This window comes from Yoonia sp. 2307UL14-13 (genome assembly GCF_037572755.1).
Classification (GTDB): Bacteria; Pseudomonadota; Alphaproteobacteria; order Rhodobacterales; family Rhodobacteraceae; genus Yoonia.
On sequence record NZ_JBBIFZ010000011.1, the window covers coordinates 56562 to 111655 of the forward strand.

The 55094-nt window shown below is 59.1% G+C and carries 62 protein-coding genes and 1 pseudogene (2 of these 63 cut by a window edge); 18 read left to right on the forward strand and 45 right to left on the reverse strand.

Annotation, left to right across the window (positions count from 1 at the left end; all coding sequences use genetic code 11):
- The 5 genes from V8J85_RS19120 to V8J85_RS19140 form a co-directional block, all read right to left on the reverse strand.
- Positions 1 to 734, reverse strand: the 5' portion of a protein-coding gene (locus V8J85_RS19120; RefSeq protein WP_339955383.1) for an ABC transporter ATP-binding protein. Its footprint begins 340 nt before the window's first position; the window shows 734 of its 1074 coding nt (coding positions 1–734); it begins with the start codon at positions 732 to 734; the stop codon falls past the left edge of the window.
- A gap of 81 nt (positions 735 to 815) precedes the next feature.
- Positions 816 to 2552, reverse strand: coding sequence for an ABC transporter substrate-binding protein (locus V8J85_RS19125; RefSeq protein ID WP_339955384.1), 1737 nt, complete (start codon positions 2550 to 2552; stop codon positions 816 to 818).
- Between the two features lie 222 nt (positions 2553 to 2774).
- Positions 2775 to 3575: an N-acyl homoserine lactonase family protein gene (locus V8J85_RS19130; RefSeq protein WP_339955385.1), complete on the reverse strand. Its 801-nt coding sequence runs from the start codon at positions 3573 to 3575 to the stop codon at positions 2775 to 2777.
- On the reverse strand, positions 3572 to 3862 hold the full coding sequence (locus V8J85_RS19135; RefSeq protein WP_339955386.1) for a putative quinol monooxygenase: 291 nt from the start codon (positions 3860 to 3862) through the stop codon (positions 3572 to 3574). The genes V8J85_RS19130 and V8J85_RS19135 overlap by 4 nt, the downstream gene beginning before the upstream one ends.
- A complete protein-coding gene (locus V8J85_RS19140; RefSeq protein ID WP_339955449.1) occupies positions 3789 to 4130 on the reverse strand; it encodes a hypothetical protein in 342 nt (113 codons plus the stop codon). Before V8J85_RS19140 ends, V8J85_RS19135 begins: the two co-directional genes overlap by 74 nt.
- Positions 4131 to 4232: 102 nt before the next feature.
- Between V8J85_RS19140 and V8J85_RS19145 the strand changes: the two genes are divergently transcribed.
- From V8J85_RS19145 to V8J85_RS19160, 4 genes are all read left to right on the forward strand, one after another.
- Positions 4233 to 5321 (forward strand): isocitrate/isopropylmalate dehydrogenase family protein, encoded by a 1089-nt coding sequence (locus V8J85_RS19145; protein ID WP_339955387.1) that lies wholly within the window; start codon positions 4233 to 4235, stop codon positions 5319 to 5321.
- Positions 5318 to 6328 carry a Gfo/Idh/MocA family protein gene (locus V8J85_RS19150; protein ID WP_339955388.1) on the forward strand — a complete coding sequence of 337 codons (1011 nt, stop codon included), beginning with the start codon at positions 5318 to 5320 and terminating at the stop codon, positions 6326 to 6328. Before V8J85_RS19145 ends, V8J85_RS19150 begins: the two co-directional genes overlap by 4 nt.
- A gap of 2 nt (positions 6329 to 6330) precedes the next feature.
- Positions 6331 to 7008, forward strand: coding sequence for a GntR family transcriptional regulator (locus tag V8J85_RS19155; protein WP_339955389.1), 678 nt, complete (start codon positions 6331 to 6333; stop codon positions 7006 to 7008).
- 93 nt (positions 7009 to 7101) lie between these two features.
- Positions 7102 to 7461 (forward strand): BrnA antitoxin family protein, encoded by a 360-nt coding sequence (locus V8J85_RS19160; protein WP_339955390.1) that lies wholly within the window; start codon positions 7102 to 7104, stop codon positions 7459 to 7461.
- Positions 7462 to 7479: 18 nt separating this feature from the next.
- Here the strand turns inward: V8J85_RS19160 and V8J85_RS19165 are convergent, their stop codons facing one another.
- The 3 genes from V8J85_RS19165 to V8J85_RS19175 form a co-directional block, all read right to left on the reverse strand.
- Complete coding sequence (locus V8J85_RS19165; protein ID WP_339955391.1) at positions 7480 to 7674, reverse strand: hypothetical protein; 195 nt, start codon at positions 7672 to 7674, stop codon at positions 7480 to 7482.
- Positions 7675 to 8306: 632 nt separating this feature from the next.
- The gene (ettA, locus tag V8J85_RS19170) at positions 8307 to 9962 is read right to left on the reverse strand and encodes an energy-dependent translational throttle protein EttA (protein WP_339955392.1); all 1656 of its coding nucleotides are present in this window, start codon (positions 9960 to 9962) and stop codon (positions 8307 to 8309) included.
- Positions 9963 to 9974: 12 nt separating this feature from the next.
- Positions 9975 to 11867 carry a putative bifunctional diguanylate cyclase/phosphodiesterase gene (locus V8J85_RS19175; RefSeq protein WP_339955393.1) on the reverse strand — a complete coding sequence of 631 codons (1893 nt, stop codon included), beginning with the start codon at positions 11865 to 11867 and terminating at the stop codon, positions 9975 to 9977.
- 410 nt (positions 11868 to 12277) lie between these two features.
- Between V8J85_RS19175 and V8J85_RS19180 the strand changes: the two genes are divergently transcribed.
- Entirely contained in the window at positions 12278 to 12718 is a 441-nt protein-coding gene (locus V8J85_RS19180) for a universal stress protein (RefSeq protein ID WP_339955394.1), read from the forward strand.
- A gap of 16 nt (positions 12719 to 12734) precedes the next feature.
- Complete coding sequence (locus tag V8J85_RS19185; protein WP_339955395.1) at positions 12735 to 14285, forward strand: alanine/glycine:cation symporter family protein; 1551 nt, start codon at positions 12735 to 12737, stop codon at positions 14283 to 14285.
- 31 nt (positions 14286 to 14316) lie between these two features.
- On the opposite strand, the gene V8J85_RS19190 is transcribed toward V8J85_RS19185, so the two are convergent.
- The 23 genes and pseudogenes from V8J85_RS19190 to V8J85_RS19300 form a co-directional block, all read right to left on the reverse strand.
- A complete protein-coding gene (locus V8J85_RS19190; RefSeq protein ID WP_339955396.1) occupies positions 14317 to 15168 on the reverse strand; it encodes an MBL fold metallo-hydrolase in 852 nt (283 codons plus the stop codon).
- An 89-nt stretch (positions 15169 to 15257) separates the two neighbouring features.
- Complete coding sequence (locus tag V8J85_RS19195; protein ID WP_339955397.1) at positions 15258 to 16202, reverse strand: type IV pili methyl-accepting chemotaxis transducer N-terminal domain-containing protein; 945 nt, start codon at positions 16200 to 16202, stop codon at positions 15258 to 15260.
- 387 nt (positions 16203 to 16589) lie between these two features.
- Positions 16590 to 18182 (reverse strand): phosphate ABC transporter substrate-binding/OmpA family protein, encoded by a 1593-nt coding sequence (locus V8J85_RS19200; protein WP_339955398.1) that lies wholly within the window; start codon positions 18180 to 18182, stop codon positions 16590 to 16592.
- Between the two features lie 564 nt (positions 18183 to 18746).
- On the reverse strand, positions 18747 to 19169 hold the full coding sequence (gene rplQ / locus V8J85_RS19205) for a 50S ribosomal protein L17 (protein ID WP_339955399.1): 423 nt from the start codon (positions 19167 to 19169) through the stop codon (positions 18747 to 18749).
- Positions 19170 to 19324: 155 nt separating this feature from the next.
- A complete protein-coding gene (locus V8J85_RS19210; protein ID WP_339955400.1) occupies positions 19325 to 20341 on the reverse strand; it encodes a DNA-directed RNA polymerase subunit alpha in 1017 nt (338 codons plus the stop codon).
- A gap of 107 nt (positions 20342 to 20448) precedes the next feature.
- The gene (gene rpsK / locus V8J85_RS19215; protein WP_339955401.1) at positions 20449 to 20838 is read right to left on the reverse strand and encodes a 30S ribosomal protein S11; all 390 of its coding nucleotides are present in this window, start codon (positions 20836 to 20838) and stop codon (positions 20449 to 20451) included.
- Between the two features lie 12 nt (positions 20839 to 20850).
- Entirely contained in the window at positions 20851 to 21219 is a 369-nt protein-coding gene (gene rpsM / locus V8J85_RS19220; protein ID WP_339955402.1) for a 30S ribosomal protein S13, read from the reverse strand.
- A 258-nt stretch (positions 21220 to 21477) separates the two neighbouring features.
- On the reverse strand, positions 21478 to 22122 hold the full coding sequence (locus V8J85_RS19225) for an adenylate kinase (RefSeq protein WP_339955403.1): 645 nt from the start codon (positions 22120 to 22122) through the stop codon (positions 21478 to 21480).
- Entirely contained in the window at positions 22119 to 23480 is a 1362-nt protein-coding gene (secY, locus tag V8J85_RS19230) for a preprotein translocase subunit SecY (RefSeq protein ID WP_339955404.1), read from the reverse strand. Before secY ends, V8J85_RS19225 begins: the two co-directional genes overlap by 4 nt.
- Before the next feature lie 102 nt (positions 23481 to 23582).
- Positions 23583 to 24056 carry a 50S ribosomal protein L15 gene (gene rplO, locus V8J85_RS19235; RefSeq protein ID WP_339955405.1) on the reverse strand — a complete coding sequence of 158 codons (474 nt, stop codon included), beginning with the start codon at positions 24054 to 24056 and terminating at the stop codon, positions 23583 to 23585.
- A gap of 405 nt (positions 24057 to 24461) precedes the next feature.
- Positions 24462 to 25091 (reverse strand): annotated as a pseudogene (locus V8J85_RS19240) (hypothetical protein); the annotation flags it as partial.
- A 217-nt stretch (positions 25092 to 25308) separates the two neighbouring features.
- The gene (gene rpmD / locus V8J85_RS19245; protein WP_339955407.1) at positions 25309 to 25497 is read right to left on the reverse strand and encodes a 50S ribosomal protein L30; all 189 of its coding nucleotides are present in this window, start codon (positions 25495 to 25497) and stop codon (positions 25309 to 25311) included.
- A 3-nt stretch (positions 25498 to 25500) separates the two neighbouring features.
- A complete protein-coding gene (rpsE, locus tag V8J85_RS19250; protein WP_339955408.1) occupies positions 25501 to 26079 on the reverse strand; it encodes a 30S ribosomal protein S5 in 579 nt (192 codons plus the stop codon).
- Positions 26080 to 26219: 140 nt separating this feature from the next.
- Positions 26220 to 26585: a 50S ribosomal protein L18 gene (rplR, locus tag V8J85_RS19255; protein ID WP_339955409.1), complete on the reverse strand. Its 366-nt coding sequence runs from the start codon at positions 26583 to 26585 to the stop codon at positions 26220 to 26222.
- Between the two features lie 11 nt (positions 26586 to 26596).
- Positions 26597 to 27130, reverse strand: coding sequence for a 50S ribosomal protein L6 (gene rplF / locus V8J85_RS19260; protein ID WP_339955410.1), 534 nt, complete (start codon positions 27128 to 27130; stop codon positions 26597 to 26599).
- A 10-nt stretch (positions 27131 to 27140) separates the two neighbouring features.
- Positions 27141 to 27533 carry a 30S ribosomal protein S8 gene (gene rpsH / locus V8J85_RS19265; RefSeq protein WP_339955411.1) on the reverse strand — a complete coding sequence of 131 codons (393 nt, stop codon included), beginning with the start codon at positions 27531 to 27533 and terminating at the stop codon, positions 27141 to 27143.
- 12 nt (positions 27534 to 27545) lie between these two features.
- Positions 27546 to 27851, reverse strand: a complete 306-nt coding sequence (rpsN, locus tag V8J85_RS19270; RefSeq protein WP_339955412.1) for a 30S ribosomal protein S14 — start codon at positions 27849 to 27851, stop codon at positions 27546 to 27548.
- Positions 27852 to 27870: 19 nt separating this feature from the next.
- Complete coding sequence (rplE, locus tag V8J85_RS19275) at positions 27871 to 28434, reverse strand: 50S ribosomal protein L5 (protein ID WP_339955413.1); 564 nt, start codon at positions 28432 to 28434, stop codon at positions 27871 to 27873.
- Positions 28434 to 28739 carry a 50S ribosomal protein L24 gene (gene rplX, locus V8J85_RS19280; RefSeq protein WP_339955414.1) on the reverse strand — a complete coding sequence of 102 codons (306 nt, stop codon included), beginning with the start codon at positions 28737 to 28739 and terminating at the stop codon, positions 28434 to 28436. The genes rplE and rplX overlap by 1 nt, the downstream gene beginning before the upstream one ends.
- A gap of 2 nt (positions 28740 to 28741) precedes the next feature.
- Positions 28742 to 29110: a 50S ribosomal protein L14 gene (rplN, locus tag V8J85_RS19285; protein WP_320241237.1), complete on the reverse strand. Its 369-nt coding sequence runs from the start codon at positions 29108 to 29110 to the stop codon at positions 28742 to 28744.
- A 75-nt stretch (positions 29111 to 29185) separates the two neighbouring features.
- Positions 29186 to 29416 carry a 30S ribosomal protein S17 gene (gene rpsQ, locus V8J85_RS19290; RefSeq protein WP_339955415.1) on the reverse strand — a complete coding sequence of 77 codons (231 nt, stop codon included), beginning with the start codon at positions 29414 to 29416 and terminating at the stop codon, positions 29186 to 29188.
- Positions 29417 to 29420: 4 nt separating this feature from the next.
- Positions 29421 to 29627: a 50S ribosomal protein L29 gene (rpmC, locus tag V8J85_RS19295; protein ID WP_339955416.1), complete on the reverse strand. Its 207-nt coding sequence runs from the start codon at positions 29625 to 29627 to the stop codon at positions 29421 to 29423.
- 143 nt (positions 29628 to 29770) lie between these two features.
- On the reverse strand, positions 29771 to 30238 hold the full coding sequence (locus V8J85_RS19300) for a hypothetical protein (protein ID WP_339955417.1): 468 nt from the start codon (positions 30236 to 30238) through the stop codon (positions 29771 to 29773).
- A 212-nt stretch (positions 30239 to 30450) separates the two neighbouring features.
- Between V8J85_RS19300 and V8J85_RS19305 the strand changes: the two genes are divergently transcribed.
- Positions 30451 to 30648, forward strand: coding sequence for a hypothetical protein (locus tag V8J85_RS19305; RefSeq protein ID WP_339955418.1), 198 nt, complete (start codon positions 30451 to 30453; stop codon positions 30646 to 30648).
- A gap of 170 nt (positions 30649 to 30818) precedes the next feature.
- Here V8J85_RS19305 and V8J85_RS19310 read toward each other — a convergent pair whose 3' ends face one another.
- The 3 genes from V8J85_RS19310 to sfsA form a co-directional block, all read right to left on the reverse strand.
- Positions 30819 to 31997 (reverse strand): MFS transporter, encoded by a 1179-nt coding sequence (locus V8J85_RS19310; protein ID WP_339955419.1) that lies wholly within the window; start codon positions 31995 to 31997, stop codon positions 30819 to 30821.
- The gene (gene map / locus V8J85_RS19315; RefSeq protein WP_339955420.1) at positions 31994 to 32809 is read right to left on the reverse strand and encodes a type I methionyl aminopeptidase; all 816 of its coding nucleotides are present in this window, start codon (positions 32807 to 32809) and stop codon (positions 31994 to 31996) included. The genes V8J85_RS19310 and map overlap by 4 nt, the downstream gene beginning before the upstream one ends.
- Before the next feature lie 127 nt (positions 32810 to 32936).
- Positions 32937 to 33638, reverse strand: a complete 702-nt coding sequence (gene sfsA / locus V8J85_RS19320) for a DNA/RNA nuclease SfsA (RefSeq protein ID WP_339955421.1) — start codon at positions 33636 to 33638, stop codon at positions 32937 to 32939.
- 42 nt (positions 33639 to 33680) lie between these two features.
- Between sfsA and V8J85_RS19325 the strand changes: the two genes are divergently transcribed.
- From V8J85_RS19325 to V8J85_RS19340, 4 genes are read left to right on the forward strand one after another with little or no spacing between them, the layout of a single operon-like run.
- The gene (locus V8J85_RS19325; protein WP_339955422.1) at positions 33681 to 34403 is read left to right on the forward strand and encodes a competence/damage-inducible protein A; all 723 of its coding nucleotides are present in this window, start codon (positions 33681 to 33683) and stop codon (positions 34401 to 34403) included.
- The gene (locus V8J85_RS19330; protein WP_339955423.1) at positions 34400 to 35125 is read left to right on the forward strand and encodes a GNAT family N-acetyltransferase; all 726 of its coding nucleotides are present in this window, start codon (positions 34400 to 34402) and stop codon (positions 35123 to 35125) included. The genes V8J85_RS19325 and V8J85_RS19330 overlap by 4 nt, the downstream gene beginning before the upstream one ends.
- Before the next feature lie 4 nt (positions 35126 to 35129).
- Positions 35130 to 35696, forward strand: a complete 567-nt coding sequence (locus V8J85_RS19335; protein WP_339955424.1) for a peroxidase-related enzyme — start codon at positions 35130 to 35132, stop codon at positions 35694 to 35696.
- Positions 35693 to 36631, forward strand: coding sequence for an OmpA family protein (locus V8J85_RS19340; RefSeq protein WP_339955425.1), 939 nt, complete (start codon positions 35693 to 35695; stop codon positions 36629 to 36631). The genes V8J85_RS19335 and V8J85_RS19340 overlap by 4 nt, the downstream gene beginning before the upstream one ends.
- On the opposite strand, the gene V8J85_RS19345 is transcribed toward V8J85_RS19340, so the two are convergent.
- Both V8J85_RS19345 and V8J85_RS19350 read right to left on the reverse strand, forming a co-directional pair.
- On the reverse strand, positions 36628 to 37302 hold the full coding sequence (locus tag V8J85_RS19345) for a hypothetical protein (RefSeq protein ID WP_339955426.1): 675 nt from the start codon (positions 37300 to 37302) through the stop codon (positions 36628 to 36630). The two genes, V8J85_RS19340 and V8J85_RS19345, sit on opposite strands and share 4 nt — an antisense overlap.
- 49 nt (positions 37303 to 37351) lie before the next feature.
- Entirely contained in the window at positions 37352 to 37903 is a 552-nt protein-coding gene (locus V8J85_RS19350; RefSeq protein WP_339955427.1) for a hypothetical protein, read from the reverse strand.
- Positions 37904 to 38102: 199 nt separating this feature from the next.
- On the opposite strand from V8J85_RS19350, the gene V8J85_RS19355 reads away from it, so the two are divergent.
- From V8J85_RS19355 to V8J85_RS19370, 4 genes are all read left to right on the forward strand, one after another.
- A complete protein-coding gene (locus V8J85_RS19355) occupies positions 38103 to 38324 on the forward strand; it encodes a hypothetical protein (protein ID WP_339955428.1) in 222 nt (73 codons plus the stop codon).
- Between the two features lie 238 nt (positions 38325 to 38562).
- Entirely contained in the window at positions 38563 to 39483 is a 921-nt protein-coding gene (locus V8J85_RS19360; protein WP_339955429.1) for an HNH endonuclease, read from the forward strand.
- Position 39484: 1 nt separating this feature from the next.
- Complete coding sequence (locus V8J85_RS19365) at positions 39485 to 39994, forward strand: SMI1/KNR4 family protein (RefSeq protein WP_339955430.1); 510 nt, start codon at positions 39485 to 39487, stop codon at positions 39992 to 39994.
- Positions 39984 to 40700: a hypothetical protein gene (locus V8J85_RS19370; protein ID WP_339955431.1), complete on the forward strand. Its 717-nt coding sequence runs from the start codon at positions 39984 to 39986 to the stop codon at positions 40698 to 40700. The genes V8J85_RS19365 and V8J85_RS19370 overlap by 11 nt, the downstream gene beginning before the upstream one ends.
- Positions 40701 to 40736: 36 nt before the next feature.
- Here V8J85_RS19370 and V8J85_RS19375 read toward each other — a convergent pair whose 3' ends face one another.
- A complete protein-coding gene (locus V8J85_RS19375; protein ID WP_339955432.1) occupies positions 40737 to 40919 on the reverse strand; it encodes a hypothetical protein in 183 nt (60 codons plus the stop codon).
- 191 nt (positions 40920 to 41110) lie between these two features.
- Here V8J85_RS19375 and V8J85_RS19380 point away from each other — a divergent pair, with 191 nt between their 5' ends.
- Positions 41111 to 41734, forward strand: a complete 624-nt coding sequence (locus tag V8J85_RS19380; protein WP_339955433.1) for a hypothetical protein — start codon at positions 41111 to 41113, stop codon at positions 41732 to 41734.
- Here V8J85_RS19380 and V8J85_RS19385 read toward each other — a convergent pair.
- The 6 genes from V8J85_RS19385 to mtgA form a co-directional block, all read right to left on the reverse strand.
- Entirely contained in the window at positions 41731 to 42651 is a 921-nt protein-coding gene (locus V8J85_RS19385) for a DMT family transporter (protein ID WP_339955434.1), read from the reverse strand. The genes V8J85_RS19380 and V8J85_RS19385 overlap by 4 nt on opposite strands.
- 36 nt (positions 42652 to 42687) lie before the next feature.
- On the reverse strand, positions 42688 to 43668 hold the full coding sequence (locus V8J85_RS19390; protein ID WP_339955435.1) for an App1 family protein: 981 nt from the start codon (positions 43666 to 43668) through the stop codon (positions 42688 to 42690).
- Positions 43665 to 44822, reverse strand: a complete 1158-nt coding sequence (locus V8J85_RS19395; RefSeq protein WP_339955436.1) for a PQQ-dependent sugar dehydrogenase — start codon at positions 44820 to 44822, stop codon at positions 43665 to 43667. Before V8J85_RS19395 ends, V8J85_RS19390 begins: the two co-directional genes overlap by 4 nt.
- Positions 44819 to 45850, reverse strand: coding sequence for a tRNA epoxyqueuosine(34) reductase QueG (gene queG / locus V8J85_RS19400; RefSeq protein ID WP_339955437.1), 1032 nt, complete (start codon positions 45848 to 45850; stop codon positions 44819 to 44821). Before queG ends, V8J85_RS19395 begins: the two co-directional genes overlap by 4 nt.
- Positions 45851 to 45922: 72 nt before the next feature.
- Entirely contained in the window at positions 45923 to 46588 is a 666-nt protein-coding gene (gene fzlA, locus V8J85_RS19405; protein WP_339955438.1) for an FtsZ-binding protein FzlA, read from the reverse strand.
- A gap of 63 nt (positions 46589 to 46651) precedes the next feature.
- A complete protein-coding gene (mtgA, locus tag V8J85_RS19410; RefSeq protein ID WP_339955439.1) occupies positions 46652 to 47416 on the reverse strand; it encodes a monofunctional biosynthetic peptidoglycan transglycosylase in 765 nt (254 codons plus the stop codon).
- A 340-nt stretch (positions 47417 to 47756) separates the two neighbouring features.
- Between mtgA and V8J85_RS19415 the strand changes: the two genes are divergently transcribed.
- Both V8J85_RS19415 and V8J85_RS19420 read left to right on the forward strand, forming a co-directional pair.
- Positions 47757 to 49295 (forward strand): phosphate ABC transporter substrate-binding/OmpA family protein, encoded by a 1539-nt coding sequence (locus tag V8J85_RS19415; RefSeq protein ID WP_339955440.1) that lies wholly within the window; start codon positions 47757 to 47759, stop codon positions 49293 to 49295.
- A complete protein-coding gene (locus tag V8J85_RS19420; RefSeq protein ID WP_339955441.1) occupies positions 49277 to 50194 on the forward strand; it encodes a type IV pili methyl-accepting chemotaxis transducer N-terminal domain-containing protein in 918 nt (305 codons plus the stop codon). The genes V8J85_RS19415 and V8J85_RS19420 overlap by 19 nt, the downstream gene beginning before the upstream one ends.
- A 58-nt stretch (positions 50195 to 50252) precedes the next feature.
- On the opposite strand, the gene gltB is transcribed toward V8J85_RS19420, so the two are convergent.
- Positions 50253 to 54785, reverse strand: coding sequence for a glutamate synthase large subunit (gene gltB, locus V8J85_RS19425; RefSeq protein ID WP_339955442.1), 4533 nt, complete (start codon positions 54783 to 54785; stop codon positions 50253 to 50255).
- Positions 54782 to 55094: the 3' portion of a GFA family protein gene (locus V8J85_RS19430; RefSeq protein ID WP_339955443.1), read on the reverse strand. It continues 140 nt past the right edge of the window; the window shows 313 of its 453 coding nt (coding positions 141–453); its start codon lies beyond the right edge, outside the window — the gene reads right to left on this strand; it ends in the stop codon at positions 54782 to 54784. Before V8J85_RS19430 ends, gltB begins: the two co-directional genes overlap by 4 nt.

Below are 55094 nucleotides of genomic sequence, written 5' to 3' on the forward strand. Positions count from 1 at the left end.
TTCGTCACCTTCGCCACGTTGATCGGCGGATCGGAAAACACCTTCGCCGCCATCAGCGTCTGTGGCTGGCGATAAATCTGCGCGGTCGGGCCGAACTGCACGACGTGGCCATCATTCATCAGGGCCGTCGATCCGCCCAACAGCAACGCCTCTTCCGGTTCCGACGTGGCATAGACAACGACCGCCCCGCGACCGGCAAACAATTCCGGCAACTGCTCGCGCAATTCCTCGCGCAGCTTGTAATCAAGGTTCGCCAGAGGCTCGTCCAGAAACACCGCCTGACTTTCCTTGGCAATCGCCCGCGCCAGCGCGGTGCGCTGCTGCTGCCCGCCTGACAATTCATGCGGGCGACGATGCAGCATCGGGCGCAGCTGCAGAATATCCGCCGCTTCTTCCACGCGGCCCTGAATTTCGGATTTCGGCATGCCTGCAACCTTCAGCGGGGAGGCGATATTGTCGAAAACGCTCATATGCGGGTAATTGACGAAAAACTGGTGGACGAGGCTGATATTGCGCTTTTGCGTGCTCTGTTTGGTGACGTCCTTGCCATTGATCGCGATGCTGCCAGATGCAATCGGATCCAGCCCAGCCATCATCTTGATCAGTGATGTCTTGCCCGCTCCCGTCTCACCCAACAACACGTTGAAATGGCCGGTCTCGAACGTCAGCGATACGGGTTTGATATGGGTCTGCCCGGCGACCACTTTGGTGATTTTGTTGAGTGTGATGGTCATGGTCTGCCCCTTGGTAGTGGTCGGGGCGCGAACGCCCCGACCGGAGTCGGCGCCACCCTAAAGCGGCACCCGACAGGGAGGTTACTGAGACGCCCAGCGCGCGACGAGGTCGTCATAGTTGACGGTCTCACCCTGCGGCTTCTCATTCTCCAGCGGGGGCTTGGCACCGCCATTGGCATACCAGAACTCCGCATCCTGTGGTTCGTTCAGGCGCGGACCACAGCCACCATAGACGTTGGCCGCCTCATCCGCCTGCTGCATCCGGGCCATCGTGATGTCCATCTCTTCGGCCAGACGATCCATGGCTTCCTGCGGCGTGAACGCACCGGAATTCACGTCGCCGATCTGCTGCCACCAGATTTGGGCCAGTTTGGGATAATCAGGCACGTTGATACCGGTTGGCGACCACGCCACGCGGTCGGGTGAACGATAGAACTCCACCAGACCACCAAGCTGCGGCGCACGTTCCGAAAACGATTCATGATTGACGGAACTGTCCCGGATGAAGGTCAAACCAACATGCGATTTCTTCACATCGACCGTCTTCGAAGTCACAAACTGGGCATAGAGCCATGCAGCCTGCGCGCGATCGGCCGGTGTGGATTTCAGGAAGGTCCAAGACCCCACATCCTGGTAGCCGACCTTCTGGCCCTCTTCCCAATAGGGACCGTGCGGGCTTGGGGCCATACGCCATAGCGGGTTGCCGTCTTCGTCCACCGTATTGTTCCCGGCGGAACGCGGGGCCACCATGTCGGCGGTAAAGGCGGTGTACCAGAAAATCTGCTGGGCCACGTTGCCTTGCGCCAACGCGGGCAGCGACTGATAGAAATCATAGCTCGCCGCACCCGGGGGTGCATATTTCCGCAGCCACTCATCCCACTTGCGGATCGCGTAAACCGCAGCAGGACCGTTCGCGGCACCACCGCGAGACACGGATGCACCGACCGGGTTGCAGGTGCCTTCCTCCATCCGGATGCCCCATTCATCGATGGGCACACCGTTCGGCTCACCCACAGACCCGGCACCGGCCATCGACAGCCAAGCATCGGTCATCCGCCAGCCAAGGTCGGGCGCGCGTTTGCCGTAATCCATGTGGCCATAAATGCGGACACCGTCGATTTCCTGGACGTCCTCGGTAAAGAACTCTGCGATATCCTCGTACGCGGACCAGTTGACCGGCACGCCCAGATCATAGCCGTACTTTTCCTTGAACTGCGCCTGCAGTTCTTCGTTGTCGAACCAATCCTTACGGAACCAATACAGGTTCGCGAATTGCTGATCGGGCAACTGATACAGGTTGCCATCCGGGCCGGTCGTGAACTGGATCCCCATGAAGTCATCCAGATCAAGCGTGGGCGACGTCGCGTCGGCCCATTCCCCCGCCATCATTTCGGTCAGGTTATAGGCCTGCTGCAACCGCGAATGGGTGCCGATCAGATCACTGTCATTGACGTATCCGTCATACAGGTTCCGGTTCGTCTGCATCTGGGTCTGCACCGCCTGAACGACCTCTCCTTCGCCCAGAATCTGGTGGTTCACCGTGATACCGGTGATTTCCTCGAAGGCTTTCGTCAGGACCTCGGATTCATATGAATGGGTTGGAATACCTTCGGAAAGTACATTGATTTCCATGCCCGCATACGGCTCTGCCGCCTGGATGAACCATTGCATTTCAGCAAGCTGTTCGTCCTTCGAAAGCGTGGATGGCTGGAATTCCTGATCAATCCAGCGCTGCGCCGCGGCCTCATCAGCCAATGCAGCATTGGACCCCGCAAGCACCGCTGTTACGGCTGCCGCGGAGAGCAGATACTTACGCATCTCGTCTCCTCCCTTGAGATTATGTAAGCCGGTTTTTGCCGACTGCCTTACCTTGGGTCGGTTTGCGGCACTTTGTCAAACTAAAATCTTAGTAATAAAATTATTTCCCTTAAGTAACTGTTTTTATTATTGAATGTTTGATGTCTGCCATTGACCGATGCGCCAACGTCATCCAATCGGGAACATGAACAGACGCAGATTCTCACCATTCCGTGATCAGACTCAGTCGTCTGGCAGCGGCTTTGTCGGACCCTGATCAAGGCGAAAAATGTGCGGCGCAATATCCTGCGGGAATATCTCACGGACCAGCGGATCGTGCCCCGGCACGATGAGGTCGCGTGCGGATGCCAGCCGTTCGAGTGTGTCGAACCCGTCAAGCATGTTCTGCAGATCGACGACGATCGGAAAGGGTTTCCGGGCAAACACGTTTTCATAAAAATGCGCGGCATCGGACGCCAGAACCAACCAGCCCGCATCTGTCCGCACGCGCACGGCCTGCAGACCGCGGGAATGGCCGCCGATACAATGGACAGTCACGCCGTCCGCGACCTGCGCATCGCCATCGTGAAAAACCACCTGACCCGCATAAAGCCGCTGCACAGCCTCGCAGATATGGCCCGCAGTAAACGGCATGCGCAGCGTGTCGCGGCACATGCAGGGGCCGGTGGCATAGGCCATCTCGGCCGCCTGCATATGCAGGGTGGCGTTGGGAAACAGATGCAATCCACCCGCATGATCGTAATGCAGATGGGTCACGATCAAGGTCGTGATATCAGCAGCCCGCAGACCAAGCGGCGCCAGCGCCACGTCAGGTGCCAGCCGAATGGGCCGATCACGCGCCGCGGCCTCGGCATCGTCATAGCCCGTATCGACCAGTATCACCTCATCCCCACGGCGCAGCACCCACATGAAATAATCTATGGGATGCGGAACATCGTGGTTATCGTCAAAGATGAAACTGTCACCACGAACGCGCGCATTGCGGTCGGCGTATTTGACGGCATGCACCTGCCAGGTTGTCATTCCACGACGGTATCCCAGGTTACCACCGTCTTTTCGGCGACCATGTCCGCTGTGGCAGCATCAAACGCCTGATAGTGGTCGGTCTCAAGGTGGGCATCAAACGCCCCCTTGTCGTCGTAAAGTTCATAAAGAAAAACAGCATCCGGATCCGCGCTATCGGTTGCCACATCAAATCTATGACAGCCCGGCTCCACCTCGAGCGAGGCTTTGGCATTACTCGTCATCAGCGGCATGAAGCTCTCCCGTGCGCCAGGCCGCAATCGCATAATCACACAAACCGCAAACATGAATGTCTCCCCAGTCTTGTTTACTTGGTTTTTTTGTATGGTCGAATTTAGTCAAAGCGCCGTCCCCTGGCGCTGTCTGCTTTAATTTCGATTTGGGCAGAAGACCCGAAAAATCATCAAGAGACAAGCCAATGCCGCGGAAATTTTCCCTATATTTCCAAGACTTGCCCCAAAGCGCTTTGCATACGGTAATCAAGGCGTCATTGCCGACCTGATTTTCGGACCCACCCAATAACGCATCACGGGACCGATGAAGGTTGATTTTCATTGTGCGATCTCGGCGGCCGTGACTATGCTTTTATATATACGAGTGCTTTACTGCATGTAATAATGCATGCATTAATGCCGTGAATCAAGAATGGAATGGATCATGGCACGAATGTTTAAGATTGCGGTTTTCGAAGGTGACGGAATCGGCCCCGAGATCATGAAACCGACGGTCGATATCCTCCGCGATCTGGCGAATGCAAGTGATGCCTATGACCTGTCGTTCGAAACCTTGCCCGCCGGCGCCGCCCATTATGCGGTAACCGGGGAAAGCCTGCCTGCCGCTTCGTTAGAGGCCGCAGGTAAAGCGGATGCGATCTTGCTATCTGCGATGGGCCTGCCCGATGTCCGCTATGAAGACGGTACCGAGATTTCACCCCAGATCGACTTGCGGAAGACGTTCCAGCTGTTTGCAGGGGTCCGCCCGGTGCGCATCGCACATGGGCAGCACAGTCCAATGAAAATACCGAACGGGCACGCGATCGATTTTGTCCTGATACGCGAAAGCACCGAGGGGCTGTTTCATTCTCAGGGCAAGGGCACCGTCACGACGGACAAGGCAGAGGAAACGATGCGCATCACGCGCGATGTATCCGAAAAACTGTTCCACTTCGCCTTTCAACTCGCCCGCGATCGCAAGGGTATGGGACAGGGCAAGGGGCGTGTGACCTGCGTGGACAAAGCCAATGTCTTCCGTGCCTTCGCGTTCTTTCGGGGGATCTTCGATGAAATCGCAAAGGATTTCCCCGATCTTCACGCTGATCATGCCTATGTTGACGCGACCGCACTATGGATGGTTCAAAAACCATGGGATTTTGATGTCATGGTGACGGAAAACATGTTCGGCGACATCCTGTCCGACCTTGGGGCAGGGCTGATGGGCGGGCTTGGCCTTGCGCCCTCTGCCGACATCGGCATGAACCACGCGGTCTTTCAGCCCTGCCACGGTTCTGCCCCCGACATCGCCGGGCTGGAAAAGGCGAACCCAATGGCAATGATTCTATCTGCTGCGATGATGCTGGAATGGCTTGGTCTGCGTCACGACATCCGCGCCATGACCACCGATGGCACCCGGCTGCGTGGCGCCGTCGAAAACATCATGGCCGAATGTAAGACGATCACGCCCGACTTTGGCGGCATCGCGACGACCGGCCAGGTCGCCCAAGCCGTCAGTGCCGCGCTGGCAACATGACGTTAAGGGTCGCCTGTGCCGGTGCGGGCTATTTCAGCCAGTTCCATATCGACAGCTGGCAAAGGATGGACCATGTCGCACTTGTCGGGGTCTGCGATCTCGATGGACGCAAGGCACAAGCGACCGGAGCACCGGCATTCGACGACCTGCAACGAATGCTGGACCAGACCCGGCCCGATATCCTCGACATCATCCTTCCGCCGCCCGGGCACGCCGCAACGATCAAAACGGCGCTTAAGGCGGGACCAAAGGCGATCATCTGTCAAAAGCCGTTCTGCACCAGCCTGGCCGAGGCAGAAGAGATCGCCGGCGCGGCCGAAGCCGCCGGTATCCCTCTGATCATCCACGAAAATTTCCGGTTTCAGCCGTGGTTCCGGTTCATCCGGTCCTTTATCGCCGACGGTCATCTGGGTGACATCTTGCAAGTCACATTCCGCCTCCGCCCCGGTGACGGCCAGGGCCCGGATGCCTATCTGGACCGGCAACCCTCTTTTCGGTCGATGCCGGAATTCCTGATCCACGAAACCGGTATCCACTATGTGGACGTCTTCCGTTACCTTCTGGGCGAACCCAGCCATGTCTATGCCGACCTGCGCCGGATCAACCCCGTCATCGCGGGTGAGGATGCGGGCTATGTCATATTCGATTATCCGTCCGGTGCCCGCGCGCTGCTGGACGGAAACCGCAACGCCGACCACGATGCCGACAATCTGCGGCGCACGATGGGTGAGGGTTTGATCGAAGGAACGGGGGGGACACTGACCCTTTCGGGCGATGGTTCTGTTACGTTCAGGGCCTTCGGCACTCTGGAAAAACGACAGGCCCTCGCCCCCGATCAACACCAGGGATTTGGCGGTGACTGCGCTAACGCCTTGCAATTACATGTCGTTTCGGGCCTGATAGAGGGACAAGGGTTTGAAAACACGGCCTCTGAATATCTGCGTGTCATCAGAACAAAGGAGGCAATTTACAGGTCACATATGACACGGGCGAAGGTGAGGGTTTAGCAATGGCGACGACAGGCGGGAAGACGAAAAGCAATTCGGTCATCGCTGTGGAACGCCTGAGAGAACTGATATTTTCCGGGGAGTTACCTGCGGGGTCCGACCATCTGGAAAGCGAATTGGCCACCCGTCTGGGCATGTCGCGGACGCCTGTCCGAGAGGCCGCGCTGACGCTGGAAGGTCAAGGATTGCTGCAGGTCCGTGCCCGCAAGGGCGTGCGGATTTTGCCGATCTCGATCAAGGACATGGAAGAGATTTACGACGTCCTGTCCGCGCTGGAAAGCATGGCGGCCGCCAACGCCGCTGGTCAGGGGTACGGCGCTAACGATTTGAAAGAACTTGAAAAAACCATCACGGATATGGAGGCTGGACTGGCCGCCGAAAATCGCGAGGCCTGGGCGGATGCCGATGATCGGTTTCACACCGAACTCGTCCGGCTAGGCGGCAACAGCCGCGTGATGGCCATCGTGGCGCGGATGGTCGATCAGGTGCGGCGGGCCAAATCGGTGACGCTGCATATGCGGCCCCTGCCCCTGCAATCGAACCGCGATCATCAACAGGTGGTCGAGGCGATCAAGTCGGGCGATGCTGCGCGCGCGCGCCAGATCCATGCCGAACACCGGGCCGCGGCGAAGGATATGCTGATCAATCTGCTGCGCCAGAACCGGCTGCATATGCTCTGAAATCAGCGATCGGAATTCCGTCGGACCTCTGCGTACGTATCGTTGCCACAGAGTTAACGAATAAGATGCATGGTCGTCACAAAGGAGATGCCCATGCCCCGATCGACCAAAGCGCAGCGTATTGCCAGAAACCGCATCGCCCGCTTTCTTCATCAAGAGCTGATGACGCCGGAGGACATATCGCTCGCACTTAGGGATAAAGTGCCCGCATCATGGCACACGCTTGAGCATGATATGGATGTGGAAGAACCCAAGGTAAAGGTTTCTTTGCTTTTGGATCAAAGCGTCGCCCGTTTCTATCGAGGGATGGGAAAGGGCTATCAGGCCCGTATCAACCGCATTCTTGCCCTATGGGCACAAATGAAGATTGCCGATGCGCTTCAGGCGGAAAAGGCGGTGACGGATCACTTGAAGATGCTGAATGAGGCTGGATTGCCCGACGAGGGGCAATAGCCCGATGGTCGTGATTGATTACTTGAACATCGGGGCAGGACGGGCTGCGCTGAACGACATGCGCAGGCGGGCGAATGTCAGGATCATGGTCAGAATACCGGTCCCGAAATAGATCAAGATCGTTTCGGAAAACGTGAAACCCAGCAAACCATAGCTCAACGTCGCGGTGAGCAGTGCAACCATGCTTCCCAAGATCATTGCTACAATAGCCATATCATCATCCCTCTGATGTCCTGTACTTAAGTTAGCTGCTGAAACGGGGCAGAAATGAGGGGAATTTGCGCAGTTTTCGCGCAGATATGATAAACAGCTGTTCATCTAACGCTACGGAACGCTGTGAAAATGGCGGAAATGTGGAGTTTTGGTTGACGTTGGCGCGCTTTGATAGCCCGTCGCGCTAGAATCGGTAATGCGCGCAGATGGCGTGTTAATCATCGCCTTAGCTGCACATTCCCACGACCGCGGCATAGTCCGTCTCGAACGTGATATCCCAGGCCTCTCGTTCAAAGCCCTTTAGGTCGCTGGGCGGCCTCGCCATAAATTCGACCCAACCGCCCCGCGCCCCGAATGCGTTTTCCCCACTGACCTCTCCACAAACCCAACCTGTCCGCTGACCTATTGTTATATTTCTGAAAGTGGCCGATTGGGGGTCGCGTAACCGATTGACGACCTCTTGCTTCCATTCCGGAACGAACAGTTGGTCGAAGACACCACCAACATACAAAACCGATCCACCAACGATCAGACCGGATAGAATGATTGCCGAAGCTACTAGTCGCATATTTTGTCCAGAAACTGCCGCATCGGGCGGAATCTAGCTTCGGTTGGTTTCTAAACTGTAAATTTTACCGCACAAACTTCTTATGCTTCATCCGCTTTGGTTCCAGCGCATCGGCCCCGAGCCTGCGCTTTTTGTCTTCCTCGTAATCCGTAAACGCACCCTGGAACCATTCAACATGCGCGTCGCCTTCGAAAGCGAGGATGTGGGTGCAGATCCGGTCGAGGAAGAAGCGGTCGTGGCTGATGACCACGGCGCAGCCCGCAAAGCTGACCAGCGCGTCTTCCAACGCGCGCAGCGTTTCGACGTCGAGGTCGTTGGTCGGTTCGTCGAGGAGGAGGACGTTGCCGCCGGATTTCAGCAGTTTGGCCATGTGGACCCGGTTGCGTTCACCGCCGGATAGCAGACCGACCTTTTTCTGCTGGTCGCCGCCTTTGAAGTTGAAGGCGGAGCAATAGGCGCGGGAGTTCATGCTTGCGTCGCCGAGTTCGATGATCTCGGCCCCGCCGCTGATTTCCTCCCACACGGTTGCGTCGGCGCTGAGCGCGTCGCGGGATTGATCGACATAGGCGAGCTTGACTGTGTCGCCGTAGGTGACGCTGCCCTCATCGGGCTCGATCTGGCCCGTCAGCATCCCGAAAAGCGTGGATTTACCCGCGCCGTTCGGGCCGATGACCCCGACGATCCCACCCGGCGGCAGGTCGAAGGACAGGTTTTCGATCAACTGCTTGTCGCCCATGTGTTTCTTGAGGTTTTCGACCTCGATCACCTTGGACCCGAGCCGCGGCCCGTTGGGGATGATGATCTGAGCGCGCCCGACCTTTTCCTTTTCGGACTGGTTAGCGAGTTCGTTGTAGGACGCAATCCGTGCCTTGGATTTCGCTTGCCGTGCCTTTGCGCCCTGCCGCATCCATTCGAGTTCGCGGGCAAGGGTGCGCTGTTTGGATTTGTCTTCCTTGGCTTCGCGTTCGAGCCGCTTGGCCTTCGCCTCCAGCCACGACGAATAGTTGCCTTCATGCGGGATGCCCGATCCACGGTCGAGTTCGAGAATCCAGCCGGTGATTGCGTCAAGGAAGTAACGGTCGTGGGTGACGATCAGGCAGGTGCCTTTGTAGTCGATCAGGTGCTGTTGCAGCCAGGCGATGGTTTCGGCGTCAAGGTGGTTGGTCGGCTCGTCGAGGAGCAGCATGTCGGGCGCTTCGAGCAGCAGTTTGCAGAGCGCGACCCGGCGCTTTTCCCCGCCAGAGAGCGTTTCGACATTGGCGTCGTCGGGGGGGCAGCGCAGCGCCTCCATAGAAATGTCGATCTGCGCGTCGAGATCCCAGAGGTTCTTGCTGTCGATCTCATCCTGCAACTGGGCCATCTCATCCGCGGTTTCCTCGGAATAGTTCATGGCGACTTCGTTATAGCGGTCGAGGATGGCCTTTTTGTCGGCGACGCCCAACATGACGTTTTCGCGGACGGTGAGGTTGGCGTCGAGTTCGGGTTCCTGTGGCAGGTAGCCGACGCGGGCACCTTCTGCCGCCCATGCCTCGCCCTGGAATTCCTTGTCCTGCCCGGCCATGATCCGCATGAGCGTGGATTTGCCGGTGCCGTTGACGCCGACGACACCGATTTTCACGCCGGGCAGGAAATTCAGGCGGATGTTTTCGAACACCTTCTTGCCGCCGGGATAGGTTTTGGACACGCCATCCATGAAATAAACGAATTGATTGGCTGCCATGGGGTTGCTCCGCTATGCGATACGTTTGCCTTTCGTTAGCGGAACCGGCTGGGCGGGGCAATCGGTGTTGGCGGCAAGCCAGATCAGCGCCTCGTCCTCGGGCATGGGACGGGCGATCCAGTAGCCCTGTATCGAGGAGGTGCCAAGCGCATCCAGCCGTTCCGCCTGCGCCGCGCATTCCACCCCCTCGGCTGCGACGCGCAGGCCCAGATCGTTGCAAAGCGCAATCAGGGTGCCGATGATCTTGTCCGTCGTGGGATCGGTCAGCAGGTCGCGGGTCAGGGAATGGTCGACCTTGACGCCCTTGATCGGCAGCTTGGCCAGATGGGCAAGGCCCGCATGGCCGCTGCCAAAATCATCCAGCACGGCGGTTATCCCGGCCGCGTCCAAATCCTGGATGGTTTGTTCATGATGCTTCGTCCCCGCGCAATGACCAAAGACAACGGTTTCCAACACCTCGACGATGACGTCGGGTGGGCTGAGGCCGCGCGCCGCGAGACCGTCGGTAAACCGTGCCATGAATTCGGGATGCGACAGAACCTCGGGCGAGGTATTGAACGACATACGCTGCGCGCCGAAACCCAGCGCATTCATCCTTTGCTTGAGGTCCATGGCGGCGTTCATCGCCATGAAATCCAGCTCGGCCATCAGCCCCAGCGATTGCGCGAACGGCAGGAAATCCCTGGGTGGGATCAGGCTCTGTTCGGGGTGGTCCCAGCGCACCAGCGTTTCGAATCCGCGCACGTCGCCCGGCGCCGTGCCGACAACGGGTTGATAGTGGAACATCAGCGCATCGTCGGTGATCGCCTGACGCAAATCGGCGGCCATCTGCGTGGTGCGGGTATGCCGCCGATGCAGGGCCGGGCTGTAGGTGGCGACGCGCCCGCGCCCGCTGCGTTTGACCTCGTAAAGCGCGAAATCGGATCGGGCGAGCATATCGTCAGCCGTCAGGACATCAGGCCCGGACAGGGCCGCGCCCACGCTGATCTGGCAATCCAACCGTACATTGCCCCATACGACGGGATGGTTCGCTGCGCCCTGCAAGGCGGTCGCGATCTTTTTCAGGTCGGTCATGCCGCGCAGATCGGGGCAGACGACGACGAATTCATCCCCGCCGGACCGCGCGATCAGATCGCTTTCACGCAGTTTGCGCCGCATCCGTTTGACGACGGCCTTCAAGACAGCGTCGCCCGCCGCATGGCCATGCGTGTCATTCGTCTGTTTGAATTTATCCAGATCGATCTGCAGAACACCGACATGCGTGCCGCTATCGTGACTGGCGGCAAGCGTCTGATCCAGAAATGTCGCCAGTTTTCCGCGGCTGCCCGCGCCCGTCAGCTCATCATGTTCGGCGGCATAGGCCAGTTTCGCGGTCGAGGCCTGCAGCGCCTGTTCCTGTGCAATGTTTTCGGTGACGTCCCGGCAGGCCAGAATGGCAAGTGTTTCACCCGTCCGGCGGGTGTAAAAGCTGGTGTTGATATGCAGCCAGACCGGCGTGCCGTCACCGCGAATATTCTCGCGGATCACATTGGTTTCATCCGCGAAATTGTCCGGATCAAAGCAGAAATTTTCGATCTCTTCCTCGGTCGGCTGGCTGTCCGGCGCAAAGGCAAAGCGCATCGGATCATTGCCGATCACATCCTCGGCCTTGCGCCGTGTGATCCGCAGGTAAGCGTCGTTGACCCAGCGCACGCAGCCGTCCAATTCCTGGATGAGCAGACCTGTATCGGCGTTTTCAGAGGAAATACGGTGAAACTCGGCCTCTTGCCGTTCAAGAGCGAGCAGGTTTTCGGCCTGTCGCCGTGCCGCATCGGCCCGACGCAATCCGTCACGCAGATAGATGCCGTATGCAACCGCAAGCACGGCGCAAGAACAGGCAATCCCCAGTGGCAGCATGGCCGACATTATCGCGCACTCATCAACATTATCCTTCGACGCCACTGAACGAAAAAATGGTGCAGAAACCCTTGCACCACGACAATCATCGCAAAGGAAAGTTCACAAAACTTGGTGCAATTTTTAGGCGATCGCTGGGCGATTTTGACTGTTTGCGGCTGTGTCGCAGCGTCACATCTGCAGTGATTCTGAAATTCACTACGAAATCAGATGGCCTGTATCGCAGTCATGTGCAGTTCATTCTACCTCGAAAGCCGTAATCAGCCAGCCAATCCGTCTGAAATTACGGCGTATGAAAAGATTTTTCGCCGTTCAACCCTGTTTCGCCTATGCTGATTCAATGGTTGCCGCCAGAAGCAGCCGAAACAACCGGAACATGGTCCGGACTGACAAACGGTAACAGCAACGGGGACGAAGATATGTCCAAGACGGTATATGTCGTCGGGCTTGACGGCTCTGACGCGGGAGAACGCGCACTGGATTTCGCCAAGGCGCGCGCGAAAGCGGACGGAAATTGTGAAATCATCATCTGTTATGTCATCGAATGGTCGCCCTTTTCATTCCAGACAGCGGAAGAAAACGAACAGCGCCATAAACGCCGCGAGGAAGAGATCAGCATGGCGCTTAGCCGCGTGATAGAACCGGCCAGCAAGGCTGCCGCATCCGAGGGGTTCACTGTGGAAGGGGTCGTCAAGCACGGCGATGCCGCCGAGATCCTTGACGATCTGGCCAAGAAACACGGCGCGGCACAGATCATCGTCGGCCGTGTTGGCGCGCGCGGGCTGCGCGAACGTGTCTTTGGCGGTGTGGCGGGCCGATTGGTCGCCACCGCTTCTGTCCCTGTCACGATCATTCCGTAAAGCAGAGGGGAATATCATGCATAGACTTTCGACCTTGTTTCTGGCCGTGATGGCCACCCTGTTGCCGGGGTTTGCGGCCGCGCAAGAGGCCGTAAGCCTCGATCAACGGATCAACCAGATCTTTGCGGATTATACCGGTTGGTATGTGTCCTTTATCTTTGCCCCGCTGCCGGGCACGTCGTTTTCGTGGATCGCACTGTGGCTTGTCGTCGGTGCGCTGGTGTTCACCGTCTATTTCGGGTTCATCCAGCTGCGTGGGTTCTGGCATTCGATCAGTCTGGTGAAAGGCGATTATTCCGACCCCAACGATGCCGGTGAGGTCAGCCACTTTCAGGCGCTGGCCACGGCGCTTTCAGGGACGGTGGGCCTGGGCAACATCGCCGGCGTGGCGGTGGCCGTCAGCATCGGCGGCCCGGGTGCAACGTTCTGGATGGTCGTCGCGGGCCTGTTTGGCATGGCGACGAAGTTCACGGAATGTACGCTGGGCGTGAAGTATCGCAACGAATATCCCGATGGCAGCGTGTCGGGCGGGCCGATGTATTACATCACCAAAGGGTTCGAGGAACGTGGTCTACCGCTGGGCGGGATCATGGCGATCCTGTTCTCGATCTTCACCATTCTGGGCGCGCTGGGTGGCGGGAACATGTTCCAGGCCAATCAGGCGCACGCGCAGATCACCAGTGTCTTTGGTGATTTCTCGGGCCTGTGGACCGGGATCGCGCTGGCGCTGATCACCTTTGCCGTCATCGCGGGCGGTCTGAAATCCATCGCACGGGTCACGGAAAAGGTCGTGCCGTTCATGGGCGTGTTCTATGTGCTGGTGTCGGTCCTGATCCTGATCATCAACTATGATCAGATCGCCTGGGCATTCGGCCAGATCTTCCTGGGTGCCTTTACCGGCCTTGGTGTGGTCGGCGGGTTCACGGGCGCATTGATCCAGGGCTTTCGTCGTGCGGCGTTTTCGAACGAGGCGGGGATTGGTTCTGCCGCCATCGCCCACTCGGCTGTGCGGACGAAAGAGCCGGTGACAGAAGGCTATGTCGCCCTGCTCGAGCCGTTCATCGACACGGTGGTGATTTGCACCATGACCGCCTTGGTCATCGTGATCAGCGGTGTGCTGACCATCGACCCCGAAACCAGCCTGTATGTCTGGAACGCCGAGGCGGGCCGGATCGCGACCGAAGGTGACGTGGGCGGTGTGGCCCTGACATCGGCGGCCTATGCCAAGGCGTTTTCATGGTTCCCGGTTCTGCTGATGGTCGCCGTGGTGCTGTTCGCCTTTTCGACGATGATCAGCTGGTCCTATTACGGCCTGAAGGCCTGGACCTATCTGTTCGGCGAAGGCCATGTGAAAGAACTGATCTTCAAGGTCATCTTCTGCCTGTTCATCGTGATCGGTGCGGCGGCGAGCCTGGGTCCGGTCATCGACTTTTCGGACGCGATGCTGTTCTCGATGGCGATCGTCAACATCATCGCGCTTTATGTGCTGATGCCGATCGTGAAGCGGGAGCTGAACAGCTATATCGGTCGTCTGAAATCGGGCGAGATCGTCAAGCACAAGCACTAGGACAAAGGGCGCGCCGGGATGACCGGCGCGCCTAAAGCTCGATCACCTTGCCGTCCTTGCCCAGAAACAGCGGGCCGGACCAATGCTGGCGGACCGCATTTTCCCAATCCTCATCGGTAAAGTCCGGGTCTCCGTCGGGGACGAAATGGTGCAGGGCCAGTTGTTTGACGCCTGCATCCCGAGCGATGCGCCCCACATCTGCGGCATCGGTGTGGCTGTTCAGGATATGCGCGCGCAGACGCGCGTCGCCGTTCGTCATCCGGTTGCAAAGCGCGTCGACCCCGTCGCGCAGCATCGCCTCATGCACCAGCAGGTCCGCGCCACGGGCGAAATCCGCCATCTCAGGCATGTACGCAGTGTCGCCGGACAGCACCACCGTGACCCCATCCGCCACAAAGCGCAGGGCATAGCTGTCGGTGATCGGCGGGTGCACGTTGCGCATGGCGGTGACGGTGATGTCGCCGTATTCCGTCGGCGCCTCGTCCAAGGTGCTGATCTGCGCCAGACCCGCGAAATCGCAGCGCCCTTCGTCGCGCATGCGTAAATCGATGTCGAAGGCCATGGCCTGTCGAAAGGCCTGCCAATACCCGTCAAGCCCGACGGGGCCGATTATCGGGATCGGCCGGGTCAGGCCGGCGGTCCATGCCGTGTGCAAGAGCGGGCCGAGTTCCAGATAGTGATCGGAATGCAGGTGGGTGACAAAGATCATGTCGATCCCGATCAGCGGCACGCCCTGATCGCAGATGGCGCGGGTCACGCCGAGGCCAGCATCGATCAGGATCACCTTGCCGCCCAGTCGCAGCAGGCTAGATGTGGGCATGTGAGAGCCGGGGCGGATCGCGGGGCCACCTTTGACGCCCAATAGCGCAAGGGAATTGGTCATGCCCTACCCTTGCGCAGGCCTTGGAAAACGGCAAGAGGCCGCGCGGGAATGGAGAAGACCCGCGCGGCCATCCGGGGTGTCACAAGCGATCAGAGACCGGTTTTGGACGCCTCGGAATACAAACCGACAGCTGTGTTCATGTCTGCGGTCATCGTATTGGCCCCGGCAAAGGCAATCCCGAGGGTTTCATCATCAAGTTCTTCGCCAGCGAGGACCTGAGCGACGATGGGTTGGAGCACGGCCCAATCCTTGGCGACGACCTCGAGCGCGGCGGCGATTTCCGGTGTTTTGGGCGGATTGATCCCGACGTCCTGCATGCCGTTGGTCAATGCGGTCAGCGTAGAGTCGAACATCTCTGCCGTGGTCGCCAGCTCACCCATGGCTGTTTCGACATTCACTCCTGCCGTGATCAGGCAGATATTCTTGGACATGCGTTGCGACAGCATGCGCTGGCGACCCGCAAGATCAATCGTCAGCGCATCGACCTGCAACAACTCTGTCGGGTTGGAGTATTGCGCCGAAATGACCGTGACCAGCAGCTTGGCAATCTCAAGCACCTCGGCGCTGGCATCGGCAACGGCCATGATTTCATCCGGCGATCCACCATTGAATCTGATGCTTTCGGCAACGGCCAGCATCGGCTCCCATTGCTCGCGCAGCTTCGCGATACCGACCAAGGTCTTGCGTCGCTTTTCTTCACCGATGATGCCGAGTGATTCATCGCCGAACTCCAACGCATTGACGATTTGACCGAACTCTTCCTTGGCGGCGGTCAGCATTGCACCGCTCGCATCGGTCAGAATGCCTTCCTCATAGTAACAGGCGGCGGCAGGGATGCGCTGCGACAGCATCCGCAGCTTGCCCGAAAAGTCGATCCGAGCGCCTGCGCCGATATCTTCGAGGAATTGTGCGTCGTAAATCGGCGGCTCGGAATGGGATTGCGCGTTGGACGGCGCGGCCCAACACAGACAGGCGGCAGTGATGAGGACGAGGGTTGAAAGGGGATTGGTGATCATATGGTCTTTGCGTCGCATTACACTCTCCTTGTACTGGCCAGCGTCGCTTAATGTGTGATCGTACCCTGCGATGCGGCGACGAAGGACGTCATACCGCCGAGGGGTCTTGGTATTGCTTTGGGGTGTCATGATTTCTCTTTCCGGCCCGTGCGGTGCCGCAGGTCGCGACCATCACAACGCTGTTGCGCAGGTACATGACCATGCGGCAGGGGCGATGGTGGGGCGCGGTTGTTGTCTTGGAAAAGTGCGTCATCTGCAGGGCCTGGGTAATCCGGTTACTTGTAAAAGGGCGCGATGGGTCTTTGGCCGCAGGTTGGGCGACTGGCCGTCCATGGCGAACCGCATCACAGGTGGGGTATTGCGACCGGGGGAAAACCCCCGGTCAAGTGTGGTGATCGGCGCGGATCAGCCTTCGCTGGCCTGAACCCAGACCTCGACCCGGCGATTGATGCCGCGCCCAAGCTCTGACGTGTTGCAGGCGACCGGCGCGATCTCACCGTAACCGGCGACGCCCATCTGCAGGCCCGACACCCGGTCACCGCCCTGTTCTTGCAAGGTCAGCAGCACTTGCTCGGCCCGACCGATGGACAGGTCGCGGTTACTGTCAAATGCACCGACATCATCGGTGAAACCGACCAGCACCACCTCGGTCTCTTCTGGCAGGGTTTCCAGATACTCGATCAGGCGGTTCATGGTCGCCAGTTCCCGTGGGCCCAGCTTGGAAGAGCCGGTGCGGAAGCGGAAGGTACTGGACAGCTGTTCATAATCGACCATCTGCGACAGCATTTCGCGCATGATGCCGCCTTCATAGGCATCTGCCGACGGGTCGAGCAGCTGGCGGGCACGGTCACCGTCCAGCGGTTGCGGGCGCGTGTCGATGCCAAGGTCGATAAAGCCCGCCTTGGCGATCAGGTCGTCCGCCTCGTCCGACATGGCGAAGTTGACGAAATCGGTGGCGGTGGCGTTGTCGGTATCGCCGCGATTATACAGATACAGGTTCCGCTGCAGCGCATATGCGCCGGTGCGCGCGCCAAACGCGGTGGGTTCCATGCTCAGACCGCATTCGTTGATCAACGTCACGGGACTTGCGCCGCGCTGGAAGGCGTAGCCGACAAAGCCGATGGCGTTTTCGTCGGCATTGACCATCGCGGCCATTTCGTTGTTGTCACCGGCGACCACCAGACCTGCGGGCGATGCGGGAACATCCTCGCCAAAAACACGCGCTTCGAAAACGTCGCGTGTCCCCGAACCGTCAGGACGGCCATGCACCGTGATCGGCGCGTCATTTCCGCCGACCTCGGACCAGTTGCCGATCGCCCCGCTATAGATCCCGCGCAGCTGGTCCATCGTCATCGACTGCACCGGATTATCGGGATGGGTGATCACCACAAGGCTGTCGACCGCAATGATATGTTCATTGGCCGGGTCGATCATGTTGCCCGCGCCATCGTCGCGCAGCGCCCGCGCCTCGGCGGGGCGGATACGGCGCGAGGCCATGCCGATCTGTGCCGTCTGGTCGAGCAGCTTGCGGAAAGCGTCGCTGGACCCGGTGGAATTCACCAAGAGCGATCCGATCGGATCGCCAAAGCCTTCGTCGCCGACCAGTTCGGCGATGATTTCACCTTCGGTTTCCGTCGCGGTCACGGTCGCCTCGGCCCCCAGAAAACCGGCATAACCGGACAGAAGCAACGGCATGATCCCGATACCCACCGTATCCGACCCGGCGATGACCACATCGGCATCGATCGCATCGAAATTCGGGCAGGCGTCACCTTCGCAGCGGACGCGCGAGGCCGAGATGCGCAGGTCGCCCAGACCGGTGCGGATCACATAGTTATTGTCGGTGAATTCGACGAATTCGCCCGTCAGATTTACCGTCCCATCTGAAGATTTCAGGGTTACCTCTGCAGCAAAGGATGTGGCGGGCAATGCGGCCCCCACAACCAGGGCCATTGCAGAAACCCAATTTCGGGTTTTTCCAAGGACGTTCAAAGTCATATTTCTCTCCATTTAAAGTATGGTCCCGCATGTGCGCGACCGCTGTAATTACTCGTCACCGCCAGACTTTCTGGACGTCGTGCGCCTAAAACTGCGCAATGTTCATTTTCTGCCTATCACTTGTGCGGAAATTGAGGCGCTGTCCTCCCTTTTTTCGTTTTTGGCGGCACATCCTTTTGGGGATAAGGGCGATCGGTTCACCCGCAGCGCGTGCCTGTAAGAATGCCCATCGGATGTCATTTGGCTGACCCAACGTCATGGTCATCGCATGACAGCTTCTGTGCGCACCTGTCACAAAACACTGAAAACCAACACGAAATTACCCTTTTCCCCATTTGAGCGTAGAAAAAGTTGTGCGACAGGTCAATCGCCGTGCAACTCTGTTACCGACGACCTGAATGCCGCAAAAAAACCCGGCGGAATTGTGTCAAAATTGCATCGGCGGTTTCGGCAATCGTACGTTGGCGCGCCACAATGACGGTCCGTATCCGGGCGAATCGCGACATGCGCGACGAAAAAAGCCCCGCATATGGCGGGGCTTGGGAATCTCGTTGTGTTTGGGCCTTATTCTTCGGCGGCGTCCACCGCTTCTTCTTCGCGGGCCTTGTCGGCGGCGCCTTTGGCGTCCACGTCGCGGTCCACGAATTCGATGATCGCCATCGGGGCCATGTCGCCATAGCGGAAGCCCGCCTTCATGACGCGGATATAGCCGCCCTGACGTTCGGCGTAACGGGGGCCCAGCACGTCGAACAGTTTCGACACGTGGCCGTCCTGTTTCAGCTGTGCGGCCGCCTGACGGCGGGCGTGCAGATCGCCGCGCTTGCCCAGCGTGACCAGCTTTTCGACGACCCGGCGCAATTCCTTGGCCTTGGGCAATGTGGTTTTGATTTGCTCATGTTCGATGAGCGCGCCGGCCATGTTCGCGAACAGCGCCTTGCGGTGTTCATGGGTGCGGTTCAGGCGGCGGTAGCCTCTTGCGTGACGCATTTTATGTCTCCTACGGTTTTATACTTTGTCCAACGGTCTGATGCGTGCCAGCCGTATTATTGGGGCGGTATTGCCCAGTCTGTCACCGTCCCGCCCCGGACTTGATCCGGGGCCTCACGGTCGAGGTCCCGGGTCAGGCCCGGGACGGGTATCTCTTAAAACTGATCCTCGAATTTCTTCGCCAGATCCTCGATATTGTCCGGCGGCCAGTCTTCGACATCCATGCCCAGATGCAGACCCATGCCTGACAGCACTTCCTTGATCTCGTTCAGGGATTTGCGGCCAAAGTTCGGGGTGCGCAGCATCTCGGCTTCGGTTTTCTGGATCAGATCGCCGATATAGACGATATTGTCGTTCTTTAGGCAGTTTGCAGACCGGACCGACAGTTCCAACTCGTCCACTTTTTTCAGAAGCAGCGGGTTGAATTCCAGACCATCATCGTCCGAGCCCTGCTGTGCGGATTCAGGCTCATCAAAGTTCACGAAGATCGACAGCTGATCCTGCAGGATACGCGCGGCATAGGCCACGGCATCGTCGGGCGTGAGCGAGCCGTCTGTTTCCAGCTTCATCGTCAGCTTGTCATAGTCCAGGACCTGGCCCTCACGGGTGGGCTGCACGTCATAGCTGACCTTTTTGACCGGCGAATAGATCGCATCGATCGAGATCATGCCGATGGGCGCATCCTCGGGCTTGTTCTTGTCAGCGGCGACATAACCTTTGCCGGTGTTGACGGTCAGTTCCATGTAGAGGTCGGCACCGTCATCGAGGTGACAGATCACGTGGTCCTTGTTCAGGATGTCGATGCCAGCCGTTTCGCTGATATCGGCAGCGGTGACAACGCCCGGGCCCTTCGCCTGAACGCTCAGGCGCTTGGGTCCTTCGACTTCCATGCGGATGGCGACGCCCTTGAGGTTCAAAACAATGTCGGTGACGTCTTCACGCACACCGGACACGGATGAAAACTCGTGCAGCACGTTGTCGATCTGCACGGCGGTGATCGCCGCGCCTTGCAGCGACGACATCAGGATGCGGCGCAGCGCGTTGCCCAATGTCAGGCCAAAGCCACGCTCCAGCGGTTCGGCAACGACCGTTGCCTGCCGCATGGGGTCGTTGCCCGGTTTGACCTCTAGTTGAGTTGGCTTGATCAACTCTGCCCAGTTCTTGTGGATCATAGTCCCTCCATTCCTGTTTGCCCCATGATCGAAAGGCAAACGCCCGAGGTTAAAATGACGGATTGGGGCCGTGCGAAAAGGCACGACCCCAAGGCGTTAGAATAGTATTAGACGCGGCGGCGCTTTGGTGGGCGGCAACCGTTATGCGCCATCGGCGTCACGTCGCGGATCGAGGTGATGTTGAACCCGACAGCAGCCAGCGCACGCAGCGCGCTTTCGCGGCCGGAACCGGGGCCCTGCACTTCAACCTCGAGCGTTTTGACGCCGTGTTCCTGTGCTTTGCGGCCCGCATCTTCTGCCGCCATCTGGGCGGCGTAAGGTGTGGATTTCCGCGATCCTTTGAAACCCATCGTACCGGCGGACGACCACGAAATGGCGTTGCCCTGCACATCGGAAATCAGGATCTTGGTGTTGTTGAACGATGAATTCACATGGGCCACGCCCGCTGCGATATTCTTGGAGGCCTTGCGCTTGGTGCGCCGTACTTCACGTGCCATGGGTCAGCCTCCTTATTTCTTCTTGCCGGCAATGGCCTTTGCAGGGCCTTTGCGGGTGCGTGCGTTGGTGTGGGTACGCTGACCGCGTACCGGCAGGTTGCGGCGGTGACGCAAACCACGATAGCAGCCCAGATCCATCAGGCGCTTGACGTTCATCGTGACTTCGCGGCGCAGGTCGCCTTCGACAGTCAGGTTGGCGTCGATATATTCGCGCACTTTCAGAACTTCGGCATCCGACAGGTCATTGACGCGACGGGCGCGGTCAATGCCAACGGCTTCACAGATTTCTTCGGCCTTGGTGTTACCAATACCGGTGATATAGGTCAGGGCGATGGGAACCCGCTTTCCAGTGGGTATGTTGACGCCGGCGATACGTGCCACGTGTGCAATTCCTTTTCGTTGCGGGTCCGTCGTTCCAGACCCTTTTTTCACAACCGAAGCCCGGACCAATCTGGCACCGGGCTTGTGTCATCTCAGGTAGTCCGCAGTGCAAGGCGCGACCCTGCACCACAAAGTGATTCCCGTTCGGGATGGCGCTGTTTAGGAGCCTTGCGGGTGAGGGTCAAGGGACCATGCCGGCAGACATGAATTTTAGCCATAATTCATGGCGCGATGGACTTTTCATCGAAAATTCCGGCCCTACCGCAGCGCGCTGGCGATGCTGGTGGCGACGTCATCCATGCTGGCCAGACCGTCGATCGTCTGCAGGTCACCCTTGGCATAGTAATAGCCGATCAGCGGACTGGTTTCCTTGTAGTAGGCGAGCAGGCGGGTTCTGAGGCTTTCCTCATTGTCGTCGGGCCGCCGTTGGATATCAGTGCTGCCGCAATTCGTGCATTTTCCATCTGCGGGGATCGGTTTGGTATTGTCGTTGTAGACCTCGCCGCAATCCTTGCAGGTCGCCCGCGCCGTGATCCGTTCGACCAGTGCTTCGTCATCGACGCGCATCTCGATGACGGCATCCAGCGTCTGGCCCACCTTCTCCAGCAACTCACCCAGTGCGTCCGCCTGCGCGAGGGTCCGCGGAAAGCCATCGAAGATGTAGCCGCCACCGGCATCGCCCGCTTCCAGCACCTCACCGATAATGCCGATCACGACCTCATCCGGGACAAGGTCACCGCGGTCCATGATCACCCCGGCCTTTTTGCCCATCTCGGTGCCTTTGCGGCGCGCCTCGCGCAGCATGTCACCAGTGCTGAGCTGCACCATGTTTCGTTCGTCCACGAGCCTACGCGCTTGTGTCCCCTTCCCCGCCCCTGGCGGGCCCAGCAATATGATGTTCATTTACGCGACGGCCCTTTGCGTTTATTTGCACCACGCCTACCACGCAGTTGCGACTTCTCAATCAGACCTTCGTATTGATGTGCCACCAGATGCGACTGGATCTGCTGGATGGTGTCCATCCCGACCGACACGATGATCAGCACCGATGTTCCGCCGAAATAGAAGGGAATTGCAAGCTCCGCCCGGATGATTTCCGGCAAAAGCGCGACAAGGGCGAGGTAGCCAGAGCCAAGAACCAGGACCCGGGTCAGCACGTAATCCAGGTATTCCTGCGTTTTCTTACCCGGACGGATACCGGGGACGAACCCGTTCTGGTTCTTGAGGTTTTCGGCCACGTCCTCGGTCTTGAATGCGACTTCACGGGTATAGAAGTAGGTGAAAAAGATGATCATGCCGCCGAAGAAGATCAGGTAAAGCGGCTGGCCCGGGCCGAAGAGCGCCAGGATCGTTGACATGACCGGACCGGATGAGCCACCGCTGAACGTGCTGATCGTGGTCGGCAAGAGCAGCAGGGCCGAGGCAAAGATCGCCGGGATCACACCGGCCGGGTTCACCTTGATCGGCAGGTGGCTGGTCGAGCCGTCATAGACCTTCATCCCCCGCTGTTGGCGCGGATACTGGATGTGGATCTTGCGCAGTGACCGCTCCATGAAGACGACGAAGGTCAGGATGACGATCACCATGACAAGGATACCGACGATCACCGCAGGGCTGATCGCGCCCGACCGCCCTTGCGACAGGAACTGCGCCATGGCGGCGGGGATTTCGGCGATGATGCCGACGAAGATGATCAGCGAGATACCGTTGCCGATGCCGCGGGCGGTGATCTGTTCGCCCAGCCACATCAGGAACATGGTGCCGCCGACGATGGTCACGACGCAGGACAGGCGGAAGAACCAGCCGGGATCAGCGGCAAGACTGCCAGCCTCGAGACTGACGGCCAATCCATATGCCTGCGCGGTGGCGAGCGCGACCGTGCCGTAGCGCGTATATTGGTTCAGCTTCCGCCGCCCCTGTTCGCCCTCTTTCTTCAGCTGCTTGAGCGGCTCGTACATCGCCCCCAACAGCTGCACGACGATCGAGGCCGAGATGTACGGCATGATCCCCAGCGCAAAGATCCCCATCCGTGACAGCGCACCACCTGTGAACATCGACAGGATACCACCGATGCCAGCCTGCGCATCCTCCATGAACTGACGCAGGGCCAGACCGTCGATACCGGGAATGGGGATATAGGTCCCCAACCGATAGACGATCAGTAGACCGATGGTGAAAAGGATACGTTGGCGGAGTTCAGTTGCTTTGCCGAAGGCGCTCCAACTGACATTGGCCGCCATTTGCTCTGCTGCAGAAGCCATATGGGTCTCTTTTCGTGTGAACGCCGCCGAACGGTTCCCCGATCAGCGGCGTTTGGGAAAACTCGAGGTTATGTAAGCGACGCCCGCGCCGCTCACAAGGGTTTACTCAGCCGCTGCCGGTGTTGTGACGGTCAGTGAGCCGCCAGCCTTCTCGACTGCCGCAACGGCGCCTTTCGATGCGCCCGTGACGGTGATCGTCGCCTTCGCGGTAAATTCACCCTTGGCGAGGACGCGGATCCCGTCCTTTTTGCGACGGACGAGACCGGAGGCGACCAAAGCATCTTCGGTGATGTCGGCCTTGACGTCGATCTTGCCGTCATCGATGAATTTCTGGATCAGGCCCAGGTTGATGACGGCAAACGCCTTGCGGTTCGGCTTGTTAAAGCCACGCTTTGGCAGACGCTGGTAAAGCGGCATCTGACCGCCTTCATAGCCCTTGATCGCCACACCCGAACGGGATTTCTGACCCTTGATACCACGGCCACCGGTCTTACCCATGCCGGAACCCGGCCCGCGGCCGACACGTTTCTTGCGCTGTGTGGCGCCTTCGTTGTCGTGCAGTTCATGCAGTTTCATGTCGCTTCTCCTTATGCCGGAACTACCCCCCAGCGACGGGAGCGGGCAAACACGGCGTTTCATCTGAGTCGGACAGGTGGTCTGCCGACCAGCGGCGTATAGACAATGGGTGGGGGTGGGTCAAGGAAGGGGTTGGGTGAAAAACGGCTAGCTTATGTCCGGCGTCGCTGTGACGCGAAACAGAGGGTAGCGCCCGGACCTCGGGGTGGGCGCTTGAAGCGGTTCCGCTTAGCAAAGTATGTCAAAAACATCCAACGACAACGCTGATCGAAACGCCGCAAAAGCGCCCTCCCCTGGGGGAAGGGTTTGAACCGCCTCGGAAATGATCCGGGGGATCATTTCAGGTTCAAACGGGCGGAGTCCTGTCGAGGGCGCTGCCCGGCGATGCCGGGCGGGGATAAGATATCAGATATTGTGATACCGAATTGGGTTTGCCGCGCCGCGCGGTCGCGCAGGAACTTTTTTGCGGATGTATCTCTTTCTGATCAGGTCACTGGCTTTCTTGCCAATGAAGCCAAATCGATCCGAGTTCACTCGATCATCGTGAAGGCCCGGAAAATTCTTCTCGGTTGCTGGTTTCCAACGATTTATCTCGTAAATTTCGACAATCAGACCATTCAAAACTGCAAAGGCCAGCTTTGCTTTTCTCGCTCGCGACTCGTTTACCTTCGAAGCATATCGGGTAGCGTCATAGAGGTTCTTTTCTATCGCTGTTCGAGATACGATAATCTCAATCGCGGGATCAGTGATCTGTGCTTCTTCGGCAGAGTACCTTTCGATGATCTCTTTCGAATGTGCCGCCCCACGATCGCGGCTCCCATGGCCACCGGCAATATTTGAGATGCCTGGATACGCATCCATCAGCGCCGCTTCGACTTCAAAGGCCGTTTCACTGTCCAAGCCGTGTCGATGAATTACGTGCTGCACCTCAAAGCCGGCACTGATTATCTCAAGTATTCGCTGAATTTTTTCCGATTGTTCATCCTGAACGTCATCAACATCAGGAATGCCTCGTGCATGCTCGAATACACGGTCTCCCTTCCCTTTCCGACATAAAAGGTTTCGCCGCTCCGCGGATCAATCAAGCGGTACACATATTCTTTGATTGCTTCTTTGACTTCGGGTGGGAAACGTCGAGTATCGATCTGCATAACTTATTTGCTCCATTTGACAAAAACGCCCCCGATTTCCCGAGGGCGTTTTTTAACTTAGAGGTCCCGGATCACGTCAGGGACGGCGTCAGCGCAGGGCCTCAGCCCTTCTCTTCCACGATCTCCACCAGATGCGGGATGCTGTTGACCATCCCGCGCACGCTGGGTGTATCTTCCAACTCGCGTATCCGGTTCATCTTGTTCAGGCCAAGCCCCACCAGCGTCGCCCGCTGTTTCGCAGGGCGGCGGATGGGAGAGCCGATTTGTTTGACGACGATTGTCTTTGCCATGGTTTAGGCCTCCTCGGCGACTTGGGCGGAGGCGGCTGGCGCTTCGTCCCGCTTGGGCAGGATGTCGGCGACCTTTTTGCCGCGCCGCTGGGCCACGTTGCGCGGTGACTGCTCTTTCTGCAGGCCGTTCATCGTGGCGCGGATCATGTTGTATGGGTTCTGAGAGCCGATGGATTTCGACACGACGTCCTTCACGCCCAGCATTTCGAACACGGCACGCATTGGACCACCCGCGATGATCCCGGTTCCTTCCGGGGCCGTGCGCATGACGACCTTACCGGCACCGTGACGCCCGTTCATGTCGTGGTGCAGGGTGCGGCCGTCGCGCAAAGGCACGCGGATCATCTGACGCTTGGCCTGCTCCGTCGCCTTACGGATCGCCTCGGGCACTTCCTTGGCTTTCCCTTTGCCAAAGCCGACGCGGCCTTTCTGGTCACCCACAACGACGAGCGCTGCAAAACCGAAATTTTTGCCGCCTTTGGTGGTTTTTGAGACCCGGTTGATCGCGACCAGACGGTCGGCGAATTCGGGGTTCTGGTCTTCACGGTTGCGGCCACGGCCGCGATTTTCACGTTCTGCCATTGATGGCGTCCTTTATGTGTGCCCCTTGCCGGGCGTTGTCCAATCCAAGTGAGCGCGACGCTCCCGGATCATCGAGAATGGGTGCAAGCACCCATCCTTCAGGTGTTGGTAGGATGGGTGATTTCACCCATCCCGATCTTTTAGATCTTCAAGCCACCTTCACGGGCCGCATCGGCCAAGGCCTTGATCTTGCCGTGAAAGAGGAAACCACCACGGTCGAAATAGGCAACCTCGACACCGGCTTTCTTGGCGCGCTCTGCGATTGCAGCGCCAACCTTGGAAGCGGCTTCGACGTTGTTCTTGCCGACCACGCCCAGATCTTTTTCCAGCGATGAGGCCGACGCGATCGTCACGCCGTTCACATCGTCGATCAACTGGGCGCTGATGTTCTTGTTCGACCGGTGGACCGACAGACGCGCGCGTCCCTCGTTGGCCTTGACCGACCGCAGGCTGTTCCGAACGCGCATGCGGCGCTTCAGAAACAGCTGTCTCTTCGTATTTGCCATTTTTGCGTTCCTTACTTCTTCTTCCCTTCCTTGCGGAAGATGTATTCGCCTTTGTACTTGATGCCTTTGCCCTTGTAGGGCTCGGGTTTGCGCCATTCGCGGATGTTTGCCGCGACCTGGCCCACAAGCTGCTGGTCGATGCCTTCGATGATCACATCCGTCGGCTTCGGGGCCGTGACGGTCACACCCTCCGGCACTTCGAAGTTCACGTCGTGGCTGTAACCCAGCGACAGTTTCAGCACGTTACCCTGCATCTGCGCACGATAACCAACACCGGACAGCTCAAGCTCTTTCTTGAAGCCGTTGGTGACGCCTTCAACAAGGTTGGCCACCTGTGTGCGGCTCATGCCCCATTGCTGGCGGGCGCGCTTGGATTTGCCGCGGGGTTCAACGCTGATGACATTGTCCTCAACGCTGATGCTGACATCGTCGGTTGCTTTGAAGGTGCGGGACCCCTTGGGGCCTTTTACCTCGATGGTCTGGCCGGACACGGATGCGGTCACACCCGATGGCAGCTCAACCGGTTTTTTCCCAATACGAGACATCGTGATCTCCTTAGAATACGGTGCAGAGCACTTCGCCGCCGACTTTGGCGTCTCGTGCGCTGGCATCCGTCATCACACCCTTGGAGGTGGAGACAATCGACACGCCCAGACCCTGACGGACCTGTGGAATGTCATTTGCACCCAAGTAAACGCGACGACCGGGTTTTGAGACCCGCTTGACTTCGCGAATGACTGGTGTGCCCTCGTAGTATTTCAGGCTGATTTCAAAAGCAGGGTGGCCATCCTTGCCATCCTTCTTTTCGTAACCGCGGATGTAGCCTTCGTCAGACATCACATCCAGAACCCGGGCGCGCAGTTTCGACGCTGGTGTTTCCACCGTCGATTTGCCGCGCATCTGGCCGTTGCGGATACGGGTCAGCATATCACCGATAGGATCATTCATAAACGTCTCTCCTTACCAGCTCGACTTGACCATGCCGGGGATTTCGCCGTTGGACCCAAGGTCCCGCAGCGCGATCCGGCTGATCTTCAGTTTACGGTAATAGGCGTGTGGACGCCCGGTGAGCTGGCAACGGTTGTGCAAACGGGTCGCAGAAGAGTTGCGGGGCAGTTTCGCCAGTTCCAGCGAAGCCTTGAACCGCTCTTCCACGGGCTTGTCACGGTCGTTGATGATTGCCTTCAGCGCTGCACGTTTCTCAGCGTATTGGGCGACCAGTTTTTCGCGCTTCTTTTCGCGCTCAATCATGGATTTCTTAGCCATATCTATCTCTCCCTGACGCTTAGCTGTTGAAGGGCATGTTGAAGTGCTTCAACAGGCTCTTGGCTTCAGCGTCGGTTTGCGCTGTCGTGCAGATGACGATGTCCATTCCCCACATCTCATCGACCTTGTCGAAGTTGATTTCGGGAAACACGATGTGTTCCTTCAGGCCGGTGGCATAGTTGCCGCGACCGTCGAACGATTTGCCGGACACACCGCGGAAGTCGCGGATGCGGGGCATCGCCACGGTGATCAGACGATCCAGGAATTCATACATGCGGTCACCACGCAGGGTCACCTTGGCACCCAAAGGCATGTCCTCACGGACACGGAAACCCGCGATGGATTTCTTGGCCTTCGTCGTCATGGCCTTCTGACCGGCGATGGTTGTCAGATCTTCCTGTGCCGATTTGGCCTTCTTGCTGTCACGGACAGCTTCAGCACCGCAGCCGATATTCAGGACAATCTTGTCCAGCTTCGGGATCTGCATGTCGTTCTTGTAACCGAACTCTTCCTTCATGGCCGCGCGAATGGTCTTCGCATACTGGGCCTTCAGGCGGGGGGTGTAGTTTGCAGCATCAAGCATCAGATCGCATCCCCTGTTGTCTTGGCGAAACGGACCTTCTTGTCGTCTTCCATGCGGAAGCCGACGCGGGACGCTTTGCCGTTTGCATCAACAATGGCCAGGTTCGACAGGTCGATCGGCATCGCCTTTGGCGTGCGACCACCCTGCGAGTTGGCGGATTGTTTCTGGTGGCGGATGGCGATGTTGACGCCGTCAACAACGGCCTTGCCGGCCTTTGGGTCCACAGACGAAATCTCGCCCGTCTTGCCCTTGTCCTTGCCGGCCAACACGATGACCTTGTCACCTTTGCGGAGTTTGGCAGCCATGATTACAGCACCTCCGGAGCGAGTGAGATGATCTTCATGAAGTTCTTGGCACGCAGTTCGCGAACGACTGGTCCAAAGATACGTGTGCCGATCGGCTCACCATTGTTGTTGAGTATGACAGCGGCGTTGCTGTCGAAACGGATGGAGGTGCCGTCTTCGCGACGGACTTCCTTTGCGGTGCGCACGACGACGGCCTTGCGGACGTCACCCTTTTTCACACGGCCACGTGGAATGGCTTCCTTGACCGATACGACAATGATGTCTCCAACACTGGCGTAACGGCGATGGGACCCACCCAGAACCTTGATGCACTGAACGCGGCGGGCGCCGCTATTGTCAGCAACATCCAGATTGGTTTGCATCTGGATCATTTGGTTTCTCCCGACCTTTGGGGGGCGATGCGTGCCTTGTCCCCAGGGTTTCGATTAAACTGGATGTGAGCACCTTTAAGAGGCGATCACCTCCCAGCGTTTGGTCTTCGACTTTGGCGCACATTCCTGGATACGGACCTGGTCACCAACGTTGAATGCGTTGTTTTCGTCGTGGGCCCGGTACTTTTTGGACTTACGGACGGTCTTTTGCAGCAGCGGGTGCTTGAAGCGGCGCTCGACCGAAACAGTGACGGTCTGGGCGTTCTGGTTGCTTGTGACAACCCCTTGCAGGATACGCTTAGGCATATTCTCAAGCCTCCTCGGCTGCTGCGGCAGCTTTTTCGTTCAGAATGGTTTTGACCTTGGCGGCGTTGCGGCGGGCAGCGCGCATCGCGGCGGTGTTCTCAAGCTGGCCGGTGGCCTGCTGGAACCGCAGGTTAAAGGCTTCTTTCTTCAGATTTGTCAGCTCTTCACGGAGCTGATCGGGAGTTTTCTCCCGCAGTTCATTGGCATTCATTGCCTTGTCCTTTCAACATCACCGGCAGGCCGCTACGCAAGCGTGACCCGATTCCCGGTGGAGTGGGTGTAGAAGTGGGCCGTATAGGGGGGTTGGGGGGATGTGGCAAGGGGGTTATGCAACAATGACTGCAAGGGGCTTGGCTAAAGCAAATCCAAGCAGTCGACGGCATCGGGTAGGTCCAATCTTTCAAAAAGTGACTTAGTGTCTTTCGCGTCCCGGATGGCTTTCTTGATATGGTCGATGGGCAACAGAACAAATGACCAACTATCATCGCCGTCGAGATACTCTTTGTATCGGATGATACCGGTCAAGATCATTTCCTTTAATTGATCGAGATCGGTAGGTTTCTCGATCAACGAAACCGAGATAGAATATGCTCCTCCGAAAAAGCGATGTAAACGACCCCAGAGATCTGGCCGAATATCGTTTACGGACGTCAATTCGAGCAATCTTCCGTTTTGATCGAGAAATAGTAAGCCTCTCGACCGCGATGAAATTCTACTGAGCCTTCCGGTCCCTACCTTAAAACCGTGAGAAGAAAATGGAAACAAATCCCCGCTGCGGGGATCAAGCATCAACAGGACGTCGAAGTCTTCCAATCTGGTCATTGACGCGGCGACTTTCGTTTCATGTCTACGAAACTATCGTCGTAGATCATCGGTGATCAATACACTCCGGCGTCAAACGAAACTCCCGCCCGGCGGCAACGCCGGGCAGCGCCCGTCCGGGGCTCCGCCCGTTTTCGGCTTAAAAGGTCCCCCGGACCTTTTCCGTGACGGCGTTGCTATTATTCTGGCCATAACCATCCTAAACTCCCCACATGACCGACATCACGGACATCACCCACATCCCTACCGTCCTACGCGAAAAGCCCGCGCAGGTCACCCTTCCCGCGCCAGTCCTGTTCTCCACACCAATCCTGATCTCGGACTGCACCAGCCCTTTGGGGGGCGAAACCATCCTCAGCCTCCTGTGGCGCAGGCTTGATGGATCAGACGAAAACGCCCGGCCACGATAGGCCGGGCGCGGAAATCATTACCCACTCACACAACGAACAACGCATTCAGGGTTGATATTGTTCCCAACGGTCGCCTGCGCTGCGGCTTCTGTGAATTTTACGGAAAGGGATGTCGCCACTCACGACACAAGATAGGTCAGCGCCACTGTCCCGATTAACAAGCGATCCGCTCAGGGGGAATTGGCCGCGGCTTTTCCCCCTTGCCGGTTCCACGCTTCGGAGACCGCAATATGCACCACTGCACACAACGCCACCAATCCACCGGCAACACCCAGCGCCTTCAGGCCATACGCACTGATCACCGCACTGCCGATGGCCGATCCGATGGCGGCACCCACGTAAATCGCCGCAGCGTTCAACGCCAGAACGACCGGCGCGCTTTGCGGCGACATCCCAATGATGCGGACCTGCTGCGCCGCCATGAACGACCAGCCGAAGATCGACCATGTACCGCCGATCATGAACAGCCAAAGATCGGGCAACGGCAGCAAGGACATCGTGGGCATGATCAATGCCTGCATGCAGGCCAGAAACAGCAAGGTCCGGAACGGCCCGATCCGGTCGGCCAACCAGCCGCCAAGGATATTGCCGCCCACCGCCCCGATCCCGAACACGATCAACACAAGCGTCACGCCATCCCGGCCATAGCCCATTGTGTCTTCCAGAAGCGGGGCCAGGTAGGTATAGACCACGTAAATGCCGCCCAGAAACGTCGTGGTGAACAGCACGGCCAGCATCGTGCGCCCGTTCCGCAAGGTCTGGCCCAGATCACGCAGGCTGACGACCTGAAAGGCCAACCCGGCTGGCACGACCTGCCAGAGCAACGCAACCACCGGCAGCGCGAGCAAAAAGACCATCGCAAAGGCCGCGCGCCACCCGAACGTATAAGCGATCCAACTGCCCAAAGGCACACCCAGCACTTGCGCCAATGTCAGGCCAAAGAAGACGGCGGCAAGGACCCTACCCCGTTCTTCCTCATTGCTGAGCCCCGATGCCACGGCCGCCGTGACCGGCGTCAACACACCTGCACCCGCCGCCGCCAGAATACGGGCGGTGTGCAACATGGCCTCATTCACCGCCAAGGCCGACAGCAGGTTCGCCGCGGCGAAGATGCCCAGGGCGAATGTCAGCAATCGTCGTCGCCCGACCTTCCCTGTCAACGACACCAGCACCGGAGACAAAACCGCATAGGCCAACGCATAGGTCGTCATGATCCATCCGGTCCGGGCGGGGCTGATTCCCAAGCCCTCACTGATCGGGGTCAACATTCCGATCAGGACGAATGCGCCCATGCCGATGATGAAATTTGCCGCGCTGAGGGTCGGGATCAGCGCGCGGTTTTCGCTCACGCGGCCTTCCAGGTGGGGTGATAACGATTACCGGGGGAGAGGGTGAAAATCTCGCACCCATCCGCGGTGATCCCTATGGAGTGTTCGAACTGCGCCGAAAGCGATTTGTCCCGTGTCACCGCCGTCCAATCATCGGCGAGCACCTTGGTCTCGGGGCGGCCCAGATTGATCATCGGCTCGATGGTAAAGAACATGCCCTCTTCCAGCACCGGCCCGGTGCCCGCACGCCCGTAATGGACGACATTCGGCGGCGCATGGAACACACGGCCCAGCCCATGCCCGCAGAAATCGCGGACGACCGACATGCGGTGGCTTTCGGCATAGACCTGGATGGCATGGCCGATGTCTCCGAACGTATTGCCGGGCTTCGCGGCCTCGATCCCCTTCATCAACGCATCATGCGTCACCTGGATCAAACGCTCGGCCTTGCGCGACAGTTTTCCGGCGACGTACATGCGGCTGTTGTCGCCATACCAACCATCGACGATCACCGTGACGTCGATGTTCAGAATATCGCCATCCTTCAGCTTTTTGTCGCCGGGGATGCCGTGACAAACGACATGGTTGATCGAAATGCAGCTTGCGTGCTGATACCCTTTGTATCCAATCGTGGCAGATGTCGCACCCGCATCTTCGACCCATTGGGTGATCAGCCGATCCAGCTCGCCCGTCGTCTGACCCGGAAAAACGTGATCGGCGATATCATCCAAAAGCTGTGCCGCCAGCCGCCCGGCCTTATGCATGCCCGCAAAGTCGCCGGGTTCGTAAATCCGAATGCCATCCTTGGTGATATGACCGTCGTTGGTTTTCACGTCGCCTGTCCTTTCGATCTGGCCCTGCACATAGGACAAATGGGGCCGGGATGCTAGGGCGCGCCGATAAGTCGTCGTCACGAGGACTTATGCCCCGGCAGACTTTTCGTGACGAAAAGTCTGCGTCCTAAAACCGCACCGGGATCACATCTCCCAACGTAATCGCCTCCGGGCTGATCCGGCAGGTCATGGCCAGACATTGCACCCCCGTGGCCGTTGCCTTGGCGACGGCTGCTGCATAGGTCGGGTCGATATCCGCCGCCACAGTCACCGCCTCGCAATCCGTACGCTGCACCAGATAGAACATCACCGCACGGTGGCCCAGCGCCACCATCTCGGCCAGTTCCGCCATATGCTTTGCTCCGCGCGCCGTCACGCTATCGGGAAACTCCGCCAAGCCGGGCTGGCGCGACAAGGTCACGCTTTTGACCTCGACATAGGTATCGAGGCCATCCCCGCTCAGCAGGAAGTCGATCCGGCTGTTCTGACCATATTTCACCTCGGGCCGCACCAGTGCGTAGTCGGGCAGACCCGACACGTCATGCGTCATCAATGCGGCCTTCAGCGCCTTGTTCGGCACCGATGTATCCACCCCGGTGAAATGTCCATTTTCATGATCGACCAGCCGCCAGCCATATTTCAGCTTCTTCTTCGGATCGTCATTGGGCTCCAGCCAAATCTTCGCGCCCGGTTCGGCCAGCCCCATCATCGAGCCCGGATTGGCGCAATGGGCGGTCACTTCCCTCCCATCCTCTAGCCGCGCATCGGCGAGGAAGCGTTTGTAGCGGCGGATCAAACGTGCAGGGACAAGAGGTGTGGCAAAGCGCATGGGCGCGCCTATAACCAAACCGAACACAAAGGAGAACCCGGCATGCCCAACCCCACAGCCGCGATGCTGGTCATCGGTGATGAAATCCTGTCAGGCCGCACACGCGACGCGAATATGCATTATCTGGCCGGTGAACTGACCAAAGCGGGCATCGACCTGAAAGAGGTGCGGGTGGTCAGTGACGACCGACAGGCGATCATCGACGCGGCAAAGGCGCTTTCAGCGGCCTATGACACTGTTTTCACCAGCGGCGGGATCGGCCCGACCCACGACGACATCACCGCCGATTGCATCGCCGCGGCCTTCAACGACCCGATTGACGTGCGTGAAGACGCACGCGCCCTGCTCCAAGCACATTACGACAAATCCGGGCAAGACCTGAATGCGGCGCGTCTGCGCATGGCCCGCATCCCTAACAGCGCCACGCTGATCGACAACCCCGTCAGCACTGCGCCCGGTTTTACCCTGTGCAACGTCCACGTCATGGCTGGCGTGCCGTCCATCTTTCAGGCCATGGTCGCCAGCGTTCTGCCCAAACTGACCGGAGGCGCACCCCTTTTGTCGGAAACCCTGCGCGTCGACCGCGGCGAGGGCGATATCGCGGGTCCCCTCGGCGCCTTCGCCGAAACCTATCCCGACCTGTCCGTCGGCTGCTATCCGTTCCAGAAGGATGGGCGGTTCGGCGCCAACGTTGTGGTGCGCGGCACAGACCCTGCGCGATTAGAGCTTGCGATGAAGGACCTGCGCGGCATATTTGCTGCGTGAATTTACCAAGTGCGCAAAAACTGTACGCCGTAATCGACGGAACATGGCCCGCCTCAGCCAAACAGGCGCTGGGACCCTGGACCATTCGATTGGACGACAGCGGCAGCAGCCGGGTCAGTTCGGCCACGGCAGAGCTTCCGATCACCAGCGCAGATATTCCCATGGCCGAAGAGGCCATGCGCGAAGCGGGGCAAGCGCCCCTTTTCATGATCCGCGAAGGGGAAGAGGCGTTGGATGCGCATCTGGCCGACCTTGGCTATGTTATCAAAGACCCGGTCAACATGTTCGCTGCCCCGCTGGCGGACATCGCGACGCAAAAACCGCCCCCCGTGACGGCCTTTCAAAGCTGGCCACCCCTGACCGTGCAAAACGAAATCTGGGCCGATGGCGGGCTGAGCATGGGGCGGATGGACATCATGGACCGCGCGCGCCCGCCCAAGACGACGTTTCTTGGACGGATGGACGACAAACCGGCGGGCACCGTTTATGTCGGCATCGCAGCCGATTGCGCGATGATCCATGCGCTTGAAATCCGCAGCGAACATCGGCGGGCCGGGCTGGCCAAACACCTGACACACGCCGCAGCCTTCTGGGCCCTTGATCAGGGGGCAAAGTTTCTCACATTGGTGACAACGAAAGAGAACACGGCGGCCAACGCGCTCTACACTTCACTCGGCATGACCATTGTGGGAGAGTACCACTATCGCAGCCTGCCGGAGTGATCCATTGACCAAACAGCCCACCGCGCTCGACCTGCCGATGGTCGATCCGCTGCCCGATGACACGCAGAAATATTTTGACATCTGCCAGGAAAAGCTGGGGCTGATCCCCAATGTCCTGCAGGCCTATGCGTTCGATATCGACAAGCTGAACGCCTTCACCGCGCTTTACAACGACACGATGCTCGCCGACTCAGGGTTGTCGAAACTGGAACGCGAGATGATCGCGGTCACCGTGTCGTCGATCAACAAATGCTATTACTGCCTGACCGCCCACGGCGCTGCCGTCCGCGCGCTGTCGGGCAACCCGGAACTGGGAGAAATGCTGGTAATGAACTGGCGCGTGGCCGACCTGGACGCCCGCCAAACCGCCATGCTGACCTTTGCCGAGAAGGTGACCACCGAAAGCGCCAAGGTCATAGAGCAAGACCGCGATGCGCTGCGTCAGGTCGGTTTCAGCGACCGCGATATCTGGGACATCGCCGCCGTGACAGGCTTCTACAACATGAGCAACCGCATCGCCTCGGCCACCGATATGCGGCCCAACGCCGAATACCACGCGCAGGCCAGATGATCCTGCTGCTGATCATCGGCTATTTTTTGTGGGCCTCAAACGCCGAGGCCATGACGCTTAACTTTCCTAGTAACGCGAGCCTGCAGCGCGAGGTGACGGGCGACCTTGACAGCTATGCCTTGCCCATCGGGATCTGGGACAAAGGCGTAATGCCGACCGAGGTGGTCGAGGGCCAGATGACCCGACAGGCCTGGCGCATCGGCGCGCAATCGCTGACCACCCTGCAAATGCTGCGCCCCCTGCGGGAACAGCTTCGCAATGACCGGTTCCGCGTGATTTTCGAATGCCAGACCGAGGCCTGCGGCGGGTTCGACTTCCGCTTTGGCACTAAAACGCTGCCCCCGCCCGAAATGCAGATCAATCTGGGCGATTTCCGTTTCCTCGCCGCGCGCAGGATCGTCGAAGGCGGCACCGAATACGTCAGCCTGTTCGTCAGCAAGACCGCGCAGGCCGGTTTCGTACAGGTCACCCGCGTCGGCCCGCCGGAAGAGGACGCCGCCCCGCTGGTCACCACCACAGCCCCGGCCTTGCGGGGCGGCGTGACCACAGACGCCAGCGGTCTGGTGCAAAAGCTGGAAGCGGTTGGCCACGCGGTCCTCGACGATCTGCAATTCGAGACCGGGTCGTCGCAACTGGGCGAAGGGCCCTTCGCCTCGCTCGATGCGCTTGCCGATCATCTGGCCGCGACACCAGACCTGACCGTCGCGCTGGTGGGGCACACCGACGCGTCGGGTTCGCTCGACGCCAATATCGCCCTGTCAAAACGTCGGGCGGCGACAGTGCTGGAAAGGCTCGTCAGCGAATACGGGATCACCCGCACACGACTGGCCGCCGAAGGCATGGGATACCTCGCCCCGATCGACAGCAACGCGACCGATGAAGGGCGCGACGCGAACCGGCGGGTCGAGGTTATCGTGACATCGATCCCGGATTAGACCCAAAGATCCGCCGCCATCGTTACCTGTGACAACGCGGTTCCGGTATCGACCAACGCCGTTTCGGCATAACCCGCGAATGGGATCATGACGCCATCGTCGTATTCAACAACCGTCACCGGAACATAGACCTGCGTTTGATCACCTTCGAGCGTGGCTTCGACATGCAAAGTCCCGGATAGCTCTACCACCGCGATCCGGGCGGCGCGCACGGCAAACACGGCCTGCGTTTCCGTGGCCCGCTGACCATCATTCGCATCAAAGGGATTTTCGCCGTCCTCGGCGATTGCTCCGCCAAAAAACAGATCGGCATAAAGGCATGCGGCATAGCGCGCCATCCGGCTTTGCGGGTTTGGCGGCGGGTCGGGCAGCAGACCGGCCTGCATGGCGATATCCTTTTCGCGCACATCTTTGCGTAGAACGCTGACCAACGCCTGCCGGAGTTGGGCGAAAGCTTCGGCGGTCACGCTTGGCACGGACATCTCGAACGACACGTCGATCCAGCCCTTTGCGCCCTGCCCGATTGACGCCCAGACGGCGCAATGGCCCCGATGGACCACACCACTGACCTGCTGACGCGGGGCGGCAAAGTCCTTGCCCGTCATGATCGCGTGGTTCTGCGCGATCAGGTCGGGCGACAATTCAATAAGATTGAGGTCTTCTTTTTTCATGACAAGACCGGGCAGGCACCCGTGGCCCCTGCCCGTTCCGTGGTGCTATTTACAGCGTGATCGTGCTGTTGTTGTCGTTATTCGGCAGGGCGTTGCCGTTGCTGTCCTGCGCACCGGTATCAGCCGCAGGATCGCCATTCGACGCGATGTTGAACGTGTTGCCTTGGCTATCCTCGACCTGCAAAACCAGAATATAGGCCGAAGCATCCACCTGCATGTTCGGTACGGCGCCTGTCACCATCATTTCGATATCGACATGGCCACCGACTTTTTGGCTTTGGCTGATTTCTTTCAGGGCCGTCTGGATCTCGGACTTTTGGGTATCGGCACTGGCTTGGCCGGTGATCCAGCTGAAAAAGCCGCTGACACCACCGCTGATATTGTAGGATTTGCGCATCTCTTTGTAGGTCTTGGAGGATTCCAGCGACTGGATTTCGAAATCCATACCGCCGCTCAGTTTCACCCATGCGCCCGCGCCCGACACACTGGCGCCCACACCCATGATCGCACCCCGCTTTTGGGTCACCTTATAGGTGTTGGCGCTTTCCTTGGACGCGATGGCAACCTGCGCATGCGGGGCGATAGCTGTAATCATATTCATCGTTAACTCCTTGAAAAAATGGTTCTGCACCGCCCGAAAAATAGGACGGGTGACCTTACGTTAACGAAAGGACAAAGCGGCATCAGTGCGTTTTGGCACAGGGGTGGGGATGTACCGCAAGCGCACACCAAACAGCTTGCAAGTCAGCGTCAAAGCATACTCACTTTCACCCGACGCACCGCAAGTCGCGAGATATGCCATGACATTCAAAATGACGTCCGCGCAGATGATGGCACCAATGCCACCCTGGGATGTGGCGAAATGGTATGTGGCCGAATTCATGCCGACGGAATTCCCCGACTTTCTGCGCGACCTCGGCCCGGCCCAATGCACGCAGCAATCCAGAAACGCGCTGCACTATGCCGAACATTTTGGACTGCGCCGCCCCGACATTCAGGGGCAATTTCTTACACTGATGTAGGCACTGGGCCCGAATTTCTTTGAAAGCCATCCATTCGGCAAAATCCTGACCGATGGATCACTGACCGAAGGCCAAAAGATCGACGCGCTCTATCGCGTTTCTGATGAAGAAGGCGGCGCGGCGATGGTCGCCGCGAACGACACCTACTGGTTTCCTTGGTTGGTTGAAAGCAATATTCTGGGGCTCGAAGACGACCCGGATTGGGAGTGAGGGCGCGTTTTGGGAAGTAATGTTCGCAATGCTGATATCGCGGGCGACGCCGGTGTCGCGCGCGCAGGCGCATCTGGATAGCGTGTCATCCCAATGGGTCGAGATCGGGAAAGAGGCAGGGCTGCTTGTCGCGTCAAGCCACCCGGCGGGCGGACAAGTCGTTGATGGGATATCATTCGCGACGAATTTCGATGCGGGCAACTATGGTGCTGCGCTTGTCAATGCGATCGGGTTTGTCCCCATTGCAGGGGATGGAATCAAAGCCCTGGTGCGCGGAAACAGCATCAAAAACAGAATGGAGCGGATCAACGATGCCTTGGCCGCGGCCCGCACGGGTGTGTCCCGCGCACAAACTTTCGCCCGGCGGCGGATGGCCGCGGCACAACAATGGGCCGGGATCAAGCGACGGCGTGACGAAATCATCGACCGCTACCGCAACTGCCGCACGGCTTCCTGCGCCGACGAGCGCGATGATCTACTAAGGCAGCAATCCCGTCTACCCGCCAAGGACAAAGGCGATTGGGTCGACGAAAACGGCAACCGGGTGCCCGCCGGTCAGGGGTTGTTCAAGCCGAAAGAGGGGACACCGATGCATCGGGCACTGTCAGATCATCAAGACCCTGTCAGGGGCATACCTTACACCGACGGCAAGCCGGATCTGACTAGTTTTCCACCCTTGGGGAGAACCAATAGAGCGCCTGATGGCAGCGCCTATCAAGTCGAAATCGAACAAAGCCTCGGTACAAACAAATCTGCAAACCGATCAGCCGATCTTGATGCTTCTTGGGGGCAATGGCGAGAAGACTATCCAGATGCTGGTCGTGATCCTGAATTTGGGCAATGGCACCATGAACCCGACGGCGTTACGATGACATATGTTGATAAGGACGTTCATGGTGCTTTGGCGCATGAGGGCGCGGCATCTTTAAATACTTCACCGGAGTTTTGATATGGAGATCAGGATTAATCCCAAATGGCAAACCGACATCCCCGGCGAATTCCACGTGCTGCCCGGTGGAAAAATCGACTTCAAAAAAGAGGCCGGGATTGTAACGCTGCCAAAAGACTATCTTGAATTCATGCTCTTTTCCGATGGTCTTGGCACCCGGCAACGAGATGGTTGGTTCATTTCTCAATTCACGGAGGGACCAGTGATCTTACCTTTAGAATACTTATCTGAAATGGAAAACGTCATTCGCGGCACGAATTTTCGAATGGCGACCTTTATCGACCGATCCGGGCCAGCGATTCCGCCGGGTTTCATCGTCATCGGAGCGACGGAAAACGACTTCAAAGTTTTGCTTGGCGTTGACGAAAACAACGCAGATTTCGGAAAAGTCTACGCCTGGCCCGACAGCATGGATGCCTGGATGCAAGGCAACAACACCAAAGGCCTCGGCCTTGCTGGGAACACTTTCACCGAATTCATGAACAGCCTCAGCGCCCGTGATGAGCTCTGACGCAGCGGAGGGGCCGCATGTTTGGGCCACTGCCACGGAAAACTGGCCGGATGCCGTGGCCGATCTGGCCTTTCCGCATGACCGGATCGACCTGACGGCAGAGGACCGGGCGGCCTGCCTGTCTTGCGCAAAGGGCGTGCCGGTGCCGCTTCGCCCCGAATTGTTGGCCGACATCGACTCGGTTTTGACGCAACATGATGATGGTGCCCATTTACGCTTTGGGCTGGGCAGCCTCAAAACCGGGCCGATCCCGCCGCGCTTTCGGTCCGCTGGTGATTTTGTCGATGTCATCAGCCGGTGCAATTCGCGGCTGGCCGCGATCCTGCACGCTTATGAGACATCCGACCATGATACGGCGCTGTTCTGCACCCGATGGCGCGACATTCCGAAGGACAGCGAGTTCCGGATTTTTCTGCGTGACGGTGCCTTGATCGGGGCGTCCCAGTATCACACCGATACCGTTTTTCCCGGTATGCGCCCGAAGATCGACGCGATATCGCGGGCGATTTCGGTTTTTCTGACGACGTTCTCGAGGGTCACCCATACAAAAAACGTGGTCGCCGACGTCTACGTTCATCCCGCAGAGTCCGGTAGTTCGACCTGCACCCTGCTGGAACTGAACCCGCTGATCCGGCGCACCGATGCCTGCATGTTCGACTGGTCCACCCCGGACACATTCGATGGCAGCCTCAAATATCGTGTTTAGGCGCGGCACGGTTCTCCGACCGCATCCACTGGATCGTCACAGCATCTGGCCGCGTTCCAACTGCAAATAATGGCGCAAGCGCAGGGCGTTCATGGCCCGCTTGCGTCGCTGCAGTTTCAGGCTTTGCTGCTGTGGCAGTTGCTTGCGCTGCATCGTCACGACACGCCGTACCATTTCACCAGTCACTGTTTTCGGTCTGTCCAGAACATGCTTTCTCATCCGGTCCTCCTTCGTGCTGATGGGTAACCTTAACACAACCCACAGGATTCGTCTCGTGACGTGCGGTCATCCGCCGAACCTGAACCAAAGGACAGGTCGTTTCACGAAACGCCCGAGCTTTGACAAATCTCAGCCCCTTTTCCGTCAGCTTCGCTTGGCAAAACACCAGGCCACGCGAGCAGACAATCACAATGACCAAACAATCGAACCAAGCCCCTGATGACACGACGCGGATCGGCGATGCCGATGCGGCGCTGCGCCGTATTCTGCGGACCGCGCCACAAGATCTGTGGCTCGACACGATCCGACGGGCGGATATGACGCGACATGCGGACCTCATCCACTGGATGCTCAACCGGACCGAATGCGATTTCGCCGTTGCCGTGCACGCCTTTTACCATAGCGACCCAGTCAGCCACCTGACAGATCCGCTGCCATTGCCGCAGCGGCCCGATACAACGCAGCATTTCGCGACGATCTTGCGGAATTGGGATACGGGTTTCTATCGCAACCACCGGCTGGGACTGAATGATCAGGACGTCGATCCGCGCCTGATCCGGCGGGTCAATCAAAAGCTGCTGGCCTGGCCACGCGGCGCGCTGCCATTCCACGTCCCACCCAAGTTCCTCGACCTGACCGGCGGGGCGCCGATCGATCTGCCCACACATCTGGATCCGAACGAGGCGCGGCATCTGTGGCAACTCTATCGCACGCTTGGTCTGCGCGTCAGGCGGAGCGCGCCCGGCTTGCCACGTCGTTTCGCGCGGGTGGGCAAGGCGCTTGGCCGGATCAATTTCCAAAGCGCCCGGCGTTAACCGCCGACATTGCCGGTCGCCTTTCGCTGGCGCGCCCGCTTCAACCCCAGCTGCCGTTCGCGCCAGATGATCAATACACCCGCCAAGATCACGATGCCCGCACCCACCAGCATCGTGCCCGTCGGCACCTCATCGAACACAAGGTACCCGATCGCCAGCGCGAGGATCATCGACGTATAATCGAACGGCGCCACCAGCGACGCATCCGCGAACCGATAGCTGGAGGTCAGCAAAATCTGCCCGATTCCACCCAGCAACCCGGCGGCGATCAGCATCAGGGCCACCGAAAAAGACGGCACCGCCCAGCCCCATGGCAAGGTCAGCAATGACATCACCGACGACGTGATCGTGAACCAGAACACGATCGCGGCCGTATCCTCGGTCATCACCAGCTTGCGCACGAAAACCTGCGCCAACGCCGCCAGCACGGCCCCCATCAGCACAACGACAGCGCCCAGCGTCTCGGACACATCTAACGCCGCCCCTACCGACAAGCGCGGCGAGATTACGATCAACACCCCGATCATCCCCAGCCCCACCGCCGTCAGGCGAAAGGCGCGGACCTCTTCGTTCAGGAACATCGCGGCAAAGATGACGACCAACAAGGGCGCGGCATAGCCGATCGCCGTCACCTCGGGCAGCGGCAAAAGGCCCAGCCCGGTGAACCCCAACCCCATCGCCGAGGTTCCGATCAACCCACGCCATAAGTGGCCCATCGGGTTACTGGTCTTCCACCCATCGCGCAATTCGCCCCGCATGGCGAGCCAGCCCAGAATGATCGGGATCGCAAAAAACGACCGGAAAAACACCGCCTGCCCCGGCGGCACCGCATCCGAGGCCGCCTTGATCAGGCTCGCCATCGCCATGAAGGTGCAGACGGACAGTACTTTTAGCAGAATGCCACGCAGCGGCTGCACGGGAATGTCCTTAGATGGTTCAGCCCATGCAAAGCGTTATTCGGCGACAGGTGCAAGCGCCTCTAGCGCCTGCGTGTAGTCGGCACCCACGTGAACCGGTACGCCCAGCGCCCTGATCTTTTCCACATAAGCCAGATCTTCTGCATCCGCGCCCTTACCCGGCGCGCGCAAGATCACGCGACCAATCCGGCCCGGATGCCGCTCGACCGCCGCCAGATAGACCTGCGCATCATGCTGCCCCGTATCGCCGATCAGGATGAACGGCCAATCCGGCTCGGCCCCCAAGATCACATCAATAGCCGACCCCTTATGATCCCCATGCGTACCCGTGATGAACTGCGTTTCACTGATCCCGTAATCACGCAGAAACATCGGCCCACGCGGCAGATCATGGCGGTCGAACACCTCAGTCAGAAATCCATGGAAATTCCACGGCGATGAGCTGACGAAATGCACCGGATTGCGCCCGCCATCGGACAAGGCACGCATCAGGCGCACCGCATCTGAAAACACGATCCGGGTCTGCGCATTGCCCGTCAGTGAGGTCCACAAATTACGCCACAGCGAATAGGCGCCCGTGTGCATCATCGTATCATCGATATCGGATATGACGCCAAAAGCTGCCCGCGGATCGGGGATCATGACCGGGCAAGCTAAGGTAACGGCACCGACACTGACTGGGATGTCACACCAGCCATGCGCATCGCCACGCGGCAAAAGCAGGGTAAAATACCCTTCCTCATCCGCGACGGCGCTGACGCCTTGTGCTTTGACGGTCACGCCACCCACTTCGGCGGTGCGAAACAGCCCGATCATCTGGCGGAAATTGCGCCACATGCCCTGATCGGCGCGAGTTTCCCGCCGCCGAACGCGGGCGAGCACCCTTCCGCGCACAATCAAATGCTCCGGCGTCGCATATCCGACATAAGGCACGATCGCGCCAGCCTCACGCGGCCTGCACCCGAACCCGAACAACCGCTCGATGCGCACAGCGATCCGGGCCAGAAACAGCTTCATCGCGGCGTGATGCGCAGCACGGCTCCTTCGGAATCCGCCAGTACCAGGACCGATCCGTCATCCAACACTTCGACATCGCGGATGCGGCCGCGATCGGTCAGCATGCGCTCCTCACCGACGACTTTGTCGCCGGACAGCTTCAACCGGACAAGTCCACCTGGGCTCAGCGAAGCGATCAACAGATCACCTTGCCAACGGTCGTAATCACCGTCGTAAAAATCCATCCCGCTCGGGGCGATGACCGGGTCCCAATAATAGACAGGCTGCTCCATCCCCTCCATCACCGCGCGTCCCGACCCGACCGGAGCAAGGCTGCCATACTCTACGCCGTAGGAAATCACCGGCCAGCCGTAATTCCGCCCGGCGCGTGGCTTGTTCAGCTCATCCCCGCCACGCGGACCATGCTCGATCGTCCACAGATCTCCATCAGGCGCGATGGCGGCACCCTGGACATTGCGGTGGCCATAAGACCAGATCGTGTCGATCCCGTCGCGCCCTACAAACGGATTGTTCGACGGCACCGCCCCGTCACGGGTCACACGAATGACCTTGCCGAACGTGGTGCTGTTATCCTGTGCATTTTCCGTCGCGTTGTGTTCCCCGGTCGTAATCCATACCGTCCCGTCGGACATCGGGATGATGCGGCTGCCGTAATGGGCAGCACCCCACCAGGGTGGTTCCTGCTGGAAAATATCCTGCACCTCGGTCATGCGGCCATCAGCCGTCAGCACGCCCTTGGCCGCCGCCGTCCGGACCATTTCGCCACCCGCCGGTTGGGCATAGGTCCAGAATACCGTCCGGTCGCTGGCGAAATCCGGGCTGACGGCCACATCCAGAAGGCCGCCCTGCCCGCGATTGTCGACGTCCGGCAGCCCCGAAATCGGACCCGAAACGGACCCATCCGCATCAATCACCCGCATCCGCCCTGGACGTTCGGTCACCAGAAACTGTCCATTGCCCAGGGGCGCGATACCCCAGGGGTTCTGCAGACCGCCCGCGAAGGTCTCGACCGTCACACGGGTCGTCGCCAGTTGCTTGGCCCGCGTCTGTTCGGGAAAGGCCGGTTGAAAGCTGCTGGCAGGCGGCCCTTGCGGCACCTCGGCCAACGCCATCGCGGGCGCAAGCAAAAGCGGCAAAACAAAACGTCTCATCATGAATCCATCTCCTTTAGTCGCGACATAGCCCAGCGCGCCGCATCGGCCACAGCCGGATCGGCATCGTTCACAAGATTTTCAGCCGCCGGGATCAATGACTGGTCCCCCGCATTCCCAATGGCATACAGGACATTGCGCACAAACCGGTCCCGCCCGATCCGTTTGATCGGCGACCCCGAAAACCGCGCACGGAACGCCGCATCATCCAGTCCAGCCAATTCTGCCAAAGGCGGCGCCATGTCACCCCGCGCCGCATACCGGATATCGCGCGCATCATTGGCAAACTTGTTCCACGGGCATACGGCCAGACAATCATCACAGCCATAAATCCGGTTCCCCATCTTCGGACGCAGGTCCTCATCCACTGGCCCCTTATGTTCGATCGTCAGGTACGAAATGCACAACCGCGCATCCAGCTGATAGGGTGTGGGGAACGCATCCGTCGGACACACCTCCAGACACGCGGTGCACGAACCGCAATGGCTGACCTCTGCCCCATCGGGCTCCAGTTCCACCGTCGTGAAGATAGCCCCCAAAAAGAACCACGACCCCAGATCGCGGCCCAACAGGTTCGTATGCTTGCCCTGCCAGCCCAACCCGGCAGCCTGCGCCAATGGCTTCTCCATCACTGGTGCGGTATCGACAAACACCTTGATCTCTGCCCCCGGCACCTGATCAATCAGCCAGCGGCCCACCCGCTTGAGCCGCTTCTTCACCACATCATGATAATCGCGGCCTTGGGCATAAACCGAAATCGCCGCGCGATCGGACTGCTTCAAAACATCCAACGGATCGTGCTCCGGCGTATAGGGTTCCGCCAACATCACAACAGACCGCGCCTCCGGCCACAGTGCCGACGGATCACCGCGCCAATGCATCCGCTCGGCCATCCACGCCATCTGACCATGCATTCCCGCATCGACAAAATCGGCCAACCGCCCCGCCATCTCGGGCACTGCATCCGGACGGCACACACCCACCTTGGCAAAGCCCGTCTCAAGCGCAAACGCTTCCAGCCGGTCCTTCATCCTTCTTTTGTTCCCAAATACCTTGGGGGAGTCCCGAAGGGACGGGGGCAAAGCCCCCTGCGACGCCAGCCCCTAAAAGTCCAGATCAGCATATTGCGCCGACGGCTGAAATCCCGGCACCTCATCCGCCAGGATCGACCGAAAGGCAGGGCGCGACTTGATCTTGGCATACCAATCCTTGACCACCTCATGACGGTTCCAGTCCACGTCACTGGTATAGTCCAGACAGGACAAATGCGCAGCAGCGGCGAAATCGGCAAACGTCATCTCATTGCCCGCCAGCCAGCGACGCTGATCCAGCAGATACGCCATGTAATCCAGATGATACTTGATCGCGCGCGCGCCCTCTTTCACATTCGTGCTGTCCGGGTAACCGGTATTCATCACTTTCCGAAATACCCGCTCTCCTGTCAGTTTCTTGGTGACGTCATGGTAGAACTTGTCGTCGAACCAACCGACCAAACGACGCGCCTCGCACCGATCCTCGGCATTGCGGGGCAGCAAAGCGGGCGTGACATGCGTTTCCTCAAGATACTCGCAGATCGCGTTGCTGTCCGACAACGTGCGCGAGCCCATCTTCAGCACCGGCACCTTGCCCGCCGGGTTGCGGCGCATGAAATCCGGGTCTTCTTCCCAATAACGCTCTTCGACCAGCTCGACTTCGATCTTCTTCTCGGACAGGGTCAGACGAACCTTCCGGGAAAACGGCGACAGCGGATAGTGATACAACGTGTTCATAAAGCACCCAAACCCATGTTTATAACGTCATGCAATAGGACACCGTGACGATCAATGGCTGTTTCACCTCTCGAAACAATCCGCGCGGCCATCCGCGCGGATCGTCTCGGCCCCTGCAATGATCTGGCGGGTTCGATTGCGGGTGAACTGGCTGGGGTTCGAGGCCGACCGGTTCTTGGGCGCAGGCAGGATCGCCGCCAAACGTGCCGCCTGCGTGGCCGACAGATCGGCCGCATCCACGCCAAAGTAATGGCGCGCCGCCGCCTGCACGCCAAACACACCTTCATCGAACTCCGCGACGTTCAGATACAATTCCAGGATCCGACGCTTGGACCAGACGGCCTCGGCCAGCGGGGTCCACAAGGCCTCGATCGCCTTGCGCGTCCAGGACCGACCATGCCAGAGATAGACATTCTTGATTACCTGCTGTGATATGGTCGATGCGCCCCCGCGCCCCCGATCCACCGCCTGCCTGATGGCCTTGACGTCCAGACCCCAATGCAGGCAAAAATTCGCATCTTCGGCGGCGACGGCCGACCGGGCCATGACAGGGGCGATCCGCTCCATCGGCACCCATTCGTATTTCACGCCACCGACCCGGCGCGATTCAGAAAACATATACGGTGTCGTCGGCGGCGCGATAAGCGCATAGATCAGCGTCGCAATCAGTACCATGCCCAACGCCGCGAAAAGCGCGCCCCAAACCACCCGGCGCAGAAAATGAACCGCCCGTGCGATCAAACCGGGCTGCTTTTTCTGACGTGACCGTTTCCTGGTTGCCGGTTTCTTCGTCTGCGTTTTCTTTGTCGATTTCCGCGCCTGTGCCATCGCTCCCATAAGCCATCTCCGGATCAAAATCGTCAAGCACACATGATCAAAGTGACCAAAGGGCAACATTCAACCTAAATTGCCGATGTAAACGCATACATTGAAATCTACATCCAGAAGTTTCACAAAACGCCATATTCGCACCACAATCGTTTACGTAAGTTTATGTCGTTACCGAAATCGATTTAGAAACAGTGGTAACAGTCTTTCGTCACGGCCGTTTGAATGAAGGCCATGACAAGGGGCTTTAGCGTTTCCGGCGTCCAGCGCCACTTGTCAGTACGAGGGAGAGACTGCATTGAACTGCCTACACCACCTCAAACATTTGCCCCGTGCAGGGATGGCATTGCTTGGCGCGACGGCGCTGGCGACCAGCCTCGCCGCCGATCCGGTGATCCTGCGATCGACCGACGGCACGACCAATCTGAACGGTGATCTGATCGGCTTTGATGGCGAATACTATCTGCTGAACACGGAACTGGGTGACTTGCGCGTCGCCGCCGACCGCGTCACCTGCGACGGAGCCGGCTGCCCCACCGTGGAAACGGTATCGGCGGATACGATCGCGGGTGGTTCCGATACGGTCGCCGAAGGCCTCATGCCGCTCTTGCTGGCGGGTTTCGCAACCGACCTGGGCGCCGAGGCGCAGACACAAACTGGTCAGGGTGAGGGTCGCATCGTGACCACATTTGTCGGACAGGATGGTTTCGGAGCGCAAATCGGTGCCGTCGCCGTGCAATCCGGCACGTCCGACGATGCGTTCGGCGGTCTTCTCGATCGTTCGTTCCAGATGGGCCTCTCCGCCCGGCGCATCACACCCGCAGAGGCGCAGGCGCTGGCCGCCGACGGCGCCGGGACCATGATCGCCCCGGATCAGGAACATATCGTCGCGATCGACAGCCTGGTGATCGTCGTCAACCAATCGAACCCGACCGACGCGCTGTCGGTCGCTGACCTTGCCGGGATTTTTGCCGGTCAAATCACCAACTGGGCGCAAGTCGGCGGCCCCGACCTTCCGATCACTGTGGTCACCACGCAAGATGCAGGCACCAACGACGTCCTGCGCGCGGGGATTTTCGGTGATCAAAGCGGAACGCGCCTTGTTGGCAATTACACCGCCACGGACAACGTCGACGCTGCGATCTATGTCGACGAAAACCCGGGTGCGATCGCTTATGTCGGCTTTGCCTTCAAACGCGGTCAGAAGCCACTGAACCTCGTCAGCGAATGCGGGATCGGCACGTCGCCCGACGCCTTCTCGGTCAAGACCGAAGAATACACCCTGTTCCGCAGGCTGTACCTTTATACCCGCGCCGATACGGATAACACGCTGACCGATGATTTCGTCCGCTACGCGACATCGCCAGCCGCCAATCTGGTGATCCTGCAGTCGGGCTTTATCGATCTGTCCGTGGAACAGGTGCCCTTGGGCACCGACAGCCCCCGCGCCGCCCGTGTGCGCGGCACCGGACAAGGCTCTTTCGAGAAAAGCGTCGTTGACCGCCTGATCGGCGAAATGGCGAGTCACGGGCGTTTGTCCTCCACCTTCCGCTTCCGCACCGGTTCGACCGAGCTTGACCCGCGCGGCATCGACGATCTGCAGCGGCTTGCCGATTATCTGGCAGACCTGCCCGACGGGGCCGAGATCACGTTTGCCGGTTTCGCCGACAGCGTGGGTGCGTTCGAACCCAATGTGATCCTCTCGGAAGGCCGCGCCGAACAAGTCCGCAGCGCACTCCTCGCCCTGGCCGGAGATCGCCTTAACAACGTCACAATAAAGACCGCCGGCTATGGTGAAATCGACCCAGCCGCCTGCAACACTAACGATGCAGGCCGGGCGATCAACAGACGGGTCGAAACATGGATCAAAACACAATGAGCGGGGCGCGCAGCATGAAAGGCACATTGCCCTGCCTCGTCGCCATATTGGCCGTGTCGCTCGGCGGCACCGCCATCGCGCAAACCGAAGGTGTGTACCGCGCCGGGGCTGAACGGATCGCCGCCAGCGACGACATCCGCAGGCTCAGCCAGGAAATCGCCGCGGCCGCCTGTCTGGCTGACGCTGGTGTGGACACCGCAACGCATATGGCGACACTCACCAACGCCATCGGCGAATATGACGCGCTTTTCGCAGCGCTCAGCGAAGGTGACGCCACACGCGGCATCGACCAGCCCGAGGAAGACCGCAAGATGAACGTGGCCCTCAGCCGGGTGCAGACGCTCTGGGACAACTACAAACCCGCCATCGATGCGCGGATCAACGGCACCGCCGATCCATCCGGGCTCGACTATATCTCGCGTCAGAACCTCAACGTGATGCATTCCGGCAAATATCTGGTTAGCGAAGTGATCAACCGCTACTCGGTCCCGCCCGCGCTGCTCTCCACCGATGCGTTCACGCTGGATATCGTCGCGCGGCAACGTTCGCTCGCTTTCCAGATCGCGAAAGAGGCGTGCGGCGTCATCACCGGCAACACCGTTCTGGGCAAACAGGCGCGGCTTGCCAAGGCGTCACAACGGTTCGATGTCTCTTTGAACGCGCTGATCAACGGCTTCCCCGGCGCCGGTGTCGTGCCCGCCCCAACGGCGGCCATCCGTGACGGGCTGACAGCGGTTCAAGGCGACTGGAACCGCGTCCAGACTATGATCGACCAAATCGGCGGGCCAGGCGACGTGCAGGTGGCGTCGGACATCCACGACCGGATGTCCAGCATCGCAACCGCGTTCGACGCGCTCGTTCCGCTTTATGTCGAAGAAAGCAAGGCCGGGATCAACTAACCACCCACCACTCGCAACGAAAACGCCCGATCGCATCATGCGGCCGGGCGTTTTGTTTCTATTCCGCAGGCATCGCAGCCGGTTCGACCGTCAGCGGATGCGGCAGATGGACCAACATCTCTTTCGGGCAGACCTGCACGAAATGATCGCGCTCCGTTTCCCAATGCTGTAGGATATCCGCCGCCTTTCGGCTGCCCGTCTCTTCCAGATGCCGCTCGATCAGCCCTTTCAGCTGATCATGCCAATGGTCAACCATGACCGGATTAGTCACCAGCGTTTCCATATTCATCAGCGGAGCCGAGGCACCATCCGGGTCGTACAGATACGCCATACCACCCGTCATCCCGGCACCAAAATTGGCACCGACCGACCCAAGGATCACAGCCACACCACCGGTCATATACTCACAGCCATTCGTGCCGCAGCCCTCGATCACGACCTTCGCGCCAGAGTTCCGCACGGCAAACCGCTCACCGGCACGACCCGCGGCAAACAGATAACCATCCGTGGCGCCATAAAGGACCGTATTGCCGATGATCATATTGTCAGCAGCAACCAGCGGGCTGACCATCGGCGGACGCACGACAATCGTGCCGCCCGACAGGCCCTTACCGACATAATCGTTGGCATCGCCTGACACTTCCAGCTTCAGCCCAGGCGCCGCAAACGCGCCCAGCGATTGCCCAGCCGAGCCGCGCAGCTTCACCGTCAGATGATCCGGCTGCAAGCTATTCCGCATGCCGAACTTCTGCACGATATGGCTCGACGTCCGCGTCCCAATCGTCCGCAGCGTGTTCTGCACCGCATAATCCAGCTGCATCTTCTCGCCATCGTTCAGGAAACGCGCCGCATCCTGCACGATCTGCGCGTCCAGCGTGTCATCGACGGCATTCCTTGGCCGCTCACGATCATACGAAATCTTATGCGCGCCATCGACCGTGATCAGCAGCGGATTCAGATCCAGATCATCCAGATGCGCCGACCCACGCGACACCTGCGTCAGCAGGTCCGCACGACCAATGACATCATCCAATGACCGGGCACCAATCGACGCCAAAATCTCGCGCACTTCCGTCGCATAGAACGTGATCAGGTTCACCACCTTGTCGGCATTGCCGGTGAACTTCGCGCGCAGACTTTCGTCCTGCGTACAAACCCCAACCGGGCAGGTATTCGACTGGCACTGGCGCACCATGATGCAGCCCATGGCGATCAGGGCGGCGGTCCCGATCCCGTACTCCTCCGCCCCCATCATGGCGGCCATGACAATGTCACGGCCCGTGCGCAGACCACCATCGGTGCGCAAAGTAATCCGCTCACGCAGGTTGTTCATCGCCAGAACCTGATGCGCCTCGGTCAGGCCCATCTCCCACGGCAGACCGGCATATTTGATCGAGGTCGCCGGGCTGGCACCCGTCCCGCCATTATGGCCAGAGATCAAAATAACATCTGCTTTCGCCTTCGCGACCCCCGCAGCGATCGTTCCAACACCTGAACTGGCGACCAGCTTGACCGTCACCTTACAGCGCGGATTGATCTGCTTGAGGTCATAGATCAGCTGCGCCAGATCCTCGATCGAATAGATATCGTGGTGCGGCGGGGGTGAAATCAGCGTCACGCCCTTCGTCGAATGACGCAACCGCGCAATCAGGTCAGTGACCTTCATCCCCGGCAACTGACCACCCTCACCGGGCTTGGCCCCTTGGGCGACCTTTATCTCCAACTCCTCGCAATGGTTCAGGTACTCAGCCGTCACACCAAAGCGGCCAGAGGCCACCTGCTTGATCTTCGCCGACGGATTATCACCGTTGGGCTCCGGCACAAAATGCGCCGGGTCTTCGCCACCCTCACCCGAATCCGACTTCGCGCCAATCCGGTTCATCGCCACGTTCAGCGTCTTATGCGCCTCGGGCGACAGCGCCCCCAGCGACATGCCCGGCGTCACGAACCGCTTGCGGATCGCGGTGATCGACTCGACCTCTTCAATCGGAACCGGCTTGCCCAACGGCTTCATCGCCAGCAAATCGCGCAAATGGATCGGCGGGTTCGACTGCATCGACTTGGAATATTGCTGCCACATCGCATAGGACGCATTGTTGCAGGCCGCCTGCAACATATGCATCGTCTGCGCTTCCCAAGCGTGCTTTTCACCCGACCGGCGCGCCTTGTAGAAACCGCCAATCGGCAGCACGTCCGATCCGCCCTTCCAGCCGCGCGCATGGACCTCTTCCAGCTTGGCCTGAATGCCATTCGTGCCAATCCCGGAAATCCGAGATGGCATGCCGGGGAAATACTCAGCCACCATAGCGCGGCTAAGGCCCACAGCCTCAAAATTCAGACCACCGCGATAGGATGACAGAACCGAAATCCCCATCTTTGACATGATCTTCAAAAGGCCCGCATCGACAGCCGCGCGATAGCGGCGCATCGCATCGGTCAGGTTGCCCTCGATCAAGCCACGCTCGACCCTATCCGCCACGGAATCCTGCGCCAAGTAGGCATTCACCGTGGTCGCACCGCAGCCGATCAGCACGGCAAAGTAATGCGGATCGATGCATTCCGCCGACCGCACATTCATCGAACAGAAGGTACGCAGACCCTGCTTGGTCAGGCCCGAATGCACGGCGCTTGTCGCCAAAATCATCGGCATCGGCACCTGATAAGGCGATTGATGCTCATCCGTCAGCACCAGATGGCCAGCGCCAGAGCGCACGGCATCCTCGGCTTCATCCCTGATCCGCTGCAACCCGGCGGAAAGCGCCCCGCGCCCCGGCTCGAACGTACAGTTGATGAACGCGACGCTTTCGCCGAACTGGCGCACCATTTCATCGAACTCGGCATTGCCGACAAACGGGCTTTCCAGCACCAGAATTTCGGTCTGCGATGAATCCTCATCCAGCACGTTCTTGAGGTTCCCGAACCGGGTCTTCAGCGACATCACCCGGCTTTCGCGCAACGAATCAATCGGCGGATTGGTCACCTGGCTAAAGTTCTGACGGAAGAAATGCGACAGCGGGCGATATGTCTTCGACAGCACAGCCGACGGCGTATCGTCCCCCATTGACGCGATCATTTCCTTCCCATCCTCAGCCATGGGTGCAAGGACCTGCTCCAGCTCTTCAATCGAATAGCCCGCCGCGACCTGCCGCTTGCGCAGCTCATCACCTTCGAACAGCGGTACCTCGGGGATATCCCGCAGATGGTCATTCAGGGCGACAACCTTGCCGACCCATTCACCAAACGGTTGCGACGCGGCCAAGACGTCCTTGATCTCGGTATCGTGGAACAGCTTGCCCTCTTGCATATCCACGGCGATCATCTGACCCGGACCCAGCGCGCCCTTCTCGACTACGGTCGCTTCATCAACAGGAACCATGCCCACCTCGGACCCCGCAACCAGCAAACCATCACCGGTCACAACATAACGCAGCGGACGCAACCCGTTCCGATCCAGACCACCACAGACCCAACGGCCATCCGTCATGGCGAGGGCAGCCGGACCATCCCACGGCTCCATCACCGCGTTGCAATAGGAATACATGTCCTGCCACGCCTGCGGCATCTCGACCGCCTGCTTGGACCAGGATTCCGGCACCATCATGGTCTTGGCCATCGGCGCGTTGCGGCCCGCGCGGACCAACACCTCGAACACCGAATCCAACGCCGATGAATCCGACGCCCCGGACGGAATGATCGGCTTGATATCCTCCGCTTTCTCACCAAAAGCCGACGACGCCATGCGAATTTCATGCGACCGCATCCAGTTCACATTGCCCTTCAGCGTGTTGATCTCACCATTATGGGCCAACATGCGGAACGGCTGCGCCAACGCCCACTGAGGGAAGGTATTCGTCGAATACCGCTGGTGATAGATCGCAAAGGCGGACTCAAACCGCGCATCCATCAGGTCCGGATAAAACTCCGCCACCTGCTCGGCCAGCATCATGCCTTTATAGATGACCGACCGGCACGACAGAGAGCACAGATACATCTGACCGATCTGCGCGGCGGCGGCGGCCTTTTCGATCCGGCGACGGATGATATAAAGCTCACGCTCGAACGTTTCGTCATCTATATCCTTCTCACAGCGGATCAGGATCTGTTCGATCTCCGGGCGGGTCGCATTCGCCTTTTCACCCAGCACGTCATTGTTCACCGGCACATGACGCCAGCCGTAAATATAGTGACCCATGCGCAGCACTTCGGATTCCACAATCGTCCGGCACCGCTCCTGCGCGCCGAAATCCGTGCGGGGCAGAAACACCTGACCGACGGCGATCAGCTTGCCATCAACCGGCTCGTGCCCCGTGCGGCGGATCTGATCCTCAAAGAACGCAACGGGGATCTGCACGTGAATGCCCGCGCCATCCCCCGTCTTGCCATCGGCATCCACGGCACCACGGTGCCAGACGGCCTTCAGCGCGTTGATCCCCTTTTCGACCACGCCACGCGACGGCGCGCCGTCGATCGCAACCACGAGACCCACACCGCAAGACGCATGCTCATCCGCTTCGGTATACAGCGAATTCTCGGCCATCCACTGACGCTTGGCTTCCTCAGCCGCGACCCAGGATTGATCATAGGTTGTCATGGTTGATCCCCTTCAGATACGCCGAAAAACGCGAGCGTTTCGCCCGTGTCCATCCGCTTGTGATCGCCGGCAAAGGCCCAGCCTTCCGGTTTCTTGTCTACGTAATATTCCTGGGTCAGGCTGCGGCCCGCCGCATCGTCGAACAGCCCGGCCGACAGACCATAAGACCCGTCATGCTTCACCCGGTAAAACAGGGTCGACCCGCAGGCATCGCACCACCCGCGTTCTGCCCATTCCGACGTCTGGCGCGTCTTGACCGGACCATTCAAGGTCACGTCGTGACCCCTTGCATGAACCGCAACAAAGGCC

What these genes read in the sequence shown, in the direction of transcription:
- V8J85_RS19125 (WP_339955384.1), bottom strand. Translation starts at nt 2,552, where the DNA reads ATGCGTAAGTATCTGCTCTCCGCGGCAGCCGTAACAGCGGTGCTTGCG.
- V8J85_RS19395 (WP_339955436.1), bottom strand. Translation starts at nt 44,822, where the DNA reads ATGATGAGACGTTTTGTTTTGCCGCTTTTGCTTGCGCCCGCGATGGCG.
- V8J85_RS19135 (WP_339955386.1), bottom strand. Translation starts at nt 3,862, where the DNA reads ATGTTTGCGGTTTGTGTGATTATGCGATTGCGGCCTGGCGCACGGGAG.
- V8J85_RS19175 (WP_339955393.1), bottom strand. Translation starts at nt 11,867, where the DNA reads ATGTCGGCCATGCTGCCACTGGGGATTGCCTGTTCTTGCGCCGTGCTT.
- mtgA (WP_339955439.1), bottom strand. Translation starts at nt 47,416, where the DNA reads ATGGCACAGGCGCGGAAATCGACAAAGAAAACGCAGACGAAGAAACCG.
- rpsK (WP_339955401.1), bottom strand. Translation starts at nt 20,838, where the DNA reads ATGGCACGTGAAGTACGGCGCACCAAGCGCAAGGCCTCCAAGAATATC.
- rpsH (WP_339955411.1), bottom strand. Translation starts at nt 27,533, where the DNA reads ATGAATGATCCTATCGGTGATATGCTGACCCGTATCCGCAACGGCCAG.
- V8J85_RS19300 (WP_339955417.1), bottom strand. Translation starts at nt 30,238, where the DNA reads ATGACCAGATTGGAAGACTTCGACGTCCTGTTGATGCTTGATCCCCGC.
- V8J85_RS19200 (WP_339955398.1), bottom strand. Translation starts at nt 18,182, where the DNA reads ATGACTTTGAACGTCCTTGGAAAAACCCGAAATTGGGTTTCTGCAATG.
- rplE (WP_339955413.1), bottom strand. Translation starts at nt 28,434, where the DNA reads ATGCTTGATGCTGCAAACTACACCCCCCGCCTGAAGGCCCAGTATGCG.
- rplO (WP_339955405.1), bottom strand. Translation starts at nt 24,056, where the DNA reads ATGAAACTGCATGAACTGCACGACAACGAAGGCGCCACACAGCGCAAG.
- V8J85_RS19210 (WP_339955400.1), bottom strand. Translation starts at nt 20,341, where the DNA reads ATGATCCACAAGAACTGGGCAGAGTTGATCAAGCCAACTCAACTAGAG.
- V8J85_RS19160 (WP_339955390.1), top strand. Translation starts at nt 7,102, where the DNA reads ATGCCCCGATCGACCAAAGCGCAGCGTATTGCCAGAAACCGCATCGCC.
- V8J85_RS19420 (WP_339955441.1), top strand. Translation starts at nt 49,277, where the DNA reads ATGGATCAAAACACAATGAGCGGGGCGCGCAGCATGAAAGGCACATTG.
- V8J85_RS19350 (WP_339955427.1), bottom strand. Translation starts at nt 37,903, where the DNA reads ATGAATATGATTACAGCTATCGCCCCGCATGCGCAGGTTGCCATCGCG.
- V8J85_RS19415 (WP_339955440.1), top strand. Translation starts at nt 47,757, where the DNA reads ATGGCATTGCTTGGCGCGACGGCGCTGGCGACCAGCCTCGCCGCCGAT.
- queG (WP_339955437.1), bottom strand. Translation starts at nt 45,850, where the DNA reads ATGAAGGACCGGCTGGAAGCGTTTGCGCTTGAGACGGGCTTTGCCAAG.
- rpsQ (WP_339955415.1), bottom strand. Translation starts at nt 29,416, where the DNA reads ATGCCTAAGCGTATCCTGCAAGGGGTTGTCACAAGCAACCAGAACGCC.
- V8J85_RS19225 (WP_339955403.1), bottom strand. Translation starts at nt 22,122, where the DNA reads ATGAACATCATATTGCTGGGCCCGCCAGGGGCGGGGAAGGGGACACAA.
- V8J85_RS19390 (WP_339955435.1), bottom strand. Translation starts at nt 43,668, where the DNA reads ATGAAGCTGTTTCTGGCCCGGATCGCTGTGCGCATCGAGCGGTTGTTC.
- rpsE (WP_339955408.1), bottom strand. Translation starts at nt 26,079, where the DNA reads ATGGCAGAACGTGAAAATCGCGGCCGTGGCCGCAACCGTGAAGACCAG.
- V8J85_RS19375 (WP_339955432.1), bottom strand. Translation starts at nt 40,919, where the DNA reads ATGAGAAAGCATGTTCTGGACAGACCGAAAACAGTGACTGGTGAAATG.
- rpmC (WP_339955416.1), bottom strand. Translation starts at nt 29,627, where the DNA reads ATGAATGCCAATGAACTGCGGGAGAAAACTCCCGATCAGCTCCGTGAA.
- fzlA (WP_339955438.1), bottom strand. Translation starts at nt 46,588, where the DNA reads ATGAACACGTTGTATCACTATCCGCTGTCGCCGTTTTCCCGGAAGGTT.
- V8J85_RS19325 (WP_339955422.1), top strand. Translation starts at nt 33,681, where the DNA reads ATGCCCAACCCCACAGCCGCGATGCTGGTCATCGGTGATGAAATCCTG.
- V8J85_RS19155 (WP_339955389.1), top strand. Translation starts at nt 6,331, where the DNA reads ATGGCGACGACAGGCGGGAAGACGAAAAGCAATTCGGTCATCGCTGTG.
- V8J85_RS19340 (WP_339955425.1), top strand. Translation starts at nt 35,693, where the DNA reads ATGATCCTGCTGCTGATCATCGGCTATTTTTTGTGGGCCTCAAACGCC.
- ettA (WP_339955392.1), bottom strand. Translation starts at nt 9,962, where the DNA reads ATGGCAGCCAATCAATTCGTTTATTTCATGGATGGCGTGTCCAAAACC.
- rplR (WP_339955409.1), bottom strand. Translation starts at nt 26,585, where the DNA reads ATGGCAAATACGAAGAGACAGCTGTTTCTGAAGCGCCGCATGCGCGTT.
- rpmD (WP_339955407.1), bottom strand. Translation starts at nt 25,497, where the DNA reads ATGGCAAAGACAATCGTCGTCAAACAAATCGGCTCTCCCATCCGCCGC.
- gltB (WP_339955442.1), bottom strand. Translation starts at nt 54,785, where the DNA reads ATGACAACCTATGATCAATCCTGGGTCGCGGCTGAGGAAGCCAAGCGT.
- V8J85_RS19130 (WP_339955385.1), bottom strand. Translation starts at nt 3,575, where the DNA reads ATGACAACCTGGCAGGTGCATGCCGTCAAATACGCCGACCGCAATGCG.
- V8J85_RS19360 (WP_339955429.1), top strand. Translation starts at nt 38,563, where the DNA reads ATGCTGATATCGCGGGCGACGCCGGTGTCGCGCGCGCAGGCGCATCTG.
- V8J85_RS19185 (WP_339955395.1), top strand. Translation starts at nt 12,735, where the DNA reads ATGCATAGACTTTCGACCTTGTTTCTGGCCGTGATGGCCACCCTGTTG.
- V8J85_RS19180 (WP_339955394.1), top strand. Translation starts at nt 12,278, where the DNA reads ATGTCCAAGACGGTATATGTCGTCGGGCTTGACGGCTCTGACGCGGGA.
- rplN (WP_320241237.1), bottom strand. Translation starts at nt 29,110, where the DNA reads ATGATCCAGATGCAAACCAATCTGGATGTTGCTGACAATAGCGGCGCC.
- V8J85_RS19190 (WP_339955396.1), bottom strand. Translation starts at nt 15,168, where the DNA reads ATGACCAATTCCCTTGCGCTATTGGGCGTCAAAGGTGGCCCCGCGATC.
- V8J85_RS19380 (WP_339955433.1), top strand. Translation starts at nt 41,111, where the DNA reads ATGACCAAACAATCGAACCAAGCCCCTGATGACACGACGCGGATCGGC.
- rplX (WP_339955414.1), bottom strand. Translation starts at nt 28,739, where the DNA reads ATGGCTGCCAAACTCCGCAAAGGTGACAAGGTCATCGTGTTGGCCGGC.
- V8J85_RS19345 (WP_339955426.1), bottom strand. Translation starts at nt 37,302, where the DNA reads ATGAAAAAAGAAGACCTCAATCTTATTGAATTGTCGCCCGACCTGATC.
- rplF (WP_339955410.1), bottom strand. Translation starts at nt 27,130, where the DNA reads ATGTCTCGTATTGGGAAAAAACCGGTTGAGCTGCCATCGGGTGTGACC.
- V8J85_RS19145 (WP_339955387.1), top strand. Translation starts at nt 4,233, where the DNA reads ATGGCACGAATGTTTAAGATTGCGGTTTTCGAAGGTGACGGAATCGGC.
- V8J85_RS19365 (WP_339955430.1), top strand. Translation starts at nt 39,485, where the DNA reads ATGGAGATCAGGATTAATCCCAAATGGCAAACCGACATCCCCGGCGAA.
- sfsA (WP_339955421.1), bottom strand. Translation starts at nt 33,638, where the DNA reads ATGCGCTTTGCCACACCTCTTGTCCCTGCACGTTTGATCCGCCGCTAC.
- secY (WP_339955404.1), bottom strand. Translation starts at nt 23,480, where the DNA reads ATGGCTTCTGCAGCAGAGCAAATGGCGGCCAATGTCAGTTGGAGCGCC.
- V8J85_RS19195 (WP_339955397.1), bottom strand. Translation starts at nt 16,202, where the DNA reads ATGCGACGCAAAGACCATATGATCACCAATCCCCTTTCAACCCTCGTC.
- V8J85_RS19165 (WP_339955391.1), bottom strand. Translation starts at nt 7,674, where the DNA reads ATGGCTATTGTAGCAATGATCTTGGGAAGCATGGTTGCACTGCTCACC.
- rplQ (WP_339955399.1), bottom strand. Translation starts at nt 19,169, where the DNA reads ATGCGTCACGCAAGAGGCTACCGCCGCCTGAACCGCACCCATGAACAC.
- V8J85_RS19355 (WP_339955428.1), top strand. Translation starts at nt 38,103, where the DNA reads ATGACATTCAAAATGACGTCCGCGCAGATGATGGCACCAATGCCACCC.
- V8J85_RS19370 (WP_339955431.1), top strand. Translation starts at nt 39,984, where the DNA reads ATGAGCTCTGACGCAGCGGAGGGGCCGCATGTTTGGGCCACTGCCACG.
- V8J85_RS19140 (WP_339955449.1), bottom strand. Translation starts at nt 4,130, where the DNA reads ATGAAAATCAACCTTCATCGGTCCCGTGATGCGTTATTGGGTGGGTCC.
- V8J85_RS19305 (WP_339955418.1), top strand. Translation starts at nt 30,451, where the DNA reads ATGACCGACATCACGGACATCACCCACATCCCTACCGTCCTACGCGAA.
- rpsN (WP_339955412.1), bottom strand. Translation starts at nt 27,851, where the DNA reads ATGGCTAAGAAATCCATGATTGAGCGCGAAAAGAAGCGCGAAAAACTG.
- V8J85_RS19150 (WP_339955388.1), top strand. Translation starts at nt 5,318, where the DNA reads ATGACGTTAAGGGTCGCCTGTGCCGGTGCGGGCTATTTCAGCCAGTTC.